The organism is Oceanobacillus sojae (assembly GCF_007991515.1).
GTDB classification, from domain to species: domain Bacteria; phylum Bacillota; class Bacilli; order Bacillales; family Amphibacillaceae; genus Oceanobacillus; species Oceanobacillus sojae.
This window is the reverse complement of sequence record NZ_BJYM01000026.1, coordinates 1-49,440: the sequence shown is the minus strand read 5'-3', so window position 1 is coordinate 49,440 and position 49,440 is coordinate 1. Positions and strand designations below refer to the sequence as shown.

The window sequence follows — 49,440 nt, the reverse complement described above, 5'->3', positions numbered from 1 at the left end:
CGATCCCATACAATGAAATTCTAAATGACAATATTTCCTTAGAACACGAAGCAAAAGTTTCGAAAGTATCTGAGGAACAGCTTTTCTATCTAATGAGCCGCGGTTTAACAGAAGTAGAAGCAACAGAAATGATTGTTATGGGCTTTATTGAACCATTTACAAAGGAACTTCCAATGGAATATGCAGTAGAAATGAATAGATTGATCAGCTTCGAAATGGAAGGTTCCATTGGATAACTTTTAATAAATCCTGTTACAGTATCATGTGTAGCGGGACTTCCCTCATTTAAAAATTAGATAGCTATATCATTATGTTGCCTTAACGCATAATAATTTCCTTGAGGGAAAACATGGTCGTAATGTAAAACGAATGGGGATTTTATATTGAAAATAGGGATGATAAAAATTCATAAAATATATATGTCTTTAATCCCTAAGTAATTGTTTTTACTATTTGAAAGGTAGATTAATATTGTATTTTCAGAAACTGAGGATTATTTTTTAAGTTAGATAAGAGGGAATAAAAATGACAAAAAAACAAAAGTTATTACTTTTTTCCATGTGTTATATGGTTTTGTTTAATGCAATGAACGTAACCATGATGAATGTTGCGATTCCGGAATTCAGAAAGGTATTTGCTTTAACGCCTTCTGAAGTAAGCTGGATTACAGCTATTTTCAGTTTGTTCAACGGTATTGCAGCAGTTGTTATTGGAAAAATGTCTGATAGATATCCGATTCGTCACTTGTTTGTTATCGGAATAGCTATTTTTATGACGGGTTCTTTGATTGGGTTCATGAGCCCGAACTATTCATTCATCATTGCGGCCCGAATCCTTCAGGGGATAGGAGGGGGGACTCTTCCTACGTTAAGCCTAGTAGCTGCCGCACGATATTATCCAGAAGAAAAACGCGGTTATGCGCTTGGCATGGTGTTTGCTATGGTGTCGCTTGGAAGTGCAATTGGTCCGATGCTGGGTGGATTTTTAACAGATTCTTTCGGATGGGGCAGTTTATTTTTGATATCGTTTTTAAGTTTAATTACGCTTCCATTTTATCTTAAATATGCACCGAAAGAGGAAGTCAAGACAGGCAGGCGTTTTGATCAGGTGGGAGCCATTTTATTCATGCTAGCGATTACGTCTCTGTTGATGGGAATTAATGTGACAGCTTGGCTATTTATCTTTGCTGTAGTCTTTTTTGTTCTGTTCGTCTGGCAAGCTCAACGTGTAAACGAGCCATTTATTAAAATTGCCATATTGAAAAATGTCCCATTTAGTCTCGTCCTTTTCATGGGTTTGTTAAACTCCATTGCTTATATGGCAGGGATTTTCATTCTTCCTTTAATGCTTGCAGAGGTAAATGGATTGTCAACTAGTTTGATTGGTCTTGTTTTGTTTCCAGGAGGGGTGATGACAATCATTTTAGGTTCGCAGATTGGATTATTAATTGCTAAACGGGGAAATCGGTTTATGAATCAATTAAGCTTTATCTGTATGACCATTGTTTTTCTGGCTCTTTCCACATTTGTTGGAGGCTCTCCAATTTGGATATCTGTACTGCTAATTGTTGTATGCTTAGGCTTTACTGCGAATCAATCAGCTCTTACCAATCGCATATCAGAAATTTTACAGCCCAATGAAGCTGGTACGGGTACAGGATTATTCACCTTTATGATTTTTTTAGGCGCAGCAATTGGCTCGGCATTGTTTAGCCGTTTTCTTGAACTCAATAGTGGACAATGGAATATGTTAAACGAGTCTGCTCATCCTTCATACAGCAATGCTTTCATTCTTGCGGCTATTACGGTGATATTGGCAATGGTAGTGCTTGCTTTGGAGAAATCAGTGACAAAAAGACAGAAAATGAGAGTAGATGATAAATCCCTTAAAAATAGACTTAATGCATAAAGCTACCTAAATCATTCTTTGCTTTATGACAATAACATTAGGAGAAGCAAGCGTATCATTCGAGTCAATCTTACTAATATGGCTTTTTTCAACATAATTAATCCAGTGCGGTAACTTAACTATTAAAATATTTATGTATAAAAAAGAAACTTAGATTAAGTGTACTCTTTTTTAATGATAATGATTATCATTACCAATTTAGGTGATAACATGATGGTTATCAAAACAGGGTGTATATACAGTAAAAACTAATAGCGGATAGCTATAAAATTATTATTGAGGAGGATGATAAAGATGTATAATATGTTATTTCAATCACATTCAGGCTTGTGGGAAATCACTATTTTGCTTTTTATCATTTCATTTATCTTATTGAAAATGGGAAAACCTAAGGGTAAAAAAATAACACAAATGATATTACGTCTGTTTTATGTAATTATGATTATTTCTGGGCTTGGAATGTTAATTACGCTCAACTTCCCATGGTTGTATGTTATCAAAGGTATTTTAGCACTATGGCTTATATGGATGATGGAACTAATTCTTTCTAAATCAGTTGTAAGAAAGGAAAGCGGTTCTTCTACAAAAAGTTATTGGACTCAATTTATTATTGCTTTAGTCTTGGTTGTATTGATTGCTGCCAAAATCATTAGTTTTTAGCTTATCGTTCTTTGATGAATTTCAATGGATTAAGTGGGCTCGTAATATCTTTCTAAGGTCACTCTAACCAAGATACTCTAATTAGATTTAGATATGACTAAAAAAGACTTCCTTTTGAACAACAAAACGTAACGAGGTGTATTGGAAATGAAAAAGAAGAAATTAGGATTATTAGTAATGGCATACGGTACGCCGTATAAGGAAGAAGATATTGAACCTTATTACACGCATATTCGTCATGGCAGAAGGCCGGAGCCAGATGCGCTAAAGGATTTAAAAGATCGGTATGAAGCAATTGGCGGCATATCACCTTTAGCAAAAATAACCAAAGAACAAACGCATGCATTAGAAAATAAATTGAATGAATTACAAGATGAATATGAATTTAAAGCTTACATCGGTTTAAAACATATTGCTCCATTTATTGAGGAGGCCGTAGAAAAAATGGCGAAAGATGGTATAGAAGCAGCAGTTTCTATCGTTTTAGCGCCACACTACTCTACATTTAGCGTGAAATTGTATAATGAACGTGCAAATAGTACAGCTGAAAAATACGGTATAAAAATGGAGTCTGTTCAAGATTGGTATACAGAACCAGGATTTATTGATTTCTGGGCAAAAGGCGTGCAAAATACCTTTGCGGATATGTCAGCAGAAGAAAAAAATAATACTGTTTTAATCGTATCTGCTCATAGTCTTCCAAAAAAAATTCTGCAACATGGAGATCCATATAAACAGCAATTAGAGGAAACAGCACAATTAATAGCAGAAGCTGCAGATGTAAAAAAATATGAAGTAGGCTGGCAAAGTGAGGGAAACACTCCAGACCCTTGGCTTGGACCGGATGTTCAGGATCTAACTCGCGAATTATATAATAAAGAGGGATACAAAGCATTTGTTTATACACCTGTCGGCTTTGTCGCAGATCACCTTGAAGTTTTATATGATAATGATTATGAATGTAAAGTAGTCTGTGATGAGATTGGAGCAAGCTACTATCGTCCGGAAATGCCAAACGCTCGTCCAGAATTTATTGAAACATTAGCAAATGTGGTACTAAAGAAAATGAAATGAGCTTCCTAATGAATAAAAAAGAGTAGTAATTGTTGGTTTGGCATGACAGTTTATCTACTTGACTATCTTCTTCAAAACAGGTGAAATAAGCAAAACTTCCAATTGAGATCACATAGTAGAAGACTTTAGTAGATTAAACAGACGCATTCAAACATAATAGTGATGCTTTAAGTGCCATCCAAGAGAAATAAATAAGACCATATTTTGCAAGATTGTAAACATGGTTTAAATATATTTTTAATTTATCCAACCCAACTGTTCATTTTCAGTTGGGTTTATTTTTTTTAACCACTCAAATCTTTGCCAATTTTAAATGTTCACCGTTGAAGGTTATGAAAGGGGAAATCATCGCCCACCTTTGCAGTATTGTGAAGGGAGATGACATGCATGATAGCACCTAATCGTACCGAATGGCAAATACGCTGTGCATTTAATGCGTTCTGCAAACGTGTATTAAAGAATGCCGCCATTGATATCTACAAAGAACGAAAGCGTCAACGGTCGAAAGAGAAAACGTTCTCTGATTTAACGCCTTATGAGGCGAATCAACTTTATTCTGTAGATAATTATGGCGAGGGTAATAAAGAAGGTTTTCAAATTGTAGATAAGAAAATTACGACAAAATTACTAGCAGAAGCCATGCACTCATCATCAGAAGAGAAGCGTAATCTTGTCCTCTTATACTAATTTCTTCATCTATCTGATGAGGAAATTAGTCAACAACTGAATGTACCTCGTCGAACTGTGCATTATCGACGAACCAGTGCTTTAAAACGGTTAAAACGATTTTTGGAGGAACATGCAAATGAATGGGATGAATAACATAAGCATTCAAAATGATGAACGTGGTTTGTTGCCGTTTCCGATAATTATCGCTGCAAACACGGGTGAAGCCGAAGCACTAAGGATTGTCGTGAAACATTATGACAGTTATATTGGCAGTTTATCCATGAGAAAGCTGCGAGATGAACAGGATAATACTTACTGGGGTATAGATGGAGATATGCAATCACGTTTAAGATCCAAGCTAATGCAATCTGTTTTGGCTTTCAAGATATAATTTCACCATGAATCATACTCCCCTTTCACTATAGATTATTGTACATTGACAAAACAACATGGCGAATAACACCATGTTATATATCAAAAAATCAGATACGTTCTATTGATGTTGAGCCACCTGATATTTGCGCCATGGCTTTCTATAGAAACGAGCGATAAACAAGCTATCTAATGTCATTGTGGTGAATGACTGGCGAAGATACATCAATAGATATAACGATACTCTCCTATCGTCGTTGTTCGAGCGTTCAAAGCGTCGCAGGCAATGAGTGGGACTGGAAGAAATACTTGCAGGGGTGAAATTCCCGTGGAGCTGCTACCAGTAGCCGTCTGATTTTTTAAGTGAATTAGAAAACAGTCGTTTCTAGTATGTATTCTTCTGTTAATGAAAAAGAAGGTATACATTTAATGAAGGACCTGATCACAAAAGATGATTTAATTCAACTTGGATATCCCAAATATACTTTGATACGAATCATTAGACAAGCCTATTCTAGGATGTGAACTAGAATCGGAGGAAAACAGTCATGGCTAGAACAAAATATGCTGGTGTTTATGTTGGTCGGTCTGGACAATATTTTTATGAAACAGAGCTGGGAACCGACCGTATTACGGGAAAAAGGCTCCGAAAAAAAGGACCGACAAATCAACAAGGAAAGCAGTAGTTGATATGCAATACCTCGAAGTTAATATTTCTAAAAAAGTAAAAGCAATCCCTAAAGGAAAAGCGGTTGTTCCTTATTGGACAAAAACGGAGTTTGAAAAAGTTATTTCTGTGATTTGTCTGGATGTTTTTTATGAGCACTTGTGTTTTGTAATATTATGGACGTATTTCATGGCAAGGATACGTGTGAATGAAGGAACAGTTCTATGGTGGGAAGACATTGATTTCAAAAATAAACGTCTTCGAGTCCACCACTCTTTGTATTTAAAGAATAAAAATGATTGGAAACGAAAAGCTTATACGAGAACAGATAATGGAATTAGATGAGGATACGATACAAGTGCTGAAAGAATGGAAAGAGCGGCAATCAAAAATGGGGTTTGACGATTTCGTCTTTAGTTATGAAGGAATGCCAATGATTAAGTCGACGATTGCTAGAATCATTCAACGCTTGTCAAAACTTGCAAAAGTTCATCGTAATCAAGCTAAAGGGCTGAGACATTCGTATGCCTCTTATCTTATTAATGAATTTAACATCTCTGTTTTAATTTTATCAAAGCGTATGGGTCATTCCAGCCCAGAGAGCCGTTGGACTTATTCGGGTGCTGGCTGCGCGCGACTGAACGGTAGGAAAGTGGGTGTATTTTTGTACATCCCTTTAAAAAGATTTAACTAAGAATCTCTCAAATACTCATATCTCTCGGTCAATGAATAGTGAGCGCCTTTCCATTCAGGAAAAGCGTTCTTTTATTGTTGTGGAAGATCAATTGAAAAAATCACATTCTCCATCTTGACAATTAACGATATATCGCTTATTATTTAGTTAACGATATATCGTTATTTAAAAATAAAACTACAGGAGGTTGTTTACAATGTTCAAAAGGCCTAATATTCCTCAACATCCTTTCTTAAAAGGACGGGGTCACTTTCATCAGAATGGCTTCTTTAAAGGCGACAGATTTGATAGGTAATTAGAAACAGGAAATAGTAACCATGAAAGACTAGGTGGATTACAATTCTTTTCAGGAAAAGAATTCGGTGGGGATGACAGTGGAGAACGTTTTTTCAGGCGTGGTGACCTCAAGATAATCTTATTAAAGTTGTTACAAGAACAGTCAAACCATGGATATGGATTAATAAGAGATCTTGAAGAAAAGTTTAAGGGCTTTTATTCGCCTAGTCCTGGTTCGGTTTACCCTATTCTCCAGATGCTTGAAGATCAAGAACTTGTTAATGTAACTAAAGAAGGTCGGAGAAAAGTTTATCATCTTACAGATGAGGGTCAAACCTTTTTAGAAGAAAACCAAGACGAAGATCCTTTCATCTTGAGAATGAATATGCTTGAAAACGTGGATATAGATGAAATACAGAATTTAAGATCTGATATTCAAGGGTTATTTCATGAATTTTTCAAGGTGGGGCGTCAAGTTATAGAAAACCCACAAAAAAAAGAACAACTGCAAAAGCTAATTGAAAAGGTGCACACAGAGCTGTTAAATATATCTAATGATAATGAAAAAAGCACAGATGAAAAATAGAGCTTGAAAATACGAAAGGGGATTTAAAAATGACTATTACACTTAATCATACGGTGGTATTTGCTAAAGATAATGATAAAGCTGCACACGAATTTGCCGAGAATATGGGCCTTAAACTTGAGGGGTATGAAGGGATAGATAATAAGTTCGCAACGGTCCGTATCAATGCTGAACTTTCTGTTTTCTTTATGACAATCGAGAGTGATACCCCACAGCAACATTTGGCTTTCAGTGTTGATGAACATACCTTTGACCAGATTCTCGACCGTCTTCGTGAGAGGAATGTCACCTTTGGAAATAGCCCACATGAATCAAACAATCAACGTACGGATCATCCTTTTGCATCTCGCGGGTTGTTCTGGACCAATTTGGATGGTTGTCTTGTTGAAGTCATGACGGATGAGTCATAAACAATGTTGAAATATGGAATCTGTAACTCTTCTGCAATTGGAATGCGATTGTGGAAGAACAGGTTCAGAAAAAATATCGAGTATTGTCGGTCCAATTATTGGTGGATTTATAGCAGAATATTGGCATTGTGGATGGATTTTTTACATGAATCTTCCAATTGGTATATTTGCTTTCTTCATCGTAACATTGAAGGAAAGTAAAAGCGAATTAAAAAGATCCATCGACTGGCTCGGCACGGTTACTTTTATCATTTCAATTGTTTCTGTCTTACTTGCTTTAATACTTAAGTGTTTAGCATAACTCATGGGTATCTTTTATTTAAATATGTTAATACTAGTTATCAAAAAAGGGAGTGAAAATATGCTGAAATTACAGACTGATATTGAAGGCAAAAAGGTATATTTTGGTGAAGTGCGTAATGTATTTAATGCTAATGGGTTTACCTTCTGCAGTAATTTTGAATACACCCACGGAAAATTTGATATGAATTTATGCCGGGAAGGTGGAGAAACAATTTACATAAGAGTCCCCTTTAACGTTTTGCATGGAGAGCTGGATCGCCCAAATGCATATATTCAATTTGGACAACCATATGTCATCAAACATGTTGTGAATATAGGACTGGATTGGGATGAAAATTCTTTATTAACGGCAACAGGATTTAATCAATTCCAGAATCCTGTAGATAAAGATGGTAACATATTGGATAAAAGCAGATGGGAAGCAGCTGGTGAGCAAATGGTTCATCGTGTTGTTAGTTCATTGAATGACATGCAAGTTTCCTGATGTTGCTTTTACACAGTGTTATCATCATTAAATAAGGAGCGATTGAAAGTGAGTCAATATAAAATAATATTGAGAAAATACTTAATGACATTCATACCGGTACAATGGCAACAGTAAAAAATAACAAACCTCATTGTAGATATATGATCTTTTTGACCCGCATGTGACAAAAATTGATCCATCCAACTGAAGGATTAGAACCTATTAACCGCAGTGTCATTTACTTGCCCTTTACCGCCGTGCCAATTCTTAGTGAATGCTGGAAGGGGACGGGCCCCGCCAGCAGAGCATAGAATTGATTGTCCAGAGTACGCTATTGATGCGGATAGAGCCATAAAAGGTTTGTTTTTTGCTATCCGCTATAAAATTCACTACCAGGGACACAAACAAGGTCAAGGGGGTGAAGTTAAGACTACACTGGGTGCACTTATGGCAGAAGCGGGTCAAAAAGATGGCACACCTGGGTCTCCTTCATGGCAATACTCAATCTAGCTAAAACCAAGTATCAATATACATTAAATGATATTCTGATATGGCCCAAAAGCTTCTTGAAATTGATAATTAATACGCTTCAAATCACACATTAAAACACAACCATTGTTTTTCTTTGTTTAACACACCCCAGTTTTCCATGAAGAAAAAGCACATAATACTCAATCTTAACCTCGTGTTCACGTTTTGGCTATTTAAAAAAGTAGGGAAAAGCACTTTTCAATTTTTTAGTTTTGGGTGAAATTATCACAACCTTTCTAATTTTAGGATTGCCTTGAATACAGCCATTGAAATGTACCATCTATGACATATTATTTACCACCTAATGACACAGGATTTACCAGTGAATGACAAGCGTTTACCACTTTGCTCAGTAAATAGGTATGAGGTAATGGAGTAAGCGAAAAATATAATTCTTTCTCGCCTTTACATGGAGAAGTAGTCTTAATAGGCTTTCTAATTAGGCAGGGTTCATAACTTGCCTCATTGCCATTTTTCATAATCAAAGAGGCCCCAATGTCAAGACACTCTGTGTAAGAAGCAGACAAGAGTATTCTGTATCTTTAATTGTCGGTTCGCTGCACCAACTAAAGAATCTTTGCTGACTTTTTATAATTGGTAACCCTATTGGCTCTGTGTGGTAAAACCTTTGGAAAACGATGGTAAATAACATGGCAGGGGTGGTCAAATCTAATGGCCGTAATCATGCCTCGGCAATTTGATTAATTTATTTATTGTGCTGTAGTTTCATTATCATTTCATTTTATAGACTTTGATAGCATTTAATATTTTTTTATATGTTAAATATTGTGGTTCGGACAATCATTATTATGTTCTTTATTACTAGTTTTTGCAGGCATTATATTTCCAATAATCTCATCACTATTCGTATTATAGGTAGAGTCATTGCTGTATTACTTCATGATTTCAATTTATTCACTATCTGTTTTTTATACTATCCAAAATTAATGGAACAAAATAAAACAACCCATGATATGATACTCGAACAAGTACATTTATGGATACTTTTCCATTCGGAGAAGGTCTATCTTAGTTATTAAAACTACCCAAAATCATAAAATCCACAACAATCCCACTCATTGGATTTTCCGAACCCAATACACTTATGCCTAGAACGGTTACACCACTAATATTTGTAACATTGGCCGAAACATATTTTCCAGTAATGTTCTTCTCACGCATTTGCACTCTTGGTCTTGCATTTATCGTAGAATTTGTTGAATATACGCTTGACACCGCATAATCAATCGTATCTAATAATGGATTTCCATCTGTTAATCCATTGTCTGTAAAATAAAGTGTAGCTACACCATTTGCATTTGACGTAGCCTGTCCATAAACAATTCGTTTTTCTTTTTGTGGATTTTGCTCTCCAGCCTTAAATATTTGAATAGCTGTCGGACCCAATGTAAAGAATTCAATACTCATAACTATTCCCCCTGTTATTCTTTAATAGAAATTAAAAGTATGACAGCATAATGTTATTCAAGAGGATGTTCAAAAAGTAACAAAATGATAAGCTGCGAATCTCTACGTTGACGTGGCTTTTCCGATACTCACGTATTTAAAAGCATACGCTCCGTTCGTAAAAGCCACGTCGCCTTGACCTTCTTGCTTCTAATTTTCCTACTTTTTGAACACACACTTCAGACTTCCAAAAAAGTGCGGTAATATAAACAGACTTTTTCTTATATGAGGTATTTATGATGAAAATAGATAAATTTCTTTGTGCCCTGCCAGTATCTGGCGGGCACAAAGGTAATACTTTTATGCTAGGTGTCAAATGTCCCGGAGGATGTTGCTGCGAAATTAACCACTTGCAAGATAACAGTCTGGTTGGCTGGAATGGACCCTCCACCAGCAGGAACAGCAATGTCTAAGGAGCCAGTCCCTGTAGCACCTGGTGTATACGTTGATAAGCCTTGCATTTGCTCAACACCGTTAATTTCCACAGTGAAATAACTATTCTCTTCTGCAAGTTCTGGAAGTGTCGTTACCGCTTCACCATCATCCCCTAGGAAACTTGCAGCATCAATAGATAATGTACTTCCTGCTGCAGTATCTTCTGTTGTGATATAAAAGAATTTTGCGGAATCAGGATTAACATCTGTGTCAATTGTGCCACTAATAGCGATTTTCATTAACTGAAGTGCCATATTCATTTTCACCTCCAATTTTCTATCAACCACATTGTATTCTATGAAGAGGAGTTGGAAATGCTTGGTTGGACTAACTAGTTCGTATTGGAAGTTAACAAAATGACCTATTAAAAAAGGCATATTTACTAAACAGAAAGGTGATATTATCCTTTAACTGTGACAAACAGAAGCGTAATTGGGGCATCCTTTGGAGGGAGGTCACTGGATTCTAAGTGAAGAATACCTTCCTCGACACTGTAAATGGATGGGGGCTGCAACACTCCATTGACAAATAAATTTAGAGTTGAAACATTGTCCGGGTCAAGTATATCACTACTTCCATATTGCTTTAATGCATCTTCGTTCGTATAAACCTTTTTCCCTTCTTCGGCAAGGGCAAGGTATTGGACAGTCTCCACTCCTATGGGGGGCGGGGTGTATTCAGGGGATATATTGATTGTAATGGACGGATTAAATATAGGATTAAATGTATTTGTATTGGATGTGCTATTTTTATTCCCCTCATAAATCCTTTTGCTCTCTTTATTGCAATGATGGCAGTGGCATTTTGGATAGGAATCCCTGCCACGCAGCTTTCTACAACTATTATAATAGCTATATTGTTTTTCATTCAATGGCATTTCACCCCCCTCCTAAAATGAAATTTTGACGTGCTTTTTTATATCTTATTTAAAAAGAAGTTGATTTGACTGTGCAGCTGGCTGTGTATGGCAAGTAAAAAATGTATGCCACTCACCATCCAAAATTGTGGCTGTATGGATGATTCCTTATAACGGAAACTTTCACCGTTAAAAAGTGAGATATTTTTAATCAAACTAATTATTATAAAGGAGGACTGCTAAGAGAATCAGTTCTATAGTTTATCTGTATTAACATTATTCCGTTTTAAAAAATGTAATAAATCTTTATTTAATTTTAATACTTCATTGTTTGCACTATTTGCAAATTCTGGAACTAACATATCTTTTACCATTCTAGTGCGCAGCCAAATCATAAAGAAAAAATCGAGAATAAAACTTGGACATTTAAGTATGACTTTATAGAGTGATGGTTCAAGCGTAACACCAGCTTTTTGTATTGCATTTAAATATTTTTTTAAAGTGACTGTGATTCCATGTGCAGTTTTTCTGGATCTAATTGTTTTTTCATCGACTATCTTATTTTCATGGTGTAAAGCACCGACCATTGCAATATCTGATGCGGAATGTGTTATTAAATAATCATTCATATTATTCTTAATTTTGTAAGGGAGATTTGCTGCTTCAAATAATTGAGAAAGACTTTTTATTCGTTCTGTGACTGAACTGTTTACTTCTCCAAATACAGCTCCTGCCAGAGCTTTAGGTGGAAATCGAGCATACAATACGCCATCTTTGATTTGTCCGCCAATTCCAGGAAAAGCAGGTAAAAGTTTATCTCCTATAATACGTTGCCACAAAGAAAGTCCACCAGAGTTATTCATCATTGTAACAATATTTTTGCTTTTGTTATCCTTTAAAGTTAGTAAAGCTGCTTCAGATTGTTCATAACGAACGGTAACAAAAATGAAATCATACACATCATCATGTTCAAGTGTATTAATAACATTTACTTTTAAAGATTTAGTCTCGCCTTTTTCGTTGTATTGTATTCCCTTTTCCTTCAATGCAATAAATTTATTAGAACGTGCAAATAAAGTGACATCAAACCCAGCCTCTATGAATTTGGTTGCATACGCACTTCCTATAACACCTGCACCAAAAATTAAAATTCTACTTTTAGCTATCATATTTCTCCTCCATTTATTTCACTTTGATTATGCAACAACGTGTTGTATGATGAAAAGTATATGATTATAAACTAATTTCATCAACCATCAATTTTTTTATTATTGTTGGATAGTCTATTTATCAAAAAGGAGACGAACTATGAAAAAGAAACCAGAAATCACTAAAAAAACGAAGAGAAATATTGTAGATAATTTTTGTGAATTGTACATGGAAAAGCCAATAGAGAAAATATCAATTCAGGAAATAACGAATAGAGCGGGGTATAACCGCAGCACTTTTTATCAATACTTTTCTGATATCTATGAGTTATTAACATACGTTGAAGATGAATTATTGAGTTATATAAAAAGGGGGTTAGAAAACGAACAATCATCTGCAAAAGAAGCTGTTAATAATGCACTTTCTTGCTTAGATGAGGAAAAATATATGCTAAGTTTTCAAGCTCTTTTAGGAGATTATGGAAGTGTCCGCTTTTTAGACCGTTTAAAAAAAGAGGTTTTTCAAGATAGATTGAAGTTAGATTACTCAAAAAATGATTTACTGACACCATACTTAATTGAATTTCAAATAGCAACCTCGTTTTCTTTGTTTCGTCTTTGGATTCAACGCAATAAGGACTTATCTTCTGGAGAGTTTTCTCAATTAGTTGATACATTGTATAGAACCGGAGCATCACTTTATTTTGAAAAATAATGCGCTTTAGAATATCTCTGCTTTAAATTGAGTAACAGTTTTTAATATCAATTCAAAAAAATTACTTTCCAATATTCCATTTTCTTTTGGATTTTTGAATAAAGTCGATCAAGATTAAAATGAGGCTCTACCATTTTTTTAAATAAGTCTTAAATAAATTAGCGTCCAGATTATCATATAGAATTAATTTTTATATGTTAAAATGAGAACTAAAAGATTGATATAAAATACTTTTTATGTCATGTGACTGAATCCGATTCATTTATATTCAATTGAAGTGATTTCATTCATAAAGGCTGTAACAGGAGATGGATTTTGAAAAAATATTACAATTAATGAAGGAGTTCGGCATCAGTTCAAAGATACTGTTACCGTAGTAAAATTAATTCTTGTTGTAGAGGACCTAATTTTATTCTATTTGTATCTGTACATTGCCTGTTTTTGAAAGAAGAATATAAAGTTAATGATGTAATAGATAGGATAATATTTTTAATTTTTGAATATTTATCTTAAAAAACAGGGGGATTGTGTTATGAACTTTAATGAACAAAATCATCCATTTGATACAGCCACACAGTTGACTAAGGGATCTGGGATTTACTATGGTCATACATCAGAACGGTATGCTAATATGGTTGGTCCGTTTGGCGGTGTCGTTGCAGCTACGCTTCTTAGAGCTGTAATGGAGCATCCGGAACGAAAAGGAGAGCCAGTGGCCCTGACTATTAACTATGCAGCTCCAGTTTCAGACGGAGATTTCAACATCAAGGCTAAACCGGTTAGAACGAATCGCTCCACACAGCATTGGTATATTGAACTCTGTCAAGAAAAGGATATTATTATTACGGGTACTGCCGTTCTTGCAAGCCGTCGCGACACATGGTCCGCTACAGAGATGAAGTTTCCGGATGTACCAACTGCCAACGAAGTTAAGAATTTTCCGTTAGAAGGGATGCCTTCTTGGGTACATAACTACGATATGAAGATTGTTCAAGGATCGCCATTTTCTTTTTCACAACCAAATACAAAAGACACTTCTGATTCTGTCACACTCCAATGGATTCAGGATAAACCGCGAAGAACCATTGATTTCTTATCACTTGCGGCGATGTGCGATGCATTTTTTCCGCGTATTTACGTGCGACGCAAACAAATGGTACCCATTGGCACCGTTTCACTCACTGTTTATTTCCATATCGATTCGGAGACACTTGCAGAACACGGCAATAAAGAGTTGTTAGACCACGCTCGTGCGCTTCAATACCGCGATGGCTTCTTTGACCAGACAGCGGAAATGTGGAGCCCGGAAGGCAAATTGCTAGCTACAACCAGCCAGCTTGTCTATTACAAAGAGTAAAGTTGCATTCTCTACCTGAAAATGAAAGAAAGCGTCCGGTAAATTGCAGATTACATGAAAGAACATTATGGCAATAATGTAGTAGAAACCATCAAAAGAAACTATACTGTGATCATGAGCTTTCCTGGAACATGGAAGAGTGCTTAGTTTCATTTTAGAACCAGATGATACAGTGAAGAAATGCATTTAAACTTTACATCGAACTTTTTATCACGGAGAACCGCCCGTAAAACTCCCGCCTCAAAATAAAGAGCGAAAATAAATTTATTTAGGCGGGAGATAACGAGCGCTAACTCACTGAATCACTTAGGCTAATTCAGTGGAAGAATTAAGGAAGCAGACTAAGTTCGCGACGTCCTGGGACTGCGATTACACACCCCATCGGAAACATTTGTGCGTCGAAAAACTCCCACTGAATGAAGTTTCGTTTTATAAAACGTGACAACAAAATCAAATCCACCCTTTTTGTTTAATTTTTTCAAAATGGGTGGATTTTTTTATTGTAAAGTTAACACTAGAATCAAATATTGTACCGAAAATGTATAAAGCAAATAATCTTTTGAGTTATAAAATATGTAATTTAGTTTAAACTAATCACCCTTGACTGAATTAAGTTCAGTAATGTATGATTGAATCTGATTCAGTCGGATTGAATCATACAGTAGGAGATGACTTATGAAAAGAATATCGAAAGAACCTGATGTGAGACGGCGAGAGTTAATAGATATTGGCTTTGAATTTTATATAAAAAATGGTACAGGAGGATTTAGTATAAAAGACATTGTAACTAGTGCTGGTGTAGCAACGGGGTTATTTTATTACTACTTTAAATCAAAAGAACAGTTTGTTGATGAGATTTTAAATGAATTTATTGTAAATAATATGGAGGAAATCCAACATATACTTAATTCTGAAAAATTGACCGTTATGCAAAAGATGACAGAATCCTTAGAGACATTTTGGGCATTTATTGAAAAACTAGCCCCATATAAAAATGAGGATTCATTTCAAACAGAACAACATTTTCAGCTTGAGCAGAAAGTATTCATGCAAATGCAGCCACTAATACAACAAGTGATTGAAGATGGAGTAAGAACGAGGATTTTTAATACCGATAATCCAATTTTAGCCTCGGGTTTTATTTTATACGGGCTTAGCAGCATTGCTCATTCAAATAAGTTAGACCTGAATGATGATATTAAGAAAGAAATGATTAATTTGGTATTAACCACACTAAAATACAATCAGATAGAAGATATCTAAAGGATAATTGATTTAGGACAAAGGAGAATTCATATGAAAATTTATATTGGCGGAAAATATATTACAAATGATCAATTGACTCAATGGAAAAGAAAACGTGTAAAAAAAGCTTTTAAAACTTTAGGTTATAAAAGTTCGGAAATAAATAATCCAAATGCGATGATTGAGCAGTTAGCGAATATTAAGATGAATTATTCTTATCTGGAAATGTATAACAAATTGAAACCTAAATTGAAATTAAGTGAAATAATCATGCGTATGGGAGCTGTTTTATCTGGGAATAGACGAAAGTTTTCTCAAACAGAAATTTATGTAGAAGGAATTACAGCTAAAGAAGCAATAAAGGGGATAGATGATCTTATGTTAAACCCGTCTGAAGAAAACAATAGGGTGAATTTATCAGCTTGTCCTGATCACTATGCATTAAGACCTCTAGGAGAAAGTAAATTGGAAGTTATTGAGACGACTGGAAATTCTCCTGTACCTGTTCAATTTTTTATTGTATTCGAGGATGAAACGGGATTACAAACACCAAGAGACCATTCTTATGCGTATCAATCAGCAGGTGTTGCACGTATGAAAGAAGGTATAATTATCGGAGGCGTCCGCCATCAAATTAAAGATACAGAAACAGGAATTAAAATGAAGCTTTCTGTTGAATTTCCTGCACTTGCACCCACAAGTATTATTAAGTCGCATCAAATGCATTTAGCTAGTGAATTTTCTTATTGGCTACAATGGATAAAAGATCAAAAATAACATTTAGTTGGTGTTTTTTTAATCAGGATATTTTGACAACATAATTTTAAAAACATATCCATAACCTTCAAAATCGGGCGTTTTTCCTTAATGCGCCCTTGTTCGTGTCCGTGGTAGTGGATTTTTAGCGGATAGTAAAAAAGAAGCCTTTTATGGCTCCTCTTTTGTTCAATCTTTTTTGTATTTTTCTTCGTTTTTATAATTTCTAAATCCCGTTTAAAAAAACGTAACAAGTCCACCACATATGGAAAAGGCAGCTTTGTTGCTACTCCAAAAAAAGCGCTTTTCCCCGTTTGGGGGAGAGGCGCTTAAAAGATGATGTAATCCTTACCTGGCTTCTGTATTCAAAACTTGATCTAACCAAGTGAATATGCGGTGGTTAGCCAATTTTAATGCCCCAAAATGGCAATGTTCTTCAGCAGAATCTTCAGCAGTAAACTTCATATACGTTTTGGAACTTCTTAAAGATTTGTACAATTGTTCGGGTTGTCCAGCAAAGGCATGATCATGTTCAGCTTCGCAAACGAGTACTGGACACTTGATTTTCTCAGCAACGCCTTCCAAGGTAAAAGGTTCCGTTTTGTGCACCAGCTCTTCCAGATTAGTTGCTGAAAAAGTGAACTGTCCATTTTCAATTCCCCATCGAATACCTGTATCTTGTGCCATAATCGACGCAATAAAATTATCCATCTCTGGTGAATTAAAATGGAGTTCCTCACTTTCTTTTCCGCCTAATGCCGCAGCTATTTTTCCCACTTGGAAGGAGAATAGGCCATCATTTGCAATGCATGCAGCAAGCCTGTGTTCATAAGCAGCCGCACGCGGAGCCAAATACCCGCCTAAACTGATACCCATTAATACGATTTTGTCAGAGATAACTTCTGGACGCTTGATCAGATAATCTACCACTGGTGTTACAGCAGCCTCCCAGTCATGTCTGAATGGAATTCGTTGCTCGCGTATAACAGCTCCTTGTCCTGGTCCCTCGAATACCAAGCAATGATACCCTTTTTCTAAAGCAGAGGTAACAACTTGGAAATAAAGCTCTTCTGCGGTGGAATCATATCCTCCATGAACAATCAGGGTAGGAGCAGGCTGATCTCCTGCTAAATACAAGTAACCAGGTAAATCTGTGTCTTCATAAGGAATAGTAACAATCTCCCAATGATGATCGAGTAAGGTAAGCGCGCGTCTGAATGTGCTTTGGCTTAATCTCCACGTTTTCAGAATACGTTTATCCTCCGGATTGCCATGGAGAAAAAATTCGGCTGTACGGTAGTAATTCGATGCACGTAAATAGAAGTCTCTCGCACTACTCTTATTGCCATGCTTGCTGCTTTCGTCAGCTTCTTGATGAACCCGGATTGCAGTCTTTAGCCATTCCTCATACCAACTTTCAAAATTACCTTCTTCAATTCGATAGGCAGTAGATAGACATTCCCCTATGTCTGCCCCTCCAAAAGCAGCATAACCCATTGTTCGAAGCAATTCGAATGAAAAAGTCTGATCCTTAAAAATAAGTTTCACAATAATACACACTCCTCATGATATGTTATTTGTAACCTATGTAAATGTTATCCTCTGTTATTTTATATGTCAAATATTATTTTATGTTATAATTAACCTATCTAAATGAAAATATATAAATCAAGAGCATGAAAGAGGAGAAATTAATGAATAATACCCAATACACCTTATTAGGATTATTAGCACGAGAACCGTTGAGCGGATATGAAATGAAGCAGCAAATCAACAGCAGAATTAGCCATTTCTATAAAATAAACAATAATCAGCTTTATCCATCTCTATCAAAATTGGAAAAATCCGGATTTATTGAATTGCAAGCTATTGAACAAGAGTCTTATCGCCCGCCTCGAAAAATTTACAGAATTACGGCTAGCGGCATTGACACTTTAAAGTCTTGGGTGCTAGAGCTTCCTGAAGCTGAGGATTCGAAAACCTTTCTGTTGAAGCAGTACAGTTCTTGGTTGTTAAAACCAAATGAATTGTTTAGCCTGATAAAGAAGAAGAAGGAACAACATGAACGTACGCTTGAAGATTATAAAAAGAGAATTTCTTCCTTCGAAGAACAGAACTCTAATGTCAATCATCCCTTGTTCTCCACAATTTCTGTTATTAATATGGGAATAAACTTTGAGGAGGCAAGTATTCTTTGGTGTGATAGGATGCTTCAATTGTTAAATCAACATTAATTTACCAATAGGTAAAAACCTAGAATAAAGGTAAACACTTATTATTTTAATTTTTTTAGAATAGAGATATTGACCCAAAATTAAGTGGCTGAATCAAGGATTTCAATGAAAATATTATTTATGAGTTATTAGATTGTTTTATAGAAGTACCAGAAATAATAAAAGAATATAATAATGGTACTTTGATTATTATGGTAATGTAAGGCGTAACGGTGCTTCTCAATATGTATGAGAACTTAAAGAGTTTATGGATAATAATCTGTAACTAAGATAGTTATCCTGTACATCATATTACATTACTGAAGAAAATAGATTGTGATTTTACTGAATATGACTTTCAAAGAACCATCAGTATTTAAAAAAAATTAACAATGGAGGTGTGATTGAATGAATAAAGTTTTAGCGTTCTCCATTTCAGGGATAGGGTTCACTGGTGCCGTCTTAATTATCTCAGTTCCTTTATTATTTAACACTCCAATAGGAAATGTATTGAAGATAGTTACTGCTGGTTCAGTAACAGCTTTCGTTATATTTGCTATTTCAGCTCTAGTGATTCGTCGACGATTAGATGAGCAGCAAAGAAGATAATTTAGTGAAATGAATAAAGCAGCATATTTAAAACAAATTTAGTGAGGTTTAATAATCAAGGATGGTGATTGCAAAATTACCATCCTTTCTGTTTTTTTAGAACAGGAATAAATAGTTAATTTTGGATATAGTCTAATATCTTTGTAATTACAGGGTTTTAGACTGTTTTTAATAAATTATTTTGTGTATCAGTTGTTAAACTATGACGAGAAAAAATTTAACAAATGAATATACATTGCATTTCCGATTATGTTTCTTATTCAACTAAAAAGGGTCCATTAATAGAACAAGAAGACCGTCTTTTAAATATATAAAGAAGACGGTATCTTTTTTGAGTGACATGTGTTATGCTATAAATAACTTAATTGTTCGTGCTAGCAATACAGGATTTATGTCATAACATCACAATTTATATCATCGTCTTGAATTATTATCAGAACAACCAAAGTAATAAACGTGTACATTGTGCACAATGGAGGAATTTCATATGAACACAGGTTCAGTAAAATGGTTTAACGCAGATAAAGGTTTTGGATTTATCGAGGTTGAAGGTGGAGACGACGTATTCGTACACTTCTCAGCAATTCAAGGCGAAGGTTTCAAATCTTTAGAAGAAGGTCAAACAGTTACTTTCGACATCGAAGAAGGTAATCGTGGACCACAAGCAGCTAACGTTGTTAAATAATAATTTATAATTGATAAAAAGTCTTTCTGTCACAGAAAGGCTTTTTATTTTTTGTCGTATAATATAAATAGAAAATAATTTGAGCTGAAATAAGTTAAAATAGTTAATATAAATATTCCATATGAACAAAGGAGAACAGAAAATGAGCTGACTTGTTCTATTTTTTGCACACATCGCAGACGATTTTACAGAAGGTCAAAATGTGAAATGGGCATAGGCTGGGTTTTCTGCGATTCTGATTTGGAAAAAATCAAACGAAAGAAATTCTGAGTACTGCCGGCCCTGTTATTTGAAACGTGGGACTTATCAGATGATGCACAGTTACTGGCCGGCTGTACCTTTGAATTCATCTGCTTCAGAGTATGAACTAACTCATGCCCAATGGATCGAAAAACAGCAAAAAATCGTACCGCTATATTCATTAGTAGATAGCAGTACGATTTTTATCAAACATTTTGAATTTTTTCCATTTGCTCTAGCCTTGGTTTGGATATCGAAAACGAACAAAAGTTACTTAGCAGGCAACCCAAGTGCTTTAGCTATTCCATCCGCATGCGCTTGTGCTATTTCTTCTATAAAGGCATCGCTTTTTAGCTTGTTCGCATCTGCTGCATTATCAATAAATCCATTTTCTGTTAAGACGGCTGGTGCACTTGATTCACGTAAGACATGTAAATTGGCTTGTTTTGCGCCGCGATCCGTAAACCCTGTTTGTTCCACTGTTTCATTATGGATTGTTCTTCTTATGGCGTTGGTTCTTTCTTTATTATCATAGCTTCCGTTCCATGTATAAGATTCATAGCCTGTAGCCCCGCCTGCATTGATATGTATGGAAACAAAAAAGTTAGCTCCCCAATTATTTGCTTCATTTGTTCTCGCACCTAATGACTTGGTAATATCGGACGTTCGCGAAAGCTTAATCGTGTGACCGCTATACTGTTCATTTAAAATGTCTCTTGTTTTCAATGCGATATCTAACGTTACATCCTTTTCCTGTAACCCGTTCGCTGATGCTCCAGGGTCAGATCCGCCATGGCCTGGATCAATATAAATGCGTGTGTCTGCTGCTTCTGCTGAATCATGAGGGATAGTCATACCTGTTAAGGCGATTCCCAAAATGATAGAAATAAACAGAAACTTTTTTAATTCTGGTTTTCCTTGTTTTGAAAAGATAATACTACTCCTCCTTCTAAATAGTTATTCACCCATTTTAGATTCTATAGAAAAATTTGTCGATAGGTCGATATGTTGGTAGAATATATATTTCCGTATGATTGAAAGTTTGTAAAATAGGAATAATTGTAATTTAAGTTTTTTCCCTGTTAGATAGCAAGCTTATTAGAATAGGGGCAACAAGCTATACTGGAAAAAATTGCACGTTTAAGCATTTTTAAACTTACCATGCAATTTTTCTTGATTTTAATGATAAAAATGAAGTGCAAAAATTTGATTTTTATTGTATCCAATAAGCTATTTTGCTTTTTGTCAGTGAAAAAATAGTTGTTCATTTTTGTCTTGTGAAGATGGAAGAACTATACTGGCATTAGTGCAGAAACGAAACTTATGATTAGGCTTGAAAAAATCTGTTTCATTAATTTGGAGGTAAGATTAGATGAATATGAAATTTGATCCAAATAATGCCGTTATTAAACTTTGTATGCGTGGGATGAGTCTGGAAGATAGCGGAAGCATTGAAGAGGCAATTACGATGTTTCATAAAGCATGGCACGAAACAACGGATGACTATGAAAGATTCCTTGCAGCGTATCATTTAGCACGTCTGCAAAAAGAGATTGCAGATAAATTGAAATGGATGGAAGCCTCTTTAAAGTATGCCCAGGAAATAAATGATGAAAATGTTAAAAGTGCATACGCGACGTTATACCTAAATATTGCCCAATGTTATGAGGAATTAGGTGATTCTGATAACGCAAAAAGAAATTTTGAATTGTTAAATTCTTATAAGAGTACACCTTCTGATGAAGGGCCATTCTATCACGGGACAAAGGCAGATTTGCAAGCCGGCGATTTACTGACAGCGGGTGGAAATTCAAATTACGAACCTGAGCTTAAAATGAACCACATTTATTTTACTGCTAACGCCAATGGCGCAGGACTTGCAGCAGCATTAGCAAAAGGAGAAGGAAGAGAGCGCGTTTATATCATTGAACCAACAGGTGAATTTGAAAACGACCCAAATGTTACTGATAAAAAATTTCCTGGAAACTTAACACGTTCTTACCGCTCGAAATCTCCTTTAAAAATCGTTGGTGAAGAAATAGAGTGGGCGAAACTAACAACTGCAGATCGACGTAAATGGCACAAAAATTTAGCGGAAAACAAAGGAGACATTATTAACTGAAGAATGTATTCCTAATGACTGGAGTAGTTCCTATTGCAAGTTTGTCTGCGGTCTTACACATAAAATGAAGGCACTCTACTTTGTAATTACTTAGCGTGCCTTTATATTTCCAGGTGTATATATTTCACCATGTAATCATACAGAATGTAGGTTACATGGTGAAGTAGTATGCGTAACCAGTGATTATTGTTAGGCTGCCGGGCAGTCTTACAGAATACAATGGAACAATTCCAGACTGGTGAAAGAAAATATTGAGGAAGAAATCAACAACCTCAAACAGCAACCAGGAGAAGATATGGTCATCCTCGGAAGTCCCAGGTTTGCACACCACCTTATGCAGCTTAATTTAATAGATGAGTATAAAATTACGGTTTCCCCCGTCCTGATTGGCAGCGGATTGCCGTTATTCGATGGCATCCAGGAGAAGGTCAATCTTAAGCTGATAGAAAACAAGTCCTTTGATTCTGAAGCCTGAGGTCTTGTTTATCAGACGGTAAGATAACCTTGTCATATAAAGACGGTTAAGGAATAATAGCTCAATAAGAGGCTGGGACAAACCCAGTAAATAACAAAAGACGTGGTGCTTACACAAAAGTGTGAGTCCCACGTCTTTTATTATTTTAATCAATCAAGTTATTTTGCATATAACGTAATAGACATCAATGGTAATTACTTATCTATACCCTTAAAACACAATATTAAAGAGCTGTACCTTTTGGAGGAATAAACAATTGGGACATGTCAGCACCCTCTAATTCAAGCAATTTTACTTTTGTGGCAAGCCCGCCGGCATAACCTGTCAAGCTGCCATTCGTACCTACAACTCTATGACAAGGAATAATAATAGAGATGGGATTATGACCAACAGCGCCGCCTACTGCTTGGCTTGACATGGTTTTCTTGTTCATTTTAGCTGCTGCCTTTTTGGCAATTTCACCATAGGTGATTACCTCGCCATATGGTATTTCACATAAAATATCCCATACGATTTGTCGAAATTCTCCGCCGATAGGAGATAGCGGCAATTCGGAAATGGCAGGATTCTTCCCCATAAAATATTGATCCAGCAATTTTTTTGCTGCTTCAAATACAGGGATATCATCTTTGAGGATCATTTCTGCGGAAATACTAGCACCGTAATATTTCTGTCCTTCATTCCATAGACCAATGATAGTATTACCGTCACACGCCAGTGTAATTGCACCCACAGGTGATGTATAAGTTGTTTTATAATACATTTGAATCCCTCTATTCCGTTTTATAACATAATCGTAGCATAACTGTGCCAAGGCCGTCATGCTTCCGACATCACAAAAATATAAAAAGAATTTACCAGGCAAGCAGTCAAAAGGAAAAGTCATATGCATAGCATGCTTCAGCACGTTATTAATCTATTGAACAGGACATTTACAAATATATTCCGTTATGATAATATGTCAGATGTACCAATCATCCTACAAATTTTTTGGAGGCAAAGAAATGATTCTCAAAACCAATCGCAAATCGCTTGTAGAGCAGGTTGCTGAACAGATAGAGCAATTAATTGAACAGAAGCATTGGAAGGTGGGGGACAAGCTTCCGCCGGAAATGGAATTAATAGAAGAATTCGATGTCAGCCGTAATACATTAAGAGAAGCAGTACGGGCATTAGTACATGCTGGGTTATTAGAGACAAAACAAGGAAGCGGAACAATCGTACGTTCGACAAGTGCGCTTGATGCCGCCTTGAAACGCCATGTCAAAAAATCAACCATGCTGGAGACATTGGAAGTACGATTAGCCTTGGAAAAACAAGCGGCCCAGATGGCAGCTGAACGCAGAACCGAATCAGATTTAATAGATTTGGAAGTCTGTATTAACAACTGCAAAGAGGCTTCTGCAAAGAAAGATTTAGAACAGTTTATTTCTTCGGATATCCAGTTTCACAAAACAGTTGTAGCAGCTTCCAATAATCAGCTGCTGATTGATTTATATGAAAATATGACAGAGGTATTATTTTCTTTTGTACAGGATTTTATGACTATCGAACCCCTTTTTCCATTTGAACAGGGAATTCATCTGGAGCTTTTTAAAGCGATACAGAAACAGAACAAGGAATCTGCAGCAGCCTATGTAGAGAATGATATGGAAGTATTAAAAGAAAGCATCATAAAGATATTGAAAGAATAGAGGATTAAGATGACGAAACAAGCAGGAACATTAACAGATCAAAACAGCACAAAAGCCAGATGGTTATTGCTTATCGGCGTTATTTTGGTTGGAGCAAACTTAAGAGTGCCTATTACCTCCGTTGGAGCATTGATTACCTTTATTCGTGAGGATCTTGGCATCAGCAATGCCTCAGCTGGAATGATAACAACGTTGCCTTTGATTGCATTTGCATTGCTTTCTCCGTTTGCTCCAAGAATAGCGAATAAAATAGGGATGGAATGGACAATTGCCTTATCGTTAGTATTACTTATCACAGGCATGATCGTACGGTCCATTGCGGGAATAGGATATCTATTTACAGGTACCATTTTCGTAGGATTGGCTATTGCAATTGGAAATGTTTTAATTCCAGGTATTATCAAAATGAGTTTTCCTTTAAAAATAGGAATCATGACCGGTGTATATGCTGTTTTTATGAATATATTCGGTGCCTTGGGCTCTGGTCTCAGCGTCCCGATTTCTTCTGTTGGCAATATGGGCTGGCAGGGAGCATTGAACATTTGGGGAATAATTACAATTATCGCATTACTCATTTGGTTACCGCAGCTTCGCAAACATCCGGATGAATCACCTAAAGCAAATGTGGAAAAAGACAAGAAAACCAATTTATGGCGTTCATCAATTGCCTGGAGTGTGACCTTATTTATGGGAGGGCAATCTCTTGCATTTTATACATTGATTACCTGGATGCCAGACATTTTGAGAACGGTTGGTTATAACGCAGGCGGAGCAGGATGGATGGTCTTCCTGATGCAGGTTGCGCTTATTCCTACTACTTTTGTTATTCCGGTTATAGCCGAAAAAATGAGCAATCAGATTGGTTTAGCTGTTGGAACAGCCGTATTGTTCATTATTGGATTTACCGGCTTGATGTCTGGAAGTATGGCACTTGTCCCTGTTTGGGCAATATTGCTTGGAATTGCAGGCGGCAGCGGCTTCAGTCTCTCCATGATGTTCTTTACAATCCGGACTAAAGACGGGAAAGAAGCAGCCGAACTTTCTGGTATGGCACAATCCTTTGGTTATCTTTTAGCTGCGGTTGGTCCAGTACTTGTCGGTGTCTTGCATGATAGAAGTAATGGATGGATCATGCCGCTTATTTTCTTAATCATCATTTCTGTGGTCATATTAGCAGCAGGTATTGTATCTGGCAAGGAAGGAACCATATCAGATCAATCTAATAAACAGATATCGAAGGAATGGATAGAAGAGGTTTAATGAAACGGTAAGAAGCCCTCGCCTGTACAGGGGGGGTTCTATATATTAGCAGTTGCTATGAGATCAGCATAGCAGTTGCTTTTTTATGTTGTGAATCACTTATTTTCCAAGTGAATAAAATGATTTAAAAAGGGCTCATTCAATCCAATAAGAAAAAAGAAGATTATAAATCTGTATACTACTCTTTAACAGATGCCGGGACTGAATTAGCTTATATGCATCATCATCTTCACCAAAAAGTAATAGAGCGTTATGAGGAACTGCTTCATAAATTTGATGGAGCGGAGCTAACTACTATTATACGCTTTATGTCTGAATGGACCGACCAAATAAAAAACACGGATATGCTGGAATAAGAGTATATTCGTTTGGAATAAATACTATTTTTTAACAGAAGGATGGATTATAATTGAAAATAAATAAAAAATATGAGCATATTACTTTTACTGTTTTGATGGGGCTTGGTATCTCATGCATAATATCATTTGTTCTTGTCTCCATAAATATAGGCTACAATAGCTCGTTTTTGGGGAGTTGGCTGACAATGTGGCTGCAGGCTTTTATTTGTGCAGTTCCATGTGCGTATTATTTCCCAAAAGCTATAAGGAAGTTAATGAAAATTTTTAACTTTGTAGAAAAGGAAACGTCCTACAAATAACATTTTATATAAATATTTTTAAAAGATGAGGAGATGGCAGATGACAAATGACAAAAGAATATAATAAAGTAGTCCTGGCGAGAAAAGCCAAGATACTAGAACTGAGTCCTTACTTGGAAAACGGACAGTATACTTTTGAAAAAGATCTTAGAACTGTTTATAATACTGCAAAAACCAGCCACCCTATGGTTAATAATCTTAAAAATTCAAAAGAAGAGGGTCCTCCTTCACTGGAAATGGAGGATTATGGACGTAAGTATTTTAATGGAAGTATTTTATGGTTTTGTATTAATGGCGATATCAGAACTTTTTCAGATGATGAAATACTTATTTTTTGCACCAACCAAGAAAGCTATCAAAGAAAAATAGCAAACTACACGTATTTTTCATCTTTCTTTCGTATTCCTGCGTTACTCAAGCAAGATGCTAAGCACAATATGGTGACGGAAGTATTCATTCATTTTGAAAATCAAACAGAGAACGATGAAGCGTTCATTTTAAAAACAATATATGATGATTATCACAGTTATTTCAATTACCTAATACTTCATTCAAAGGTTGACTATCAAACGTTGAATAGCTTATTCGATACAAGTTCAAATGTGGTTCATATTCAGCAATTTGAAAAAATAGTAGAAAAAGTTGCCCCGGAATTGCTTTCCCTGAAGCTGCCGTTTATCGACCTGCATGGCGATTTGTGGTCTGATAATATTCTTTTAAACGATGAGGCAGGGGAGAAGACCCTATGGTATATCGACTGGGAGACTGCGGATAAATATGTTTTCTTCTACGATTTCTTCAAATTTATTTGGAATGAATTAGATGTCCATGATAATTATTCCTATTATAAGAGGTATATTGCTGGGGAATTTGATGAAGGCCTGACCCGCCTGTTTGCTATTTTTCATCTGAAGTTTCAGCCCAAATATAGGCAATCTTATTTTTGTCTCTTTTTCCTAAATAGTATTCTAAATGATACAGACAATATTGCGTTTAAATTTAAACTTGAGGAAATAAATGACTTTAAGCGTAAGGTTTTTCCGTTAATGATTTAATGAGGTTCCCAATACTTTATAATGTAGTAAAACGAATTGAGCGTATTATTTAGGAATAGGCAACTTGAAATAATATCGTTTTCTACAAAAAGTCCTGCTGATAAAATTTTAGCAGGATTTTTTGTGTTTCCCTTTTTCTTAGAAAAGATTTGACGCTTACATCGATTTGCTCTTATAAAATTTTTCGTATCTTAATTGTGTTGAATAAAATTGAAATGAAAGCCTGCTTATATAATAAAAATTGTTAATTGCAAACATTTAACCCTGCTTATTCAAATAATTAAGTAAAAAAACTTGAAATTGACGTTACGTCATTTTGTATAATGAACATAGTAAAAATAAAACAAGGGGTTGGCTATACTTGATTTCGATTAAAGAAGTAACAAAACAAACGGGGGTTACGGTCAGAACAATGCGCTATTATGATCAGATAGGTCTTCTTCACCCCGCTGGTAAAACAGAGGGAGGCCATAGATTATATGGAGAGAAAGAAATGAAGAAACTGCAGGAAATCCAGTTTTTAAAGACAATAGGGTTCAGTCTGCAAGAAATAAGTGAAATGATAGCTGACGAGAATCATGATTGGTTCACTGGTCTAAAGAAGCAATTGGGCTATGTTTCAAAGGAAAAAGAGAGATTAGCACAAATTGAAGGGACATTACGTGGATTAATAAATGAAATAATGCTGAATGGCAATATTGATTTGTTTAGTGTGCAGAAGCTCATCCAATTATATCAACAAAATATGGATAAAAGAGAAGGGTATTTAAACCAAATATTTAATGAAGAAGAAAGTAAATTACTTCAAAATCTTCCAAATATAAATAGAGACGATCCTGAAACGCTGGAATGGATTGCCTTAATAGCACAATTAAAAAAGCATATGTCAAAAGGAATTTCGGCACCGGAAATACAGCGACTCATAAAACGTATGTATGAAAAAGAACAGGAAACATTTGGGGATAACAAAGAATTTGTAGAAAAGATATGGGACATTAGAAAGTCACCTCAAAAATCGGAGAGCGCCGGGTTTTATCCTATCGATGCGGAAACATTGGATTTTTTTGAGAAGGCATATGAATTTTATGTAAACAAGAAAAGCAATTTTTGAATGAGAAAGTGACAATCCTTGATGAATTTGCAGAAAAGCTGATTATCAATGGAAATTCAGGAGATGTTTCTTTAGAACAGCTTTCAACAAATAACCTGGATATAGAAACGAAAAGTGGGGATGGAATGATCAATATCCCTATTTCATATGATGAATCACAAGATGAAAAAGAAATAAAGGACACTGCAGGTAAAGGAAGTTTTGAGATTGACGTTGAAACAATATCAGGTAACATCACAGCCAGGTAGAACGCAAATGGCATTCGACGAAGGACGAATTTTGCTGGAAACGAATATTATCAAAGAGTTTCATAATATAAATGATTAGATTTGAGGTGTCTTTTTGAATTTTATTGCTTGGATGATCGTTGCTTGTGAAATAGGGTTTTGGATAGTAATTATCTTAGGTTTATTTACAAGATATGTTCTCAAGAAGAATAAACTTGGATTATTTTTCTTAGCTTTAACACCAATAATTGATTTAATTTTATTAATTATTACGGCTGCCGATTTATACCGAGGGGCCACTGCAACAGCTGCACATGCGATTGCGGCAGTTTATATAGGCGTTTCGATTGTATTTGGAAAAAGTATGATTAGATGGGCTGACGAGAGATTTCGCTACTACGTGATAAAAGAAGGTCCAAAACCAATTAAACTGTATGGAATAGAATATTCAAAGCATTATTTAAAGGGGTGGGGGAAACACGTTTTATCTTATTTGATTGGTGCTGGTACTTTGGCAGGAGTCATTTTTTTCATAAATGACTCCTCTCGAACAGAAGCATTGCTTCGGGTTTTACAAATATGGACATTTGTATTAGGTATTGATTTTATTATTTCTATTTCATATTTCGTCTGGCCAAGAAAGAAGGGCGTTTAATTAGTAAGATAGATTTACAATAGGTGTGATAAGCCAATTGTTTGAGGGAAATAAAGACTCCATTATACTCTTCCTGTTATATAAAAATTTATGTTTTTATTTCATCTTAGATGGAGTCTTTTCATCAATTGTCATGAACGATTAGTAATGATTTATACATTTGTAATGGTAAACTAGCGTATGCAACGACGCTAATGATAATCGCTATGAAAGCAGCGACAATTGAAACAAACCATTTTCTCAATGATGGTCATCTCTTTTTGAATGTTGGCTATCAAGCGTCCATTTAGTCAGTTCTTGAAATACCTTAGTATTCAAACAGTATATAATGTGTTGCCACTTTCGCTCTGCCCAGACTAACTGGGCATTTTTTAATAGGTTAAGCTGATTGAAAACGCTCGGCTTTGACATTTCAAAGTGTTCAGCAATGTCACCCGCTGTTAAATCAGTGAAACCATCTATCCGCTTGATCCGCTTCAAGGTATAATTCATTTAGTATGTTAAGAAATTTGTAAGATTTATATACATAAGATTGAAAGATTAAATCATTAATCTGGATATATAGGTTATAGGAGGTACGTTATGGAAGGTGCAAACATATTAGTTGTGGACGATGACAAGGAAATAGCAAATGCACTAGATAAGCTTCTGACGATGGAAGGATTTAAAGTTATGAAGGCTTATAATGGCTTAGAAGCATTGGATGCTTTAGTTCAACATGATATTCAATTAATACTCCTGGACGTTATGATGCCAAAGCTGGATGGTCTTTCAACTACTTTGAAAATTAGAGAGGAAAAAAATATACCAATTATTATCATATCAGCAAAGTCAGAGGACAGTGATAAAATACTGGGGCTATCTATGGGAGCAGATGATTATATAACAAAACCATTTAATCCAGACGAATTGATTGCCAGGGTGAAGAGCCAGTTGAGACGATATATCACTTTAGGGAATATCGGCAATATCACTCACGGTTCTCAAATTGTGGTTGGAGGATTAAATCTAAATAAGGAATCTAAGCAATTATTCGTATATGGCACCCCTATTAGGTTAACGCCTACGGAATACAAAATTTTAGATTTTCTAATGACGAATGCTGGAATGGTTTATTCATCTGAACAAATCTATGAAAAAGTGTGGAAAGAGCCTGCGTATTCTGTTGAAAACACCGTCATGGTCCATGTAAGACGTATCCGCGAAAAAATTGAAATAAATCCTAAAGAACCTAAATATTTAAAGGTGGTGTGGGGTATTGGGTATAAAATTGAAAAACTTTAGCAGAAATACAATTACTAAATTTGCAGTATTTTTGATAACAGCTGCCATGATTTCGATGGCTGTCATCCAAATATTTTATGTGGATTGGAATAGGTATAATATAGAGCCGCTGATGATAGAAACTTATGAAGAAAGCAATACATTTATGAATGAGCTGCAAAATACTTTCAGTGAGATAGATTCGCATTTTAATAAACCTGAAATATTAGAAATAGAGGATTTAAATTATATATATTATATAACAGATGGTAACGAAACACAGACGAACAGAGAAGACTTTAGCCGTGAGGATTTTCTAAACTACAGCAATTATGTCTATGAGTATAATCAGGGCAGAGTCACATCAAATGGAAATGTTTTTGAAAATTTTACGTATTTGTTTAGTGAGGATGTAACCATATATATCGGCTTTCCAGATGAATATATGAAGGAGAAGCAGGAGGAATGGAATAATGCTAATGAAATATTAAGTGCGCAGGTAATAGATTTTGCTTTGTATACCATCGTAGCGTTAGCACTCATTATCTATTTAATCACTGTTACAGGGAGAAAACCAAATAAAGAAACATTACAAACGAATTGGCTGGACTTATTATATAGTGAAATTTTATTAGCACTAGTCGTGTTACCAATCATAGCTTGCTGCATTTATCTATTCGATCTCCACTATTATTACAATTATGTACTTCGAATATCTGCAATTCATAAGTCTTATATGTATTTAATTGGAATAGTAACAGCTATAGCTGCCTTATTATCTGGAGCAGGATTATTAGCACTGGTAAGAAAGATCAAGGATAGAAGGTTTATAAAGGGTTTTCTTTTATATAAAATTGGTTATAAGATAGTAGTCTTCACAGTAGACTTTACAAAAAGTTTTTTTGATGGCAGAAGGTATGTAAAATCTCCGCTAACCAAGAATTTGCATCAAAGGCAGTTAGCTTTCATTATAGCTAGTTTTATTTTAGTATTACTGACTCTTATGTTCATCTTTATAGTATTAATAAGTGGTATACTCATCTTTATCCCTTTAATTTTTATCCCGCCAGTTCTTGAAATTGTGCTTATTTACTGGTATGTGAAATATAATAATAAGACATATGACGAAATAAATAAAGGCTTCAATGAAAGCTTGGAGGAACAGATGAAATCGGAGAGAATGAAAATTGAACTGGTGACCAATGTTTCTCATGATTTGAAGACTCCATTAACGTCCATCATAAGTTATGTAGATTTACTGTCTAAAGAAGAAAACCTTTCAGAAACGGCAAGAGATTATATTAAGGTGCTAAGTGAAAAATCTGACAGATTAAAGAATATCGTTTCAGATTTGTTTGATTTAGCGAAAAGTAACAGTGGAGATATAAATCTGCATTTAGAAACGATTGATATGAAAACACTAATTGAACAAATTTTAGGAGACATTGAGGACGATATAGAAAGAGCAGGAAATAAGATAAAATTGAAGCTTCCTGAGCCATCTATAGAAATCGTTGCAGATAGTAACAGACTTTACAGAGTTATTCAAAATGTACTTGATAATGCACTGAAGTATGCTTTAAATGGAACACGGATATTTATAGAGATGGAAAAGAGAGAGGGCAGGGGAATAGTCACTATAAAAAATACTTCCTCTTATGAAATAGATTTTACAGCAGAAGAGATACTTCAGAGATTTAATAGAGGGGATAAGGCCAGAACGGCTGATGGAAGCGGTCTGGGATTGTCTATTGCAGAAAGCTTTACAAATGTAAGCGGGGGAAGTTTCAAAGTAGATATAGATGGAGATACATTTAAAGTCATTATTAGTTTTCCTTTGGCATCAGAGTAAAAAAATAGTTTTGTTCCAATTCTATAAGAAATTGGAACAAAACTAACCCAGTAATCTTAGTATGTTTTCAGCCCTTGGATTCCTCCGCAAGCTTTTTAATAACCTCTATCGTTTCTTCCCAGTTTTTATCCGAATGCTCATACATCGTTGGCGTAGCAAAGTTGCTATGTTTTAATCTCAGTGTTGTGTGTTTGCTATTGTTACTTAGGTTAAATGTTATGATTGAGTAATTTTCCGGGCTGTCAGGAGTACCTGAAAAGCCGCTCCAGTAATCATAGGAGAAAACGCTCTGCGGCTCATATTCCAGGATATGACCTTTGTCTTCATATTCTGTACCGTCCCATGTGAATGAAAAAGTAATTGAGCAGCCTACATTCCAATCTGTATTCACAGTTACCCCTAACCATTGTTTGATGAAGTCAGGATTAGTAAGTACGTTCCATACTGTTTCGGTTGCTGCCGAAATTTCCCTTTGCTTTTCAATGGATAAATTACGCACACCTTTACACTCCCCTTATCAAATTGGTCATAGCTAATATTGCATCGCGATGTTGAAATATCATTTGTAAGTTGTCATCAATTATAGCATGAAAATAGAGTTGGCAGAGCGAATTATTCTAGTGTATATTGTGTTTTTACAAAAGGAACGATATAGAAATCCATAATTTTTAACACTTCTTTCAAAGATTGTTAAAAGATACGCTAAGTTACAAGTATAAAAAATTCAAGTAAAGGGATTGAAACACTTTCATATCACCTATCGGGCAAATATTAATATTAGAATTGTTGATGGAAGGGTATATAAAAATAGAAACAGCTGCTGAAAATCAATCACTAAAAAATAATCTGAGAAGGAGTGCCCAAATGTCAACAATATATTCTATCAGTGATATTCACGGATGTTATGAAGCTATGCTTGATACTTTGAATTTAGTAGATTTAGAGTCTGATAAGAATAATAAACTTCTTTTTTTAGGAGACTATATAAGTCGAGGAAAGAATAGCTGTAAAGTTCTTTATCATATTAAAAACTTGGAAGAAAAATATCCAGATCAAGTAGTTGTGTTAATTGGAAATCACGAGCAGATGTTTTTAGACTGGTATTGTAATGAGCAGGAATTTTTATGGTTATCACAAGATCAACAATTGGTGACGACAAAAAGTTTTTTTAAAGCAGAACAATGGGATTATGTTTTTAGAGAATTGCTCCATCTGAAACGTTCTACAGTAAGAATGAGCAGTTTTATCAAAGCTGAGATAAAAAAAGAACATCCGGAATTACTGCAATGGCTCTTTTCTAAAAGGAAAGAATTCTATTATGAAACGGAACCCCAAATCTATGTACATGCCGGAGTATATGAGGCCGAACCAGAATTATGGAAGCATGCAACAGAGCCATACGAATTTATATGGAAATACCCGGCGGAAACAGGTTCGTTTTATAAAGACATCATTGCGGGGCACATCTCCACAGTTGAGGTTTCCAATGATAACAGTTATTTAGGTAAGGTATTTTGGGATGGTCAAAGCCACTTCTTTATTGATGGTGAAACGGTAGAAAGTAATATAGTTCCTTTGTTAAAGTTTGATACTTGTACGGGTGGCTATTCGAGCTATGAGAAGCAAATGGATGGTTCCTGGATGGAATATTCAATAACAAAAAGATTGTTTAAAGATTAGTATTATTGCTTACCTATAAAGCTTATTTACATTAGTTTTTATAGGATTATCATTTATTATAGAGGGGGAAATAAGAACAAAACTTAATTTGAAAGGAGAATACCTATATATCTGCATCTATCCATATATAATATGAAAAAAATTAGCTCAAAATAATCCCTGCCAGGCGATAATTTGGCAGAGATTATTTTTCGTTATATGTCAAACCAGTTTTTATTGAAAAAACACTAAAAAGCATACCCCTTACCCCATATAAACACTTTCACACGTTCCAGGAGCCGGTTCATAAAAACAATGATCCATAAATTGACCGGAAAAGGGCTGATCATACCATGTTGGAGGACATGGGGCATATGGATTAAAGTACCAAAGAGCATATTTTGCCGGGTGACTTCTCCAGCTTTCCAACGTCTGCCTTGCTAATTTTCTTTCTGTTTCTCTTGCTCTCTGATAAAACATATTCCCTTTTTGAACAGCTTCGAAAGAGTAATTTCCTCCCTGTACATGAAAAATGACATCATCAACTGTTCTCAAGTCAATAAAATCGCCACAATCTGCTACGACACGGTTAACAATAACATTTCCTACATAAAGCATTCCTTGTTTTCCTTCACCCTCAGCTTCGGCTCTCATCATTCTTGCCATTAAGTCAACGTCTGCCTCTCGGTAAGCTATTCTTCCCATTATCTCACCTCTAAAATATGTTATGACGGAAAACTTGCATTCATGACTTGGGGGCTTGTATTTTTTTAACGTAAATGAACACTTTATAATGTGTCTTGGCATTTTAAACGAATCAAAACAAATCTATTGACCTAAAGTCCACTCTAGGGACTATAATAAATTTCAAAATGGGTATACAACGAATATAGTTTATTCATTTTACCAAAGGAGATGTTCAAATGATTTTAAATGAAAATTATCAGCTGTCCAATGGGATTGAAATTCCTAAATTAGGTCTTGGAACATGGTTTATTGATGATAAAGATGCTGCTCAGGCAGTAGTTGACGCTGTAAAGGCAGGTTATCGCCATATTGATACAGCGCAGGCATATGGAAATGAAAGCGGCATTGGCCAGGGAATAAAAAATTGTGGTCTGAACAGGGAAGATTTATTTATTACGACTAAACTTGCTGCAGAAGTAAAATCTTATGAGGAGGCTGTTTCATCCATTAATCAATCTCTGGAGACACTGGACCTTGACTATATTGATATGATGATCATTCACAGCCCGCAGCCATGGGCGGATTTTGATGAAGAAGAGCGCTTTTTTGAAGGAAACCGGGAAGCTTGGCAGGCTCTTGAAGAAGCCTATCAGGCAGGAAAACTTCGTGCCATTGGTGTATCTAATTTTCAAAAAGAGGATTTGGATAACATTCTAAGTAACTGTACTGTTAAACCAATGGTAAATCAGATTTTAGCGCATATCAGCAATACACCATTTGATCTGATTGCCTATACGCAGGACCAGGGCATTCTTGTTGAAGCTTATTCACCAATTGCTCATGGTGAGTTGTTTAAAAACGAGAAAGTGGCAGCAATTGCTGAAAAATATGATGTTTCGATTCCACAATTGAGTATTCGCTATACGCTGCAGCTGGGCTTACTTCCACTGCCTAAAACAGCTAATCCGGAGCATATGAAAAATAATGCCGGAGTGGACTTCACTATTTCAGATGAGGATATGGAAGCTTTGAAAAATGTTGAGCGCATTAAAGATTATGGTGAAGCAAGCGGCATGCCTGTATTTGGCGGGAAATTAAAATAACAAAATCCCAAAATACCTTATAATAAAACTGCATTTCATGGGAGCTTTGATTTTTTCCTTTGAAATGCAGTTTTTTATGTCTCTTCTAACTTAGTAAAAGCTGATTGTTGAGCCAATAATCACTTGTCATTCATATTTGTTTTGTTACAATTATTGTGGGGTAATACAATCTTAAGCATATAAAAATTAGGAGGAATTTTATTGAAGAAATTCATATTTTTAGTATTAATTTTCTTAATGCTGGCAGCATGTAATAATGTGGAAGAAAATACAGAAATGCAGGAAAAAGAAAGTACAGATATAACAGAAGAAACGGATACAGTGACTTCAGAAGAGGAAGAAGAAAAGCCTACATATCAGATTGGTGAAACAGCTGCAATTACAAGTGATTTATATGAGTTTGACTATGAGGTAACAGTGAATGATTTTCAGTTAACAAGAGAAGTAGATGAAGTACCTATCGAAGACTACCTTATCGGGGCAAGAGAAGAAGACAGGTTTGCGGTTGTTGATGTAACCATAAAAAATATATCGGATGAAGCTTATGTGCCGAATCAAATGTTTTCTGCCAATTTTTCAGCAATAGATGAAAATGGAGGAGATATATCTGATGATGAATTCTTTACAGGGGGAGATGAAGAATTAGCTCCCGGTGAAGAGCTGACCGGACATTTAGTATACTTAACGGATATTAATTACGCGGATACATTTGTATTAAAATATGAATTGATGTCAGATCAGGAAACACATTTCGAACTGCCTAATCCTGAACAATAAGATTTTGGATAATCTAAATTAATCATGTTAAAAATGATTACAGCTGGCGGGAGAGGAATACTCTAAAACAAAATTGCATTCCATGGGAGTAAAGCTATAATTCTCCCGGTGGAATGCAATTTTTATGATAAACTTTAATTTAAAGAGTATTTAAAGGAGGGTGCTATGTCTAAACAATATCAAAATTTACTTGCTGGAAAATTGTACAAAACAGATGATAAAATTCAAAGCATAAAAAATAAAGGCAGATATTTATCCAGACTTTTTAATGAGACGACAGAGGAAGAAAACATTGAAAGGAAGAATTTAATTAAACAACTATTTGGAAGCACAGGGGAAAACTATACTGTAAAACCGCCATTTTATTGCAGTCATGGTGTACATATTTTCGTGGGGGATAATTTCTTTTGTAATTTCAATTGTATTTTTCTGGACTTAAATACGATTCATATTGGTAATAATGTTGCGATTGGCCCAAGAGTCAGCATTTATACTGCTCTTCATCCAATTGACCGGAGTATAAGGAATACAGGTTTAGAATATGCACTGCCAGTTACCATAGAGGATGATGTTTGGATAGCAGGAGATGTTGTAATTAATCCGGGAGTAACAATAGGAGAAGGCAGCATTATCGGCTCTGGATCTGTTGTGACAAAGAGCATTCCCAAAAATGTGATTGCCATGGGAAATCCTTGCAGAGTTCACAGGGAAATTACAGAAGAAGATAAAAAGCAATGGGAAGTGATGTACGAAGAGTATCAAGAAAGTATTGAATAAAACTTCCTACATTAAAATATACTGTACAAGCTGGCTAAAGAGTTTGCTTCCAGAAATTTTATTTGCTATTATCATTAATATATACTTATTAAACCTATTTAATAAGTATATACTTACTTTTTAAACAGATTAAATAAGTGTGTGATATAGGAGGCATTGAATTATGGAATCCAGCCCAAAATCTATGAAGAAAACAATCCAGATAAGCATTCGTAAAGCTCTTTTAGAACTGGGAAGTGCTACCAAGGTTGAACTTAATGACTATTTAGAAATAAGTTTCCCTACCATAAGCAAGTTCCTTACTCAAATGGAGAAAGAAGGGGAAATCTTATCTGCAGGATTCGATAATTCAAGCGGAGGTAGAAGAGCAAAACGCTATAAATATAATCCTGAGCATATGTTAGGTCTGGCTATTTTTTTAGAGGAAAAAGAAATAAATTATATTATTTTCAATTGTTATGGAGAACTAAAAGATAAAGGAACAAATACTGGTATTTCAGATTTAAATTCTTTCACTAAATGTATTCAGGACATAACAAATCAGTACAATAAAATCAGTTCATTATCCATTGGTGTACCGGGATCTGTTGATAATGAGCGTATTTTCTATATTCCAGATTACAAGCATCTTCAAAATGTAGATTTAAAAGGATACTTGGAGGATTATTTCTCTATTCCTGTAGTGGTAGAGAACGATATGAATGCAGCAGTGCTTGGATATTACAATCGTTTAAAAATCAAAGAAAACAAATCAGTTGTCTATTTATATTTAGGTAAAAATGGACCGGGTGCCGGAACGATAGTTAATGGCATTGTTTTGCGGGGCAGCACGAACTTTTCAGGAGAAATTTCATTCGTGCCGCAATATGATGATAAGCGTTTCTGGCAAACCTTAAGTGAAAATAAAATGAATACTTCCCCGGTACATAAGGATTATATGATTGATGTCATAAGCAGACTGGTGGCATCATTTACGGCCATCATAAACCCTCATATGATTATTTTTTGTAACGAAGAAGTAGAACAAGAAACATTAAATAGAATTGAAGAATGTAGTTCCGGATATATTCCGTCAGAACATCTACCTGACCTCGCTCTAAGCGATTGGAAACGGGACTATTTATATGGATTACAAAGTCTTGGATTAGATCTCATGATAAAAGAGACGGTCTAAAAAGGAGAGAAAAAGAATGAAAATTGAACATGTGGCGATTTGGGTCAAGGATTTAGAAAAAATGAAGAATTTTTATGAAACATATTTTCATGTGGATACAAGTGCTAAATACCATAATGAAAAGAAGGAATTTGAGTCTTATTTTTTAACATTTGATGAATCGGCACGTTTAGAAATTATGCGTAAAACAGGCATTGATAAAACAAGTACAACGGAACATCTGGGCTGGGCTCACATTGCTATTTCACTGGGAGATAAGGAGCTCGTTGACCAAATGACCGCCAGATTGAAAAAGGATGGTTACCCACTCGTAAATGGTCCACGTGTCACTGGGGATGGCTATTACGAAAGTGTCATTGAAGACCCTGAAGGAAATCTTATCGAACTGACAGTTTAACCGAAAATAACTTCCAACGCCTTTTTAGTTACAGAATTTATCTTATAGGGAGAAGAGAAGATGAGGACAGAAAAGGAAAAGATGTTGTGTGGAGAATTATGTGATGCTGCCGAACCGGAATTACACGGGGAAAGACAATATGCAAGAAAAATGACCAGATTATTCAATGACTCACATGAAGAAGATGGAAATATTAGAAGTGCATTATTAAAAAATATATTTGGCGCTACTGGAAATAACCTGAGTGTACGACCGCCGTTCCGTTGTGATTATGGCTATAATATACACGTCGGTGAAAATTTTTACGCTAATTATGATTGTGTGTTCCTGGATGTATGTGAAATCCGTATAGGTGACAACTGTTTTATTGCACCGGGAGTACATATTTATACAGCAAGCCATCCCTTAGATGCAGAAGAAAGGATTTCCGGTGCAGAGTATGGGATCCCGGTATCTATTGGTCATAATGTATGGATTGGCGGAAGATCTGTTATAAATCCCGGTGTCACAATAGGAAATAATGTGGTGATTGCTTCGGGTTCCATCGTAATAAAAGACGTACCCGATAATGTTTTGGTTGGTGGAAATCCAGCAAAATTAATTAAAAGAATTAATTAATTGTATTCCGTAAAAAAGTATCAAGGAGCATATGAAGATGAAAACAGAAAAAGAGAAAATGTTAGCTGGAGAAATGTACGATCCTGAGGATCTCGTTTTATTAAAAGATCGTAAAGAAGCGAGAGAGAAGATTCGGATATACAATCAAACCTTAGAAACGGAAGAAGAAAAGCGGACGGGATTATTGAAGGAACTACTTGGTTCAACTGGGGAAAATGTATATATGGAGCCAAATGTAAGATTTGATTATGGATACAACACGCATGTAGGAGAAAACTTTTTCGCAAACTTTGATTGTACTATTTTAGATGTTTGTGAAGTTCGGTTTGGAGATAATTGCCTGCTCGCGCCAGGAGTGCAAATTTACACTGCAACTCATCCAATTGAGCCAATAGAGCGTAATTCAGGAAAAGAATATGCAAAGCCAATTACTATTGGAAATAATGTATGGATTGGAGGAAGTGCGGTAATTAACCCGGGAGTGACTGTTGGAGATAATGCTGTTATTGCATCAGGGGCAGTGGTTGTGAAGGATGTTCCAGATAATGCTGTTGTAGGTGGAAATCCGGCCAGGGTTATTAAAATGATTGACGATGTAGCAGGTGAAAAAGTATCGGAAAGCATTCTCACGTAAAAAGGGGAAAAATATTAGATGTATTTTTGCAGTACATCAAGTGATGTCTATGTGGTAACATGCCTTTTGAGTATTAAAGCATCAAGTGATATTAAGCTGCTGCTTTTGGGTCTCTTATTCAATCCTCAAAATTATATCATCATGAGTAGGGCGCGTTCCCTTAGTATTTATCCAAGTCTAATATGATGGATAAAACAAATTGATATCATTCCTTACCCGAAATCCCTGTCATTCTATTTTTGACGGGGATTATCTTTTAAAATTGAATTAATCTGAGTTCTAAATTATATACAACAGATGGCTTAGCCTACTTAGGCTTTATCGGATTTCTTACCTCAAAAAGCTATTAAAAAAATACGAATACTTTTTTTTAGCATATGATATACTGTTAGACAATATCCGATATAAATTGTAAAAAATTCAAATTATGAGAATTGAATTTTCAGAAGATAGTATGGAGAAGATTTCTTTTTAAAATGGTATGGTAAAAATATTTAGTGTGTTTTTAGGAAGTAAAAGAGGCTGTAAAGTCTCTTTTAAACAAGCTATTGAACATGCAATATTATTATGGTTAAATCATAGAGCCTGAATAAGCGCCAAGTAATCTTGAAAGAACAGTGAAATTTCAATAAAGGAGATTCAAGCTATGAGTCGTATTCTGATTGTGGATGATGAGAAGGATGAAAGAAGCGTCATTCGTTTCCTGTTAAAAAAATTTAATTTCGAATTAGAAATAGTGGAAGCGGCAAATGGGAAAGAAGCTTTGGAGGAGTTGATGAGAAGCCCTGCTGATATTTTACTTACTGATGTGAAAATGCCTTTTGTAGACGGAATGGAATTAGCAACGAAAGCAAGAGAGCACTATGATGATATGGAAATTATTTTTTTTAGCGGCCATGATGATTTCAGTTTTGTGAAGAAAGCGCTGACATTAAGAGCTGATAATTATATATTAAAGCCTGTTAAACCAGAAGAGTTTAAACAGACAATGACAGAAGTAATGAGGAATATTAGAAAACATAAGGATGAACAGGAAAAAAAAGAAGCAAATCAACAATTTATAAAAAAGCATATTCTATATCGTTTATTAAATCAAACGCCGGTAGAGGTATTACAAAATGAATATCCTTTCCTAAGCTTTGATTTTTTGAATGATTATCATCGGATGATTCTTGTTCATTCTGATACTGCTTTTTTGGATAGTTTGTTTGAAGAAGAAAATGAATATTTTTATGAGTTAATAAGGAAAGTCACATTAGACAGTAAATACGACGTAATCAATCTAAATCCTTTTCAAATTGTCCTGCTATTTAAAGATAATCCAAATAGCTTCATTACATATAAGCAGGCTGCGAAGCAAATACAGCAAAAAATTCAGGAAACGTATGGCATCAGCTGTGTTCTATCAGTAAGTAATCATATGAACAATCCAGTTCAGATGGCTCAAACGTATTGTGAATTAGAAGGCTACTTAAAAGATCGTTTTTTTTATTCAGATGTTTTTATTTATCCAATTGATACACCGTTAACAGATAGTCAAGAGTATAAAGAGTACGAGTATTTATTAGAAGAAATGGAAAGAGCGATTCAGCAGGCGAATACAGTAGAGTTAGAGAAAAAGATAAACCTAATTATCCAAAAGTACGATAAAAGTACAAAGACTTCACAGGGGTATCTCCGCTTCTTGTTCGCGCGGGTGCTGCAGCTGTTTTTTCAGACACTGCCGGAATACAGTAAAGACAGTATGAATAGATACATTGAATTAATTTACTCCTATAAGCATTTCTCTGCTATCAAACAAACTTTATTAGAAGTGCAAAGGGAAGTAATAAATAGATTAGAAGAAGAAAAGAATTCACCAAAGCATGTCATTGATATAGTGAAACAATATATTATAGAGAATATAGAACAGGACTTAGGGTTAGATATGTTAGCGGAAAAAGTATACTTAACGCCGGGTTATTTAAGTGATAAATTCAAACAAGAGACCGGGTCGGGAATTAATAAATATATTAAACAGGTGAGGATGAATAAGGCGGAGGAATTACTAAGTAATACTAATATGAAAGTGAACAATATTAGTAAAGCAATCGGCTATAAAAATGATTCCTACTTTATTAGGATTTTTAGAGAGCATTTCGGCGTCAGCCCGAAGAAGTATCGGGATATGAAAAGAGTATAAAGGTGAAGTGAATGTAATGAATCTTTTTAAACGAGGCTTTATTAATTTAAAATTCCGGAAAAAAGTATTATTGATATGTATTGTTGCAAGCTGCTTGCCTATTATTACATTAGGAAGTATATGGTATTATCAAGTACAAGATTTATTAGTTACCCGTGAAAACGAAAACCTTTCCGAAGCTTTAAACCAGTCCATTTTGAATATAGATTATAAGCTCAATAATTATATTACCGTTATTAATCAAATTGTATGGAATGATGAAATTAAAAATGGATTAACAGCAGAGTATAACAATAATTTTGAAATGTATAAGTTTTATAATGATACATTGGCTCCTTTGTTGGTTACCCCTCCGACTTTACAGACGGACATTGATTCTATTACCATCTATACGGACAATCAAATGAATCCTTATGGCCAATTGCTCAGACCGTTGGCAGACATTAATCAAAATAGCTGGTTTGGCAACATCATGGATTCGAATCAGCCTAATTTGATAGCATCATCGGAGGATGAAACATTTAAGCTGATTTATAAAATATTTGATGAGAGCAGAAAGTTTAATAATATTGTTCAAATGGAAATAAATTATCAGCAGTTTTTTGCTTCCATGCCGAGTTTATTTGAAGAGGATTATGGTGTCGTTATTTTTGATAACGAAAAGAAGCCAGTTTATTCATATGAAACGTTTTCCGATACAAACCTGGCAGGTCAATTCCTATCTTCAGAGTTAGCTGAGAATAAGGATTCACTGGAAGGTAATTTTGTTCTCCAACAGGATGAATTACCGTCCTATGGATGGACTGTTTATTTATATCGGCCAACGGATATTATTTCTGCTGCCACGCTTCCGATGAGAATAACGGTTGTATTGGTTATCTTTTTAAGCATTGCAATTATGGCAGTATCTATTTACCTGCTGGCAAAAGTTGTGGTTAGACCACTGGAAAAGCTGTCGAAAAATATGGAAAAGATAGAAAAAGGGGATTTAACGGTTTCCGTCTTTAATAGCGGTACGGATGAAATCGGGAGTTTAATTAAACAATTTGGGAATATGGTCAACAAATTAAAAGATATGATTAATCAGGTATATAAGAGCAAAATTGCTCAGCAGGAATATGAAATGAAAGCTTTACAGGCACAAATTAATCCGCATTTTTTCTACAATAGTCTTTCATTAATTAATAGTAAGGCTATTATGGCTGAACAAGAGGATATAAGCCAGATGGCTCAGCATCTGTCCACTTTTTATCGGACCACTTTAAATAAAGGGAAAAGTATTGTAGAGGTGGAAAAAGAACTTGAAAATGTGATTTCTTATATAAATATTCAACAATTGATGCATTCGAATTCATTTGATGTATACTATGAGCTGGACAAATCAACCTATCATTATACTATGCTAAATTTGCTCTTACAGCCCTTAGTAGAAAATGCCATTAATCATGGTATAGATCATAAAGAAAGTTCTGATCGCGGGAAATTGATTATCAAATTAAAAAGGATAGAGAACACTTTGGAATTTTCTGTGTTTGATAATGGCGCAGGAATAGACCCAACGAAGCTACAGTCCATTTTGACTACTGAAACAGAAGGATATGGTGTTAGAAATGTCCATAACAGAGTGCAATTATATTATAGTTCTTGCTACGGTTTAACGTATGAAAGTGAGAAGGGTCACTATACGAAGGTAACGTTGGTTATACCAATTGTCCACGGGGAAGCACAATCGTTTCACCATGTAAGAGAATAGGAGAAAACTCCACAAAATAGTTGTGGGGTTTTTTAATTCCAGAGTTTAAATAATAGGAGGTTCCGGAAAATAGGATATGAAAACGGATTATTTGATATTTCGCATGAATCAGACATCAATTAAAATAAAATTATACGAAATCAATGGCCATGATTTTGCTCTGGAAAGACAAAATAATAAGGGGGATTACATGAAATGAAAACGGATTCATTAAGAAGGATGAAATTGCTATTAATCTTATTACTGCTTACTAGTGCACTAGCTGCATGTGTACAGAAATCTTCCAATGAAGGGGAAACAACTACAGAAGATGGTAAGGTTATTATAAATATTGGACGTTCGGTTGGTTCAAATCCTAAATTACCTGAAGGGGATACCTTTGAAGATAATGCCTATACTCGTGCCGCAGAAGAACAATTAGATATTGATATTCGGAATGCTTTTGAGGCAGAGGGCGCAGACTATGACAGGCAGGTAGCCTTGGCTATTTCTTCTGGGGATTTACCAGATATGATGATCGTTTCCCGAGAAGAGTTAAAAGATTTAGTCGATAATGATTTAATTGAAGATTTAACGGATGTATATGAAGATAATGCAAGCGATTACATTAAAGAAACCTATGCCAGTTATGATAATCGGCCTTTGGAAGATGCAACTTTTGATGGCAGTCTGATGGCAATTCCGGGAACTGAATCGTTGGCAGCTCCGCAAATGACTTGGATACGTGAGGATTGGTTAGAAGAATTAGATTTATCTATAGATGAGGATGGAGATCGTCTTATTACTTTGGATGAATTAGAAGAAGTTGCCAAAACTTTCATTGAAAAAGATCCAGGAGATTCTGGCAACCCGGTTGGAATACCTTTTGAAAATTATCTGAATGCTGGAGATTATGGTTCATTTACGATGAATTCTATTGCAGCGGTTTTTGAGGGACAGCCTAAAAGATATTTAATAGAAGATGATGGCAGTATTACTTATGGATCGACATCAGAAGGTACAAAACAAGCACTTGAATTAATGAATAACTGGTTTGAGGAAGGTATCATTGACCCGCAATTTGGAACGAGATCATTTGACGACATTATGGCATTACTTACAAATGGTCAAACAGGTATCGCAACGGGTCCTTGGCATATACCAGACTGGGGATTATCGAATGTCAGGGAGATGGATAATAACGCAAGATTTGCAGCTTATGTATTAGCTGATGACGAGGGGAGAGTAAACGTACCTGAACAGAAAACAACAGGCGGCAGTTTTATAGTTGTCAGAAAAGGATATGAGCATCCAGAAAAAGCAGTTCAAATGTTGAACTTCTTTTATGATGATATTGAAAATACAACGGAAGAGGACATGGAAAGTACGTTTCCTGAGGTAGCAGAATATTTGGAACAGGGTGTAGATGATTCGACGAAACCATTTAATATCGTAGTTCTTCCTATGCAGACATATTTGGAAGATTATCAAGATGTTCAAGCTGTTTTGAATGAGGAGATGGCTGTTGAAGAAATTACTAATTCTCAAGTTAGACAGAAGTTAAAAGGGATTGAAGAATATATAGAAAATCCTGAAGACACTTCAACGGGCAACTGGTCCAGCTATCATTCCCGTATTGTAGGGTGGGGGCTAATGAATAAGGTGACAGAGGAAGATCGATTTAATTGGGCAGAAGCAGCTTATGTTGTTAATACACCAACTATGGAGCAAAAAGGTGCTAATTTAATAAAGCTAGAAGAAGAGGACTTTATTAAGATTATAACAGGAGCAGAGCCAATTGATTATTTCGATACGTTTGTTGATAAATGGAATAACCAAGGCGGTAAGGAGATTCTGGAAGAAATAGAAGAAGAGCTGGCTCAACAAGAATAGATAGGAAAGAGGGGCTGATAAACAGCCCCTCTGTTAAAAAGGGGGGACGGAGGTTGGCAGTAAATAATCAGGTTGCACCTGCACGTGATCGGAAGAAAGATGTAAAAAAAGCGAAATTAACCTATCACGCTATGCTAGCGCCAGGAATGATTTTCTTACTTATTTTTAGTTTTGCGCCAATGTTTGGGATTATCATGGCTTTTCAAGATTTTGTGCCGGCAAAAGGTTTCTTTGGCTCGGAATTTGTAGGACTGGAACATTTTAAATATATGTTCAACCTGCCTGATATTGGAAAAGTGTTTCGAAATACAATTGTGATTGCATTAGGAAAGATTATTTTTGGTTCTTTACTGGCAATTGCATTTGCGATTTTACTAAATGAAATTCGTTTAAAATTGGTTAAAAAATCTGTACAGACAATTGTTTACTTACCTCATTTCTTATCATGGGTGGTTTTGGCGACGGTAGTAGTCAATTTATTTAGTCTGGATGGAACGGTTAATCAAATTTTGCATTCGTTCGGTCTGGATAGAATTAATTTTCTTGGAAGTAATACATGGTTCCAGCCCTTATTAATCGGGTCGGATGTCTGGAAAGAGTTTGGCTTTAACTCAGTAATTTATTTAGCGGCTATTGCTTCTGTGGATCCGGGTCTGCACGAAGCTGCCAGTATAGATGGAGCAAATTGGTGGAAGCGTGTTTGGCATATTACCTTACCAGGGATGCTGCCGATTATCCTGCTCTTGGCGATTTTAAGTTTGCCAAATGTATTAGAAGGCGGCTTTGATCAGGTATATAATCTCTATTCTCCGATTGTATATGAAACTGGAGATACGATTGATACCTACGTATACAGGGAAGGTTTAGTTGGACGGGATTACAGTTTTGGAGCGGCTGTAGGTTTGTTTAGATCCGTAATCGGTTTGATTCTAATACTGTCAGCTAATAATGCAGCTAAAAAATTCACAGAAAGAAAATTATTCTAAGGGGGAGTATAGATGATACAAGGAAATAGTCTCTCCACAAAAATTGGGAAATTTATCATTTATTTTATTGTTATTTCTTTGGGGTTAGTTTGTCTATTACCCTTGTGGAATATCGTTGCCATATCCTTCAGTGGCGGGGCAGCAGTGGCAGCCAATATAGTTGGGCTTACGCCGGTCAATTTCTCGACAAAGGCTTATGAAATGATTATGGAGGATGCACAATTCTGGAGATCATTCTTTATATCTGTACAACGCGTGGTGCTTGCTTTGGCAATTAACCTGATACTGATTGTGTTAATGGCTTATCCATTATCAAAAACAAAACGCGAATTTAAGAGTAGAAATATTTATATGAATATTATTATTTTTGCGATGTTATTTAGCGGCGGGCTAATTCCGACATATATTGTAATCAGAAATCTGAATTTATTGGATACAATTTGGGTGTTAGTTTTACCAGGGGCGGTGCCAATTTTTAGTGTGATTTTAATCATGAATTTTTTCGTCGGTGTACCAAAATCCCTGGAAGAAGCAGCGGTTATTGACGGTGCCAGTCCACTGCAAATATTATTTAAAGTCTATATTCCGGTATCTTTGCCGGCTCTGGCAACAGTGGCATTGTTTAGTATTGTAGGTAACTGGAATGATTTTATGTCGGGGCTGATTTATATGAGTCAAGTAAGTAATTACCCGATTATGACCTATATTCAGTCTCTTACAATTGATATCGCTGAATTAGTGAGATCTGGCACAAGCAGCGACGCACTGCAGAATATTGCAGAAGTACAGAACCGTAATCTTAATGCTGCCAAAATAGTAATTTCTACTATTCCTTTATTGTTAATTTATCCTTTTCTTCAAAAATACTTTGTTACAGGTATTGTTGTAGGATCTGTTAAAGAATAGTGTCAACAGGGGGCGAACAAAACATGAATAGTATTTTAAGTATAGATGGTCCAGTGTATCACTTTTTGTCTAGAGCAGTAGAATTAATTTTATTAAATATATTGTTTCTCCTTTGTTGTTTGCCAATTGTTACAATTGGTGCTTCCCTCACTGCCATGTTTTCCATCACATTGAAAATGGTCAGAGGGGAAGAGGGTGGAATAATTAGCGGATTTTGGCTGGCATTTAAAAAAAATTTTAAACAAAGCACGCTTGTATGGGGATTTTTATCTTTATTCGGTATGATTTTAGCCTTAAATTATTTCTTTCTACAATTCTATACAGGAGATTTTTCGACGTTAATTTTAATGAGTTTAGTCATGTTCTCGATGATTTTCTGCATGTATCTTGTATTGATTTTTCCTTATATTGCACGTTATAAATGTACTATAAAGCAAGCATGCGTCAATGTATTAAAATTAGGTATAGCTAATCTTTATCCAACATTACTAATTATAGCTATTACACTTGGTCCAACTATTTTAATGTTTTATTCGCCGTATGTATTCGTAATAAAATTATATTTAGATATTTTTATCGGTTTTTCTTTAATTACTTATATTAGCTCCTTTTTGATTAGAAATATGTTTGAAAAGTATGAGGGATAACATTTTTTAATCTATTCCTGTTAAAAAATTCTGTCCAGACATGACACAAATAAGATAATACGAGGAGAATAAATATGAATATAGTTGTATGGAATGAAAATAGACACGAAAAAACAAATGAAACAGTAGCTTCTATTTATCCAGATGGTATTCATGGAGCTATCGCCAACTTTTTAAAAGAAGCAGGACATGATGTCACAACAGCTACTCTGGATGAACCGGAACATGGGTTGACTGAAGAATTATTAGAGAAGACAGATGTTTTAATATGGTGGGGGCATATGGCGCACGGAGAAGTGCAGGATGACATAATTGAGAGGGCCAAGCAGCGTGTTTTAGATGGTATGGGATTAATTGCACTTCATTCAGCGCATTTTTCTAAAATATTTAAATCCTTAATGGGTACAGGCTGTGATTTAAAATGGCGTGAATCGAACGATAAAGAGCGTGTTTGGAATGTGGACCCATCTCACCCAATCGCCAGGGGCGTTGGTGAATATTTTGAAATTGAAAAAGAAGAAATGTATGGAGAGCATTTTGATATTCCTGCACCT

Annotated in this window: 54 protein-coding genes and 3 pseudogenes; 47 read left to right on the top strand and 10 right to left on the bottom strand. The window is 35.4% G+C overall.

What is annotated here, in order from left to right; genetic code table 11:
- From OSO01_RS21785 to OSO01_RS21725, 13 genes and pseudogenes are all read left to right on the top strand, one after another.
- On the top strand, positions 1-236 hold a 236-nt coding region (locus tag OSO01_RS21785; protein WP_186813738.1), incomplete at its 5' end, for a SufD family Fe-S cluster assembly protein.
- Positions 237-525: 289 nt separating this feature from the next.
- On the top strand, positions 526-1,908 hold the full coding sequence (locus OSO01_RS21780) for an MFS transporter (protein WP_077604180.1): 1,383 nt from the start codon (positions 526-528) through the stop codon (positions 1,906-1,908).
- A 294-nt stretch (positions 1,909-2,202) separates the two neighbouring features.
- Positions 2,203-2,568 carry a DUF1516 family protein gene (locus tag OSO01_RS21775; RefSeq protein ID WP_147212569.1) on the top strand — a complete coding sequence of 122 codons (366 nt, stop codon included), beginning with the start codon at positions 2,203-2,205 and terminating at the stop codon, positions 2,566-2,568.
- Between the two features lie 147 nt (positions 2,569-2,715).
- Positions 2,716-3,642: a ferrochelatase gene (hemH, locus tag OSO01_RS21770; protein WP_147212568.1), complete on the top strand. Its 927-nt coding sequence runs from the start codon at positions 2,716-2,718 to the stop codon at positions 3,640-3,642.
- 387 nt (positions 3,643-4,029) lie between these two features.
- On the top strand, positions 4,030-4,329 hold the full coding sequence (locus OSO01_RS21765; RefSeq protein WP_246145278.1) for an RNA polymerase sigma factor: 300 nt from the start codon (positions 4,030-4,032) through the stop codon (positions 4,327-4,329).
- A gap of 118 nt (positions 4,330-4,447) precedes the next feature.
- Complete coding sequence (locus tag OSO01_RS21760; RefSeq protein WP_147212567.1) at positions 4,448-4,702, top strand: helix-turn-helix domain-containing protein; 255 nt, start codon at positions 4,448-4,450, stop codon at positions 4,700-4,702.
- Positions 4,703-5,073: 371 nt separating this feature from the next.
- A complete protein-coding gene (locus OSO01_RS24130) occupies positions 5,074-5,208 on the top strand; it encodes a DUF3173 family protein (protein ID WP_147212565.1) in 135 nt (44 codons plus the stop codon).
- A gap of 23 nt (positions 5,209-5,231) precedes the next feature.
- Positions 5,232-5,369 (top strand): hypothetical protein, encoded by a 138-nt coding sequence (locus OSO01_RS24125; protein WP_371863316.1) that lies wholly within the window; start codon positions 5,232-5,234, stop codon positions 5,367-5,369.
- A pseudogene (locus OSO01_RS21745) lies at positions 5,348-5,951 on the top strand (tyrosine-type recombinase/integrase); the annotation flags it as partial. The gene OSO01_RS24125 and the pseudogene OSO01_RS21745, both read left to right, overlap by 22 nt.
- A gap of 517 nt (positions 5,952-6,468) precedes the next feature.
- Positions 6,469-6,906, top strand: a complete 438-nt coding sequence (locus OSO01_RS21740; protein ID WP_186813736.1) for a PadR family transcriptional regulator — start codon at positions 6,469-6,471, stop codon at positions 6,904-6,906.
- A gap of 29 nt (positions 6,907-6,935) precedes the next feature.
- Entirely contained in the window at positions 6,936-7,316 is a 381-nt protein-coding gene (locus tag OSO01_RS21735; protein WP_147212563.1) for a VOC family protein, read from the top strand.
- Between the two features lie 13 nt (positions 7,317-7,329).
- Complete coding sequence (locus tag OSO01_RS21730; protein WP_147212562.1) at positions 7,330-7,617, top strand: hypothetical protein; 288 nt, start codon at positions 7,330-7,332, stop codon at positions 7,615-7,617.
- 60 nt (positions 7,618-7,677) lie between these two features.
- The gene (locus OSO01_RS21725; protein WP_147212561.1) at positions 7,678-8,103 is read left to right on the top strand and encodes a YugN family protein; all 426 of its coding nucleotides are present in this window, start codon (positions 7,678-7,680) and stop codon (positions 8,101-8,103) included.
- 1,542 nt (positions 8,104-9,645) lie between these two features.
- Here the strand turns inward: OSO01_RS21725 and OSO01_RS21720 are convergent.
- From OSO01_RS21720 to OSO01_RS21705, 4 genes are all read right to left on the bottom strand, one after another.
- Entirely contained in the window at positions 9,646-10,044 is a 399-nt protein-coding gene (locus tag OSO01_RS21720; RefSeq protein WP_147212560.1) for a hypothetical protein, read from the bottom strand.
- Between the two features lie 344 nt (positions 10,045-10,388).
- On the bottom strand, positions 10,389-10,772 hold the full coding sequence (locus tag OSO01_RS21715; RefSeq protein WP_147212572.1) for a DUF4183 domain-containing protein: 384 nt from the start codon (positions 10,770-10,772) through the stop codon (positions 10,389-10,391).
- A gap of 146 nt (positions 10,773-10,918) precedes the next feature.
- Complete coding sequence (locus OSO01_RS21710; protein ID WP_147212559.1) at positions 10,919-11,395, bottom strand: DUF4183 domain-containing protein; 477 nt, start codon at positions 11,393-11,395, stop codon at positions 10,919-10,921.
- A gap of 233 nt (positions 11,396-11,628) precedes the next feature.
- Positions 11,629-12,543 (bottom strand): ketopantoate reductase family protein, encoded by a 915-nt coding sequence (locus OSO01_RS21705; protein WP_147212558.1) that lies wholly within the window; start codon positions 12,541-12,543, stop codon positions 11,629-11,631.
- Positions 12,544-12,682: 139 nt separating this feature from the next.
- On the opposite strand from OSO01_RS21705, the gene OSO01_RS21700 reads away from it, so the two are divergent.
- The 4 genes from OSO01_RS21700 (at position 12,683) to OSO01_RS21685 (ending at position 16,616) form a co-directional block, all read left to right on the top strand.
- Positions 12,683-13,237: a TetR/AcrR family transcriptional regulator gene (locus OSO01_RS21700; protein ID WP_147212557.1), complete on the top strand. Its 555-nt coding sequence runs from the start codon at positions 12,683-12,685 to the stop codon at positions 13,235-13,237.
- A gap of 532 nt (positions 13,238-13,769) precedes the next feature.
- The gene (locus OSO01_RS21695) at positions 13,770-14,594 is read left to right on the top strand and encodes a thioesterase family protein (RefSeq protein WP_147212556.1); all 825 of its coding nucleotides are present in this window, start codon (positions 13,770-13,772) and stop codon (positions 14,592-14,594) included.
- Between the two features lie 675 nt (positions 14,595-15,269).
- Positions 15,270-15,857: a TetR/AcrR family transcriptional regulator gene (locus OSO01_RS21690; protein WP_147212555.1), complete on the top strand. Its 588-nt coding sequence runs from the start codon at positions 15,270-15,272 to the stop codon at positions 15,855-15,857.
- 33 nt (positions 15,858-15,890) lie between these two features.
- Positions 15,891-16,616 carry a hypothetical protein gene (locus OSO01_RS21685; protein ID WP_147212554.1) on the top strand — a complete coding sequence of 242 codons (726 nt, stop codon included), beginning with the start codon at positions 15,891-15,893 and terminating at the stop codon, positions 16,614-16,616.
- A gap of 327 nt (positions 16,617-16,943) precedes the next feature.
- Here the strand turns inward: OSO01_RS21685 and OSO01_RS21680 are convergent, their stop codons facing one another.
- Positions 16,944-18,143, bottom strand: coding sequence for an alpha/beta hydrolase family protein (locus OSO01_RS21680; protein WP_147212553.1), 1,200 nt, complete (start codon positions 18,141-18,143; stop codon positions 16,944-16,946).
- A 146-nt stretch (positions 18,144-18,289) separates the two neighbouring features.
- Here OSO01_RS21680 and OSO01_RS21675 point away from each other — a divergent pair, with 146 nt between their 5' ends.
- The 3 genes from OSO01_RS21675 to OSO01_RS21665 all read left to right on the top strand — a co-directional run bounded on the left by OSO01_RS21675 (position 18,290) and on the right by OSO01_RS21665 (position 20,102).
- Positions 18,290-18,829, top strand: a complete 540-nt coding sequence (locus OSO01_RS21675; RefSeq protein WP_186813735.1) for a PadR family transcriptional regulator — start codon at positions 18,290-18,292, stop codon at positions 18,827-18,829.
- A 387-nt stretch (positions 18,830-19,216) separates the two neighbouring features.
- Entirely contained in the window at positions 19,217-19,417 is a 201-nt protein-coding gene (locus OSO01_RS21670; RefSeq protein ID WP_147212551.1) for a hypothetical protein, read from the top strand.
- A 487-nt stretch (positions 19,418-19,904) separates the two neighbouring features.
- Positions 19,905-20,102: a cold-shock protein gene (locus tag OSO01_RS21665; RefSeq protein WP_077604139.1), complete on the top strand. Its 198-nt coding sequence runs from the start codon at positions 19,905-19,907 to the stop codon at positions 20,100-20,102.
- A gap of 510 nt (positions 20,103-20,612) precedes the next feature.
- Here OSO01_RS21665 and OSO01_RS21660 read toward each other — a convergent pair.
- Positions 20,613-21,197, bottom strand: coding sequence for an N-acetylmuramoyl-L-alanine amidase family protein (locus OSO01_RS21660; protein WP_147212550.1), 585 nt, complete (start codon positions 21,195-21,197; stop codon positions 20,613-20,615).
- Positions 21,198-21,714: 517 nt separating this feature from the next.
- Between OSO01_RS21660 and OSO01_RS24005 the strand changes: the two are divergent.
- The 3 genes and pseudogenes from OSO01_RS24005 to OSO01_RS21650 form a co-directional block, all read left to right on the top strand.
- A pseudogene (locus OSO01_RS24005) lies at positions 21,715-22,044 on the top strand (NAD(+)--rifampin ADP-ribosyltransferase); the annotation flags it as partial.
- A 6-nt stretch (positions 22,045-22,050) separates the two neighbouring features.
- Positions 22,051-22,464 carry an NAD(+)--rifampin ADP-ribosyltransferase gene (arr, locus tag OSO01_RS23820; RefSeq protein ID WP_246145279.1) on the top strand — a complete coding sequence of 138 codons (414 nt, stop codon included), beginning with the start codon at positions 22,051-22,053 and terminating at the stop codon, positions 22,462-22,464.
- 211 nt (positions 22,465-22,675) lie between these two features.
- Positions 22,676-22,939: pseudogene (locus tag OSO01_RS21650) on the top strand (dihydrofolate reductase family protein); the annotation flags it as partial.
- A 223-nt stretch (positions 22,940-23,162) separates the two neighbouring features.
- Here the strand turns inward: OSO01_RS21650 and OSO01_RS21645 are convergent.
- A complete protein-coding gene (locus tag OSO01_RS21645; RefSeq protein WP_147212548.1) occupies positions 23,163-23,702 on the bottom strand; it encodes a methylated-DNA--[protein]-cysteine S-methyltransferase in 540 nt (179 codons plus the stop codon).
- A 241-nt stretch (positions 23,703-23,943) separates the two neighbouring features.
- On the opposite strand from OSO01_RS21645, the gene OSO01_RS21640 reads away from it, so the two are divergent.
- The 7 genes from OSO01_RS21640 (at position 23,944) to OSO01_RS21610 (ending at position 29,599) form a co-directional block, all read left to right on the top strand.
- Positions 23,944-24,633 (top strand): FadR/GntR family transcriptional regulator, encoded by a 690-nt coding sequence (locus OSO01_RS21640; protein WP_147212547.1) that lies wholly within the window; start codon positions 23,944-23,946, stop codon positions 24,631-24,633.
- A gap of 9 nt (positions 24,634-24,642) precedes the next feature.
- Entirely contained in the window at positions 24,643-25,893 is a 1,251-nt protein-coding gene (locus OSO01_RS21635; RefSeq protein ID WP_147212546.1) for a CynX/NimT family MFS transporter, read from the top strand.
- A 409-nt stretch (positions 25,894-26,302) separates the two neighbouring features.
- The gene (locus OSO01_RS21630; protein WP_147212545.1) at positions 26,303-26,551 is read left to right on the top strand and encodes a DUF2798 domain-containing protein; all 249 of its coding nucleotides are present in this window, start codon (positions 26,303-26,305) and stop codon (positions 26,549-26,551) included.
- A gap of 47 nt (positions 26,552-26,598) precedes the next feature.
- Positions 26,599-27,606 carry a phosphotransferase gene (locus OSO01_RS21625; protein WP_147212544.1) on the top strand — a complete coding sequence of 336 codons (1,008 nt, stop codon included), beginning with the start codon at positions 26,599-26,601 and terminating at the stop codon, positions 27,604-27,606.
- Between the two features lie 361 nt (positions 27,607-27,967).
- Positions 27,968-28,717, top strand: a complete 750-nt coding sequence (locus tag OSO01_RS21620; protein ID WP_147212543.1) for a MerR family transcriptional regulator — start codon at positions 27,968-27,970, stop codon at positions 28,715-28,717.
- Complete coding sequence (locus OSO01_RS21615) at positions 28,714-28,965, top strand: DUF4097 family beta strand repeat-containing protein (RefSeq protein ID WP_147212542.1); 252 nt, start codon at positions 28,714-28,716, stop codon at positions 28,963-28,965. Before OSO01_RS21620 ends, OSO01_RS21615 begins: the two co-directional genes overlap by 4 nt.
- Before the next feature lie 94 nt (positions 28,966-29,059).
- A complete protein-coding gene (locus OSO01_RS21610) occupies positions 29,060-29,599 on the top strand; it encodes a hypothetical protein (protein WP_147212541.1) in 540 nt (179 codons plus the stop codon).
- Between the two features lie 240 nt (positions 29,600-29,839).
- Here OSO01_RS21610 and OSO01_RS21605 read toward each other — a convergent pair whose 3' ends face one another.
- A complete protein-coding gene (locus OSO01_RS21605; protein ID WP_147212540.1) occupies positions 29,840-30,091 on the bottom strand; it encodes an ArsR family transcriptional regulator in 252 nt (83 codons plus the stop codon).
- A 90-nt stretch (positions 30,092-30,181) separates the two neighbouring features.
- Here OSO01_RS21605 and OSO01_RS21600 point away from each other — a divergent pair, with 90 nt between their 5' ends.
- Positions 30,182-30,883, top strand: coding sequence for a response regulator transcription factor (locus OSO01_RS21600; protein ID WP_147212539.1), 702 nt, complete (start codon positions 30,182-30,184; stop codon positions 30,881-30,883).
- Positions 30,858-32,714: a sensor histidine kinase gene (locus OSO01_RS21595; protein ID WP_147212538.1), complete on the top strand. Its 1,857-nt coding sequence runs from the start codon at positions 30,858-30,860 to the stop codon at positions 32,712-32,714. Before OSO01_RS21600 ends, OSO01_RS21595 begins: the two co-directional genes overlap by 26 nt.
- Before the next feature lie 67 nt (positions 32,715-32,781).
- Here the strand turns inward: OSO01_RS21595 and OSO01_RS21590 are convergent, their stop codons facing one another.
- Positions 32,782-33,213, bottom strand: coding sequence for an SRPBCC family protein (locus OSO01_RS21590; protein WP_147212537.1), 432 nt, complete (start codon positions 33,211-33,213; stop codon positions 32,782-32,784).
- Between the two features lie 290 nt (positions 33,214-33,503).
- Between OSO01_RS21590 and OSO01_RS21585 the strand changes: the two genes are divergently transcribed.
- Positions 33,504-34,394 (top strand): metallophosphoesterase, encoded by an 891-nt coding sequence (locus OSO01_RS21585; RefSeq protein WP_246145276.1) that lies wholly within the window; start codon positions 33,504-33,506, stop codon positions 34,392-34,394.
- 243 nt (positions 34,395-34,637) lie between these two features.
- Here the strand turns inward: OSO01_RS21585 and OSO01_RS21580 are convergent, their stop codons facing one another.
- A complete protein-coding gene (locus OSO01_RS21580) occupies positions 34,638-35,078 on the bottom strand; it encodes a cell wall hydrolase (protein WP_147212536.1) in 441 nt (146 codons plus the stop codon).
- Positions 35,079-35,296: 218 nt separating this feature from the next.
- On the opposite strand from OSO01_RS21580, the gene OSO01_RS21575 reads away from it, so the two are divergent.
- The 14 genes from OSO01_RS21575 to OSO01_RS21510 all read left to right on the top strand — a co-directional run.
- Positions 35,297-36,163 carry an aldo/keto reductase gene (locus OSO01_RS21575; protein ID WP_147212535.1) on the top strand — a complete coding sequence of 289 codons (867 nt, stop codon included), beginning with the start codon at positions 35,297-35,299 and terminating at the stop codon, positions 36,161-36,163.
- A 201-nt stretch (positions 36,164-36,364) separates the two neighbouring features.
- Positions 36,365-36,940: a DUF4352 domain-containing protein gene (locus OSO01_RS21570; RefSeq protein ID WP_147212534.1), complete on the top strand. Its 576-nt coding sequence runs from the start codon at positions 36,365-36,367 to the stop codon at positions 36,938-36,940.
- A gap of 165 nt (positions 36,941-37,105) precedes the next feature.
- Entirely contained in the window at positions 37,106-37,717 is a 612-nt protein-coding gene (locus tag OSO01_RS21565) for a sugar O-acetyltransferase (protein WP_147212533.1), read from the top strand.
- Positions 37,718-37,880: 163 nt separating this feature from the next.
- A complete protein-coding gene (locus tag OSO01_RS21560) occupies positions 37,881-38,891 on the top strand; it encodes an ROK family protein (protein ID WP_147212532.1) in 1,011 nt (336 codons plus the stop codon).
- Between the two features lie 16 nt (positions 38,892-38,907).
- Positions 38,908-39,288, top strand: coding sequence for a VOC family protein (locus OSO01_RS21555; protein ID WP_147212531.1), 381 nt, complete (start codon positions 38,908-38,910; stop codon positions 39,286-39,288).
- Positions 39,289-39,348: 60 nt separating this feature from the next.
- Entirely contained in the window at positions 39,349-39,906 is a 558-nt protein-coding gene (locus OSO01_RS21550; RefSeq protein WP_147212530.1) for a maltose acetyltransferase domain-containing protein, read from the top strand.
- 37 nt (positions 39,907-39,943) lie between these two features.
- The gene (locus OSO01_RS21545) at positions 39,944-40,540 is read left to right on the top strand and encodes a sugar O-acetyltransferase (RefSeq protein ID WP_147212529.1); all 597 of its coding nucleotides are present in this window, start codon (positions 39,944-39,946) and stop codon (positions 40,538-40,540) included.
- Positions 40,541-41,186: 646 nt separating this feature from the next.
- Positions 41,187-42,722 (top strand): response regulator transcription factor, encoded by a 1,536-nt coding sequence (locus OSO01_RS21540; protein ID WP_147212528.1) that lies wholly within the window; start codon positions 41,187-41,189, stop codon positions 42,720-42,722.
- A gap of 16 nt (positions 42,723-42,738) precedes the next feature.
- Complete coding sequence (locus tag OSO01_RS21535; protein WP_147212527.1) at positions 42,739-44,475, top strand: sensor histidine kinase; 1,737 nt, start codon at positions 42,739-42,741, stop codon at positions 44,473-44,475.
- A 195-nt stretch (positions 44,476-44,670) separates the two neighbouring features.
- Positions 44,671-46,347, top strand: a complete 1,677-nt coding sequence (locus OSO01_RS21530) for an extracellular solute-binding protein (protein WP_147212526.1) — start codon at positions 44,671-44,673, stop codon at positions 46,345-46,347.
- A gap of 131 nt (positions 46,348-46,478) precedes the next feature.
- A complete protein-coding gene (locus tag OSO01_RS21525; RefSeq protein WP_147212570.1) occupies positions 46,479-47,333 on the top strand; it encodes an ABC transporter permease in 855 nt (284 codons plus the stop codon).
- 12 nt (positions 47,334-47,345) lie between these two features.
- Positions 47,346-48,239, top strand: a complete 894-nt coding sequence (locus OSO01_RS21520) for a carbohydrate ABC transporter permease (RefSeq protein ID WP_147212525.1) — start codon at positions 47,346-47,348, stop codon at positions 48,237-48,239.
- A 23-nt stretch (positions 48,240-48,262) separates the two neighbouring features.
- Positions 48,263-48,886, top strand: coding sequence for a YesL family protein (locus OSO01_RS21515; protein ID WP_147212524.1), 624 nt, complete (start codon positions 48,263-48,265; stop codon positions 48,884-48,886).
- Positions 48,887-48,960: 74 nt separating this feature from the next.
- Positions 48,961-49,440, top strand: a 480-nt coding sequence (locus tag OSO01_RS21510) for a ThuA domain-containing protein (RefSeq protein ID WP_147212523.1), incomplete at its 3' end; no start/stop codon positions are given.

Bases quoted from the DNA above. Each gene is read 5' to 3' on its own strand.
- OSO01_RS21660 (WP_147212550.1), bottom strand. From the start codon at position 21,197: ATGACTATCCCTCATGATTCAGCAGAAGCAGCAGACACACGCATTTAT.
- OSO01_RS21695 (WP_147212556.1), top strand. From the start codon at position 13,770: ATGAACTTTAATGAACAAAATCATCCATTTGATACAGCCACACAGTTG.
- OSO01_RS21645 (WP_147212548.1), bottom strand. From the start codon at position 23,702: ATGTATTATAAAACAACTTATACATCACCTGTGGGTGCAATTACACTG.
- OSO01_RS21670 (WP_147212551.1), top strand. From the start codon at position 19,217: ATGAATAAAGTTTTAGCGTTCTCCATTTCAGGGATAGGGTTCACTGGT.
- OSO01_RS21580 (WP_147212536.1), bottom strand. From the start codon at position 35,078: ATGGGAAGAATAGCTTACCGAGAGGCAGACGTTGACTTAATGGCAAGA.
- OSO01_RS21710 (WP_147212559.1), bottom strand. From the start codon at position 11,395: ATGCCATTGAATGAAAAACAATATAGCTATTATAATAGTTGTAGAAAG.
- OSO01_RS21685 (WP_147212554.1), top strand. From the start codon at position 15,891: ATGAAAATTTATATTGGCGGAAAATATATTACAAATGATCAATTGACT.
- OSO01_RS21540 (WP_147212528.1), top strand. From the start codon at position 41,187: ATGAGTCGTATTCTGATTGTGGATGATGAGAAGGATGAAAGAAGCGTC.
- OSO01_RS21530 (WP_147212526.1), top strand. From the start codon at position 44,671: ATGAAAACGGATTCATTAAGAAGGATGAAATTGCTATTAATCTTATTA.
- OSO01_RS21675 (WP_186813735.1), top strand. From the start codon at position 18,290: ATGAATAATACCCAATACACCTTATTAGGATTATTAGCACGAGAACCG.
- OSO01_RS21565 (WP_147212533.1), top strand. From the start codon at position 37,106: ATGTCTAAACAATATCAAAATTTACTTGCTGGAAAATTGTACAAAACA.
- OSO01_RS21550 (WP_147212530.1), top strand. From the start codon at position 39,349: ATGAGGACAGAAAAGGAAAAGATGTTGTGTGGAGAATTATGTGATGCT.
- OSO01_RS21560 (WP_147212532.1), top strand. From the start codon at position 37,881: ATGGAATCCAGCCCAAAATCTATGAAGAAAACAATCCAGATAAGCATT.
- OSO01_RS21720 (WP_147212560.1), bottom strand. From the start codon at position 10,044: ATGAGTATTGAATTCTTTACATTGGGTCCGACAGCTATTCAAATATTT.
- hemH (WP_147212568.1), top strand. From the start codon at position 2,716: ATGAAAAAGAAGAAATTAGGATTATTAGTAATGGCATACGGTACGCCG.
- OSO01_RS24130 (WP_147212565.1), top strand. From the start codon at position 5,074: ATGTATTCTTCTGTTAATGAAAAAGAAGGTATACATTTAATGAAGGAC.
- OSO01_RS21640 (WP_147212547.1), top strand. From the start codon at position 23,944: ATGATTCTCAAAACCAATCGCAAATCGCTTGTAGAGCAGGTTGCTGAA.
- OSO01_RS21780 (WP_077604180.1), top strand. From the start codon at position 526: ATGACAAAAAAACAAAAGTTATTACTTTTTTCCATGTGTTATATGGTT.
- OSO01_RS21705 (WP_147212558.1), bottom strand. From the start codon at position 12,543: ATGATAGCTAAAAGTAGAATTTTAATTTTTGGTGCAGGTGTTATAGGA.
- OSO01_RS21585 (WP_246145276.1), top strand. From the start codon at position 33,504: ATGGAAGGGTATATAAAAATAGAAACAGCTGCTGAAAATCAATCACTA.
- OSO01_RS21625 (WP_147212544.1), top strand. From the start codon at position 26,599: ATGACAAAAGAATATAATAAAGTAGTCCTGGCGAGAAAAGCCAAGATA.
- OSO01_RS21690 (WP_147212555.1), top strand. From the start codon at position 15,270: ATGAAAAGAATATCGAAAGAACCTGATGTGAGACGGCGAGAGTTAATA.
- OSO01_RS21515 (WP_147212524.1), top strand. From the start codon at position 48,263: ATGAATAGTATTTTAAGTATAGATGGTCCAGTGTATCACTTTTTGTCT.
- OSO01_RS21730 (WP_147212562.1), top strand. From the start codon at position 7,330: ATGGAATCTGTAACTCTTCTGCAATTGGAATGCGATTGTGGAAGAACA.
- OSO01_RS21520 (WP_147212525.1), top strand. From the start codon at position 47,346: ATGATACAAGGAAATAGTCTCTCCACAAAAATTGGGAAATTTATCATT.
- OSO01_RS21545 (WP_147212529.1), top strand. From the start codon at position 39,944: ATGAAAACAGAAAAAGAGAAAATGTTAGCTGGAGAAATGTACGATCCT.
- OSO01_RS21775 (WP_147212569.1), top strand. From the start codon at position 2,203: ATGTATAATATGTTATTTCAATCACATTCAGGCTTGTGGGAAATCACT.
- OSO01_RS21765 (WP_246145278.1), top strand. From the start codon at position 4,030: ATGATAGCACCTAATCGTACCGAATGGCAAATACGCTGTGCATTTAAT.
- OSO01_RS21725 (WP_147212561.1), top strand. From the start codon at position 7,678: ATGCTGAAATTACAGACTGATATTGAAGGCAAAAAGGTATATTTTGGT.
- OSO01_RS21760 (WP_147212567.1), top strand. From the start codon at position 4,448: ATGAATGGGATGAATAACATAAGCATTCAAAATGATGAACGTGGTTTG.
- OSO01_RS21665 (WP_077604139.1), top strand. From the start codon at position 19,905: ATGAACACAGGTTCAGTAAAATGGTTTAACGCAGATAAAGGTTTTGGA.
- OSO01_RS21575 (WP_147212535.1), top strand. From the start codon at position 35,297: ATGATTTTAAATGAAAATTATCAGCTGTCCAATGGGATTGAAATTCCT.
- OSO01_RS21535 (WP_147212527.1), top strand. From the start codon at position 42,739: ATGAATCTTTTTAAACGAGGCTTTATTAATTTAAAATTCCGGAAAAAA.
- OSO01_RS21605 (WP_147212540.1), bottom strand. From the start codon at position 30,091: ATGAATTATACCTTGAAGCGGATCAAGCGGATAGATGGTTTCACTGAT.
- OSO01_RS21735 (WP_147212563.1), top strand. From the start codon at position 6,936: ATGACTATTACACTTAATCATACGGTGGTATTTGCTAAAGATAATGAT.
- OSO01_RS21555 (WP_147212531.1), top strand. From the start codon at position 38,908: ATGAAAATTGAACATGTGGCGATTTGGGTCAAGGATTTAGAAAAAATG.
- OSO01_RS21600 (WP_147212539.1), top strand. From the start codon at position 30,182: ATGGAAGGTGCAAACATATTAGTTGTGGACGATGACAAGGAAATAGCA.
- OSO01_RS21635 (WP_147212546.1), top strand. From the start codon at position 24,643: ATGACGAAACAAGCAGGAACATTAACAGATCAAAACAGCACAAAAGCC.
- OSO01_RS21700 (WP_147212557.1), top strand. From the start codon at position 12,683: ATGAAAAAGAAACCAGAAATCACTAAAAAAACGAAGAGAAATATTGTA.
- OSO01_RS21525 (WP_147212570.1), top strand. From the start codon at position 46,479: ATGCTAGCGCCAGGAATGATTTTCTTACTTATTTTTAGTTTTGCGCCA.
- OSO01_RS24125 (WP_371863316.1), top strand. From the start codon at position 5,232: ATGGCTAGAACAAAATATGCTGGTGTTTATGTTGGTCGGTCTGGACAA.
- OSO01_RS21715 (WP_147212572.1), bottom strand. From the start codon at position 10,772: ATGGCACTTCAGTTAATGAAAATCGCTATTAGTGGCACAATTGACACA.